The 43,616-nt window shown below is 72.6% G+C and carries 40 protein-coding genes and 1 pseudogene; 16 read left to right on the top strand and 25 right to left on the bottom strand.

Going from position 1 to position 43,616, the window contains the following annotated elements; translation table 11 throughout:
* Together ACFXPX_RS28690 and ACFXPX_RS28695 are read left to right on the top strand one after the other, a co-directional pair.
* Positions 1 to 393 (top strand): metal ABC transporter permease (locus ACFXPX_RS28690; protein ID WP_380643989.1); only part of this gene is annotated, 393 nt, incomplete at its 5' end.
* A gap of 35 nt (positions 394 to 428) precedes the next feature.
* On the top strand, positions 429 to 839 hold the full coding sequence (locus ACFXPX_RS28695; RefSeq protein WP_360228723.1) for a Fur family transcriptional regulator: 411 nt from the start codon (positions 429 to 431) through the stop codon (positions 837 to 839).
* Positions 840 to 940: 101 nt separating this feature from the next.
* Here ACFXPX_RS28695 and ACFXPX_RS28700 read toward each other — a convergent pair whose 3' ends face one another.
* The 4 genes from ACFXPX_RS28700 to leuA form a co-directional block, all read right to left on the bottom strand.
* Positions 941 to 1,780 (bottom strand): isoprenyl transferase, encoded by an 840-nt coding sequence (locus ACFXPX_RS28700; protein WP_375892484.1) that lies wholly within the window; start codon positions 1,778 to 1,780, stop codon positions 941 to 943.
* 4 nt (positions 1,781 to 1,784) lie between these two features.
* Positions 1,785 to 2,531, bottom strand: a complete 747-nt coding sequence (gene recO, locus ACFXPX_RS28705; protein ID WP_375892482.1) for a DNA repair protein RecO — start codon at positions 2,529 to 2,531, stop codon at positions 1,785 to 1,787.
* 163 nt (positions 2,532 to 2,694) lie between these two features.
* Positions 2,695 to 3,246 carry a TerB family tellurite resistance protein gene (locus ACFXPX_RS28710; RefSeq protein WP_375892480.1) on the bottom strand — a complete coding sequence of 184 codons (552 nt, stop codon included), beginning with the start codon at positions 3,244 to 3,246 and terminating at the stop codon, positions 2,695 to 2,697.
* Positions 3,247 to 3,616: 370 nt separating this feature from the next.
* Positions 3,617 to 5,413, bottom strand: a complete 1,797-nt coding sequence (gene leuA, locus ACFXPX_RS28715; RefSeq protein WP_375892479.1) for a 2-isopropylmalate synthase — start codon at positions 5,411 to 5,413, stop codon at positions 3,617 to 3,619.
* A 333-nt stretch (positions 5,414 to 5,746) separates the two neighbouring features.
* On the opposite strand from leuA, the gene ACFXPX_RS28720 reads away from it, so the two are divergent.
* Both ACFXPX_RS28720 and ACFXPX_RS28725 read left to right on the top strand, forming a co-directional pair.
* Positions 5,747 to 6,769 (top strand): M4 family metallopeptidase, encoded by a 1,023-nt coding sequence (locus ACFXPX_RS28720; RefSeq protein WP_380643990.1) that lies wholly within the window; start codon positions 5,747 to 5,749, stop codon positions 6,767 to 6,769.
* A gap of 108 nt (positions 6,770 to 6,877) precedes the next feature.
* A complete protein-coding gene (locus ACFXPX_RS28725; protein WP_375892475.1) occupies positions 6,878 to 7,144 on the top strand; it encodes a protealysin inhibitor emfourin in 267 nt (88 codons plus the stop codon).
* 96 nt (positions 7,145 to 7,240) lie between these two features.
* Here the strand turns inward: ACFXPX_RS28725 and era are convergent, their stop codons facing one another.
* The 15 genes from era to hrcA all read right to left on the bottom strand — a co-directional run bounded on the left by era (position 7,241) and on the right by hrcA (position 21,643).
* The gene (gene era / locus ACFXPX_RS28730) at positions 7,241 to 8,170 is read right to left on the bottom strand and encodes a GTPase Era (protein WP_375892474.1); all 930 of its coding nucleotides are present in this window, start codon (positions 8,168 to 8,170) and stop codon (positions 7,241 to 7,243) included.
* Between the two features lie 60 nt (positions 8,171 to 8,230).
* Positions 8,231 to 8,389 (bottom strand): hypothetical protein, encoded by a 159-nt coding sequence (locus ACFXPX_RS28735; protein WP_380401729.1) that lies wholly within the window; start codon positions 8,387 to 8,389, stop codon positions 8,231 to 8,233.
* A gap of 102 nt (positions 8,390 to 8,491) precedes the next feature.
* Positions 8,492 to 8,857, bottom strand: a complete 366-nt coding sequence (locus ACFXPX_RS28740) for a cytidine deaminase (RefSeq protein ID WP_375892472.1) — start codon at positions 8,855 to 8,857, stop codon at positions 8,492 to 8,494.
* A gap of 36 nt (positions 8,858 to 8,893) precedes the next feature.
* A complete protein-coding gene (locus ACFXPX_RS28745) occupies positions 8,894 to 9,445 on the bottom strand; it encodes a DUF4383 domain-containing protein (protein WP_380524883.1) in 552 nt (183 codons plus the stop codon).
* Positions 9,446 to 9,496: 51 nt separating this feature from the next.
* A complete protein-coding gene (locus ACFXPX_RS28750) occupies positions 9,497 to 9,733 on the bottom strand; it encodes a hypothetical protein (protein ID WP_380401735.1) in 237 nt (78 codons plus the stop codon).
* A 33-nt stretch (positions 9,734 to 9,766) separates the two neighbouring features.
* Positions 9,767 to 11,089, bottom strand: coding sequence for a hemolysin family protein (locus ACFXPX_RS28755; RefSeq protein ID WP_375892468.1), 1,323 nt, complete (start codon positions 11,087 to 11,089; stop codon positions 9,767 to 9,769).
* A 19-nt stretch (positions 11,090 to 11,108) separates the two neighbouring features.
* Positions 11,109 to 11,603, bottom strand: a complete 495-nt coding sequence (gene ybeY / locus ACFXPX_RS28760; protein WP_030061268.1) for an rRNA maturation RNase YbeY — start codon at positions 11,601 to 11,603, stop codon at positions 11,109 to 11,111.
* Positions 11,604 to 11,617: 14 nt separating this feature from the next.
* Positions 11,618 to 12,745: a PhoH family protein gene (locus tag ACFXPX_RS28765; protein WP_375892466.1), complete on the bottom strand. Its 1,128-nt coding sequence runs from the start codon at positions 12,743 to 12,745 to the stop codon at positions 11,618 to 11,620.
* A 241-nt stretch (positions 12,746 to 12,986) separates the two neighbouring features.
* Positions 12,987 to 13,910 carry a ribonuclease Z gene (locus ACFXPX_RS28770; protein WP_375892465.1) on the bottom strand — a complete coding sequence of 308 codons (924 nt, stop codon included), beginning with the start codon at positions 13,908 to 13,910 and terminating at the stop codon, positions 12,987 to 12,989.
* A gap of 6 nt (positions 13,911 to 13,916) precedes the next feature.
* Positions 13,917 to 14,270 carry a histidine triad nucleotide-binding protein gene (locus ACFXPX_RS28775; RefSeq protein WP_380524909.1) on the bottom strand — a complete coding sequence of 118 codons (354 nt, stop codon included), beginning with the start codon at positions 14,268 to 14,270 and terminating at the stop codon, positions 13,917 to 13,919.
* Between the two features lie 56 nt (positions 14,271 to 14,326).
* Positions 14,327 to 15,067 carry an RDD family protein gene (locus tag ACFXPX_RS28780; protein WP_380643991.1) on the bottom strand — a complete coding sequence of 247 codons (741 nt, stop codon included), beginning with the start codon at positions 15,065 to 15,067 and terminating at the stop codon, positions 14,327 to 14,329.
* A gap of 138 nt (positions 15,068 to 15,205) precedes the next feature.
* Positions 15,206 to 18,481 (bottom strand): S41 family peptidase, encoded by a 3,276-nt coding sequence (locus ACFXPX_RS28785; protein ID WP_380643992.1) that lies wholly within the window; start codon positions 18,479 to 18,481, stop codon positions 15,206 to 15,208.
* Positions 18,482 to 18,563: 82 nt separating this feature from the next.
* Positions 18,564 to 19,313 (bottom strand): 16S rRNA (uracil(1498)-N(3))-methyltransferase, encoded by a 750-nt coding sequence (locus ACFXPX_RS28790; RefSeq protein WP_375892458.1) that lies wholly within the window; start codon positions 19,311 to 19,313, stop codon positions 18,564 to 18,566.
* A gap of 78 nt (positions 19,314 to 19,391) precedes the next feature.
* Complete coding sequence (gene dnaJ, locus ACFXPX_RS28795) at positions 19,392 to 20,531, bottom strand: molecular chaperone DnaJ (protein ID WP_188304451.1); 1,140 nt, start codon at positions 20,529 to 20,531, stop codon at positions 19,392 to 19,394.
* A gap of 77 nt (positions 20,532 to 20,608) precedes the next feature.
* The gene (hrcA, locus tag ACFXPX_RS28800) at positions 20,609 to 21,643 is read right to left on the bottom strand and encodes a heat-inducible transcriptional repressor HrcA (protein ID WP_375892457.1); all 1,035 of its coding nucleotides are present in this window, start codon (positions 21,641 to 21,643) and stop codon (positions 20,609 to 20,611) included.
* Between the two features lie 267 nt (positions 21,644 to 21,910).
* Here hrcA and htpX point away from each other — a divergent pair, with 267 nt between their 5' ends.
* From htpX to ACFXPX_RS28815, 3 genes are read left to right on the top strand one after another with little or no spacing between them, the layout of a single operon-like run.
* Positions 21,911 to 22,831, top strand: coding sequence for a zinc metalloprotease HtpX (gene htpX, locus ACFXPX_RS28805; protein WP_380524879.1), 921 nt, complete (start codon positions 21,911 to 21,913; stop codon positions 22,829 to 22,831).
* Between the two features lie 43 nt (positions 22,832 to 22,874).
* The gene (locus ACFXPX_RS28810) at positions 22,875 to 23,459 is read left to right on the top strand and encodes a hypothetical protein (RefSeq protein ID WP_380524878.1); all 585 of its coding nucleotides are present in this window, start codon (positions 22,875 to 22,877) and stop codon (positions 23,457 to 23,459) included.
* A gap of 23 nt (positions 23,460 to 23,482) precedes the next feature.
* Positions 23,483 to 24,316, top strand: a complete 834-nt coding sequence (locus tag ACFXPX_RS28815; protein WP_380524877.1) for a DUF3097 domain-containing protein — start codon at positions 23,483 to 23,485, stop codon at positions 24,314 to 24,316.
* Here the strand turns inward: ACFXPX_RS28815 and ACFXPX_RS28820 are convergent.
* From ACFXPX_RS28820 to ACFXPX_RS28830, 3 genes are read right to left on the bottom strand one after another with little or no spacing between them, the layout of a single operon-like run.
* Positions 24,307 to 24,864, bottom strand: coding sequence for a Uma2 family endonuclease (locus ACFXPX_RS28820; protein WP_380643993.1), 558 nt, complete (start codon positions 24,862 to 24,864; stop codon positions 24,307 to 24,309). The two genes, ACFXPX_RS28815 and ACFXPX_RS28820, sit on opposite strands and share 10 nt — an antisense overlap.
* A 40-nt stretch (positions 24,865 to 24,904) precedes the next feature.
* Positions 24,905 to 26,134 (bottom strand): radical SAM family heme chaperone HemW, encoded by a 1,230-nt coding sequence (hemW, locus tag ACFXPX_RS28825; protein WP_380643994.1) that lies wholly within the window; start codon positions 26,132 to 26,134, stop codon positions 24,905 to 24,907.
* A 59-nt stretch (positions 26,135 to 26,193) separates the two neighbouring features.
* Complete coding sequence (locus tag ACFXPX_RS28830) at positions 26,194 to 28,131, bottom strand: AMP-dependent synthetase/ligase (RefSeq protein ID WP_375892446.1); 1,938 nt, start codon at positions 28,129 to 28,131, stop codon at positions 26,194 to 26,196.
* Between the two features lie 324 nt (positions 28,132 to 28,455).
* On the opposite strand from ACFXPX_RS28830, the gene ACFXPX_RS28835 reads away from it, so the two are divergent.
* From ACFXPX_RS28835 to ACFXPX_RS28850, 4 genes are all read left to right on the top strand, one after another.
* Positions 28,456 to 30,189: an ABC transporter ATP-binding protein gene (locus tag ACFXPX_RS28835; protein WP_380524874.1), complete on the top strand. Its 1,734-nt coding sequence runs from the start codon at positions 28,456 to 28,458 to the stop codon at positions 30,187 to 30,189.
* Positions 30,190 to 30,323: 134 nt separating this feature from the next.
* Positions 30,324 to 32,222 (top strand): ABC transporter ATP-binding protein, encoded by a 1,899-nt coding sequence (locus ACFXPX_RS28840; protein WP_380643999.1) that lies wholly within the window; start codon positions 30,324 to 30,326, stop codon positions 32,220 to 32,222.
* Between the two features lie 98 nt (positions 32,223 to 32,320).
* The gene (sigJ, locus tag ACFXPX_RS28845; protein WP_380643995.1) at positions 32,321 to 33,238 is read left to right on the top strand and encodes an RNA polymerase sigma factor SigJ; all 918 of its coding nucleotides are present in this window, start codon (positions 32,321 to 32,323) and stop codon (positions 33,236 to 33,238) included.
* Between the two features lie 109 nt (positions 33,239 to 33,347).
* On the top strand, positions 33,348 to 34,430 hold the full coding sequence (locus ACFXPX_RS28850) for an NAD(P)/FAD-dependent oxidoreductase (RefSeq protein ID WP_380643996.1): 1,083 nt from the start codon (positions 33,348 to 33,350) through the stop codon (positions 34,428 to 34,430).
* A 113-nt stretch (positions 34,431 to 34,543) separates the two neighbouring features.
* Here the strand turns inward: ACFXPX_RS28850 and lepA are convergent, their stop codons facing one another.
* Positions 34,544 to 36,412: a translation elongation factor 4 gene (lepA, locus tag ACFXPX_RS28855; protein ID WP_375892440.1), complete on the bottom strand. Its 1,869-nt coding sequence runs from the start codon at positions 36,410 to 36,412 to the stop codon at positions 34,544 to 34,546.
* Between the two features lie 409 nt (positions 36,413 to 36,821).
* Between lepA and rpsT the strand changes: the two genes are divergently transcribed.
* Both rpsT and ACFXPX_RS28865 read left to right on the top strand, forming a co-directional pair.
* Positions 36,822 to 37,091, top strand: a complete 270-nt coding sequence (gene rpsT, locus ACFXPX_RS28860; protein ID WP_375892438.1) for a 30S ribosomal protein S20 — start codon at positions 36,822 to 36,824, stop codon at positions 37,089 to 37,091.
* Positions 37,092 to 37,360: 269 nt separating this feature from the next.
* Complete coding sequence (locus ACFXPX_RS28865) at positions 37,361 to 38,242, top strand: hypothetical protein (RefSeq protein ID WP_380643997.1); 882 nt, start codon at positions 37,361 to 37,363, stop codon at positions 38,240 to 38,242.
* A gap of 19 nt (positions 38,243 to 38,261) precedes the next feature.
* On the opposite strand, the gene holA is transcribed toward ACFXPX_RS28865, so the two are convergent.
* Entirely contained in the window at positions 38,262 to 39,260 is a 999-nt protein-coding gene (gene holA / locus ACFXPX_RS28870) for a DNA polymerase III subunit delta (RefSeq protein ID WP_375892435.1), read from the bottom strand.
* 175 nt (positions 39,261 to 39,435) lie between these two features.
* Here holA and ACFXPX_RS28875 point away from each other — a divergent pair, with 175 nt between their 5' ends.
* Positions 39,436 to 39,729 (top strand): hypothetical protein, encoded by a 294-nt coding sequence (locus ACFXPX_RS28875; RefSeq protein WP_375892434.1) that lies wholly within the window; start codon positions 39,436 to 39,438, stop codon positions 39,727 to 39,729.
* A gap of 55 nt (positions 39,730 to 39,784) precedes the next feature.
* On the opposite strand, the gene ACFXPX_RS28880 is transcribed toward ACFXPX_RS28875, so the two are convergent.
* Positions 39,785 to 40,720: a LysR family transcriptional regulator gene (locus tag ACFXPX_RS28880; protein WP_375892432.1), complete on the bottom strand. Its 936-nt coding sequence runs from the start codon at positions 40,718 to 40,720 to the stop codon at positions 39,785 to 39,787.
* A 281-nt stretch (positions 40,721 to 41,001) separates the two neighbouring features.
* On the opposite strand from ACFXPX_RS28880, the pseudogene ACFXPX_RS28885 reads away from it, so the two are divergent.
* Positions 41,002 to 42,205, top strand: a pseudogene (locus ACFXPX_RS28885) (MFS transporter).
* Positions 42,206 to 42,365: 160 nt separating this feature from the next.
* Positions 42,366 to 43,496, top strand: coding sequence for a DUF4185 domain-containing protein (locus tag ACFXPX_RS28890; RefSeq protein ID WP_380643998.1), 1,131 nt, complete (start codon positions 42,366 to 42,368; stop codon positions 43,494 to 43,496).
* Positions 43,497 to 43,616 lie beyond the last annotated feature (120 nt).

Consider the following 43,616-nt stretch of genomic DNA (forward strand, 5'->3'; position numbering starts at 1 on the left):
CAGTTGACCCGCTCCTTCGCCGCCACCCAGGCCGCCTCGATCGCGCTCGGCGTGGTGGTCTCGCTGGCCGGCGTCACCGGCTCCTACCAGCTCGACGTGCCCTCCGGCCCGGCCATCGTGCTGCTCGCCATCGCGGTGTTCGCGGTGTTCAGCGCGATCGCCGCCCCGCTGGCCCGCCGCCGCCACCGGCGCCGCGGCGACGCCGACCCGGCCCCCCAGGTCTGCGACGTCCGGCTCCCGGACCGAATCCCCGACGCCTTCCCCGACGGAATCACCGACGCCTTCCCCGACCCGATCCCCGGCCGCGGCACCGGCCGGATCCCCGGCCAGGACCCGGGAAGGACTTCCTCCGACACGACCACTCCGGAGCGGCGGGCCGGGCTGGCACAATGAGGTGCGTGACGCCCACGACCCCAGGAGGACCCACGGTGACCACCGCAGGCCCGTCGCCGCGCGCCCGCTCGACCCGGCAGCGAGCCGCCGTCTCGGCGGCCCTGGACGAGATCGCGGACTTCCGCAGCGCCCAGGAGCTCCACGACCTGCTCAAGCACCGCGGGGACTCCGTCGGTCTGACCACGGTCTACCGCACCCTCCAGTCGCTCGCCGACGCCGGTGAGGTGGACGTGCTGCGCACCGCCGACGGCGAGGCCGTCTACCGCCGGTGCAGCAGCGGGCACCACCACCACCTGGTCTGCCGGCACTGCGGCGCCACCGTCGAGGTCGAGGGCCCCGCGGTCGAGCGCTGGGCCAACTCGGTCGCCGCCGAGCACGGGTTCAGCGACATCGCGCACACCCTGGAGATCTTCGGCACCTGCGCGGACTGCGCGAAGAAGGGCTGAACGGCCGTCCGTACGGGGGCAGCCCGCGCGGACGACGGCCGAAGGGCCCGCGGGAACGGTTCGTTCCCGCGGGCCCTTCGGCATGCGCGCGCCGGTCGGCGTCAGCGCTGGGTGGGCAGCTCCAGCGGCGCGGCGACCTCGTTCGGGATCGCCCCGCCGAAGCGGCGGTCGCGCATCGCGAACTGCTCGCAGGCGCGCCACAGGTCGCGGCGGTCGAAGTCCGGCCAGAGCACGTCCTGGAACACGAACTCGGCGTACGCGGACTGCCAGAGCAGGAAGTTGGAGGTGCGCTGCTCGCCGCTGGGGCGCAGGAAGAGGTCCACGTCCGGCATGTCCGGGTGGTACATGTACTTGGCGATGGTCTTCTCGTTGACCTTCTTCGGGTCCAGCCGGCCGGCCGCCACGTCCAGCGCGATCGCCTGCGCGGCGTCGGCGAGTTCGGCCCGGCCGCCGTAGTTGACGCACATGTAGAGCGTCACGGCGTCGTTGCCCTTGGTCTGCTCCTCGGCGACCTGGAGCTCCTGGACGACGCTCTTCCACAGCTTGGGCATCCGGCCGGCCCAGCGGATCCGCACGCCCATCGCGTCCATCTCGTCACGGCGGCGGCGGATGACGTCCCGGTTGAAGTTCATCAGGAACTTCACCTCGTCGGGCGAGCGCTTCCAGTTCTCGGTGGAGAACGCGTACAGCGAGATGTTCTTGACGCCGAGCTCGATCGCGCCCTTGAGCACGTCCAGCACCACGGACTCGCCGATCTTGTGGCCCTCGGTGCGGGGCAGCCCGCGCTCCTTGGCCCAGCGGCCGTTGCCGTCCATCACGATGGCGACGTGGTCCGGGACCAGCTCGCCGGGGAGCTTCGGGGGCTTGGCGCCGCTGGGGTGCGGGGTCGGGGGTTCGTAGACCCGCTGCTTGCCGCCGCCGAAGAGCCGTCGCGCTGCCATGTGCTCACTTCTCCACGTATCTCATCGAGCGGATGCCCCGCTCCAGGTGCCACTGCAGATAGGCCGCGACCAGGCCGCTGCCCTCCCGCCAGTACCGCGGCTCGCAGGCGTCGGCCGTCCGCCAGTCCCCTGACAGCAGCGCCCCGAGCAGTACCAGTGTCTCAGGGGAGGGTACGGCACATCCGGGCACTCGGCAGTCCGCGCAGAGCACCCCCCCTGCGGGGAGGGAGAAGAAACGGTTCGGCCCGTCCAGGCCGCATTTGGCGCAGTCCGTGAAGCTCGCGCCGTACCCGTTCACCGCGAGCGAGCGCAGCAGGAAGGCGTCCAGCACCAGGTGCGACTCGTGCGTCCCGGCCGCCAGCACCCGCAGCCCGCCCACCAACAGCAGGTACTGCTGGACGGCCGGCTCGCCCTCGTTCTCGGCGAAGCGCTCGGCCGTCTCCAGCATCGCCGTGCCGGCGGTGTAGCGGCCGTAGTCGGTGACGATCGATCCGCCGTACGGGGCGATGGTCTCCACCTGGGTGCACAGCGGCAGCCCGCGCCCGACCAGCTCGCTCCCCCGGCTGAAGAACTGCACGTCCACGTGCGAGAACGGCTCCAGCCGGGCGCCGAACTTGGACTTGGTCTTGCGCACCCCGCGCGCCACCGCCCGCACCTTGCCGTGGTGGCGGGTCAGCAGGGTGATGATCCGATCGGCCTCGCCGAGCTTCTGCGCCCGCAACACGACGCCGTCGTCCCGGAAAAGACTCATGCCCCCCATTGTCCCCCAGGGCTCTGACAGCCGTGGACAGCCGTGTTGCCCGCACCGGGGGCCGTGGGGGAGGACCACTGCGGTGCGGGTCACGGCGGGCCCGGAGGGGGGGCGGGCCCGTTTGTGGGGGATACGGAAGGTCCGGAGGGGCGGGGCCGAGGCCCTACAGGTTCTCGTACGGTGCCCGGGTCGCCGCCTCCAGCAGCGCCGGCACCTGGCTCTGCGGCAGGTCCAGGCAGCTGCCGACCGCGGCCAGCGCCTCGCGCTCCTGCGGCAGGTAGCGCCCGTCCGCCAGGGCGATCGCCGCACCCAGCAGCAGCAGCCGCTCCCGGCCCTGCTGGGCCAGGTGCGGGGCGAGCGGTTCGAGCACCGCGTGCAGTTCCACGGTCAGGCCGCCGGCCATCCCATGGGCGTCGTGGAGTTCGCCGCCGAGCCCGGACAGCGCGGCGAGCGCGGCCAGCACCTGGGCCTCGCCGCAGTCCTCGAACCCGGCCTCGCGCACCGCCGTGCAGGCCGCCTCGCGGGCCGCCCGGTGGGCGGTGCCGCCGGCCGCGAGCAGGGCCAGGGCGATGGTGTACTGGGCGTCCCGCAGCATCGCGCCGAGGCGCACGCTGGTGGGCTGCTCCAGGGACTCGACGCCGTAGCGCCCGTGGCAGCTGGTGCACTGCACGCTGCCGATCACCGGTCCGAGCGGCGCGACCGGCGTCCCCAGCAACCGCAGCCACCGCCGGCCGTGCTGCCGGCGGTAGTTGCGGTCCCCGCCGCAGCCCGGACAGAAGAAATCACCGAGAACATCGGTCCGCCACCTCGGGCGAACACCCCACAACCTGGTCACGGCGCCACTCCCCAGACATGGCAGGCGGCCTGCACAACTATGGACAGGTCACGCGACCGGACACCGAGGCCGTCCCACCGACCCGGCTTGCCGGTGGATCGATGTTGCCACGGTTACCGGCACGTGTCAGTACCTCGAACGGCTTCCGATCCGAAAAAATGTGGCGCAGGCCACAGCCCGCCCGGGACGCCCGACGGACACGGCGAAGGGCCGTCCCACGGGACGGCCCTTCGCGTACCACCCTCGGGAGTCAGCCGCGCTGCGAGCGGTTGACGGCACTGATCATCGCCTTCAGCGAGGCCAGCACGGTGTTGCCGTCGATGCCCACGCCCCACAGCACCTTGCCGTCCACCGCGCACTCCACGTACGCGGCCGCCTGGGCGTCGCCGCCCTCGCTCAGCGCGTGCTCGGCGTAGTCCAGCACCCGTACGTCCACGCCGATCCGGGCCAGCGCGTCCGCGAAGGCCGAGACCGGGCCGTTGCCGGTACCGGTCAGGGTCACCGGCGCACCGTCCACCACGGCCTCGGCGGTCAGCGCGTCCCGGCCGTCCTCGGTGGTCAGGGTGCGCGAACCGGCCAGCGACAGCCGGCCCCACGGGTTGCCGGTGGTCGGCAGGTACTCGTCCTCGAAGACCCGCCAGATCTCCGCCGGGCTGACCTCGCCGCCCTCGGCGTCGGTCTTGGCCTGGATGATCCGGGAGAACTCGATCTGCATCCGGCGCGGCAGGTCCAGCTTGTGGTCGTTCTTGAGGACGTACGCCACCCCGCCCTTGCCGGACTGGCTGTTGACCCGGATGACCGCCTCGTAGGTGCGGCCGACGTCCTTCGGGTCGATCGGCAGGTACGGCACTCCCCAGGTGTGCTCCGCCACCGGCACCCCGGCCGCCTTCGCGTCCGCCTCCAGGGCGTCGAAGCCCTTCTTGATGGCGTCCTGGTGCGAGCCGGAGAAGGAGGTGTACACCAGGTCCCCGGCGTACGGGTGGCGCGGGTGCACCTCCATCTGGTTGCAGTACTCGGCGGTGCGGCGCACCTCGTCGATGTCGGAGAAGTCGATCTGCGGGTCGATGCCCTGCGAGAACAGGTTCATCCCCAGCGTCACCAGGTCGACGTTGCCGGTCCGCTCGCCCTGCCCGAACAGGCAGCCCTCGATCCGGTCCGCGCCCGCCATGTAGGCCAGCTCGGCGGAGGCCACGGCGGTGCCGCGGTCGTTGTGGGGGTGCACCGACAGGCAGACGAACTCGCGGCGCGACAGGTTGCGCGACATCCACTCGAACTGGTCGGCCTGGACGTTCGGGGTGGCCCGCTCGACGGTGGCCGGCAGGTTCAGGATGATCTCGCGGCCCTCGCCGGGCTGCCAGACGTCCATCACCGCCTCGCAGACCTCCAGCGCGAAGTCCAGCTCGGTGTCCACGAAGATCTCCGGCGAGTACTGGTAGCCGAAGACGGTGTCGTCGCCCAGCAGCTTCTCCGCGTACTCCATGACCAGCCGGGTGCCGTCCACCGCGATCGCCTTGGTGGCCGCCTCGTCGTTGCGGAACACCACCCGGCGGAACAGCGGCGCGGTCGCGTTGTACAGGTGGACGGTCGCCCGCGGGGCGCCGACCAGCGCCTCGACGGTCTTCTCGATCAGCTCCTCGCGGGCCTGGGTCAGCACCGAGATGGTGACGTCCTCCGGGATCGCCCCCTCCTCGATCAGCGACCGCACGAAGGCGTGGTCGGTGGCGCCGGAGGACGGGAAGCCGACCTCGATCTCCTTGTAGCCCATGGCCACCAGCAGGTCGAACATCTTCCGCTTGCGGGCGGGGGACATCGGGTCGATCAGCGCCTGGTTGCCGTCCCGCAGGTCGGTGGAGAGCCAGCGCGGCGCCTTGGTGATCACCTGGTGCGGCCAGGTGCGGTCCGGCAGGTCGACGGTGCCGAACGGCAGGTAGCGCCCGTGGCGCATGCCCGAGGGCCGCTGGCGCACGGAGGCGGCGGTGATCGGGGTCGGCCGGTCGACGAAGGCGCGAGCGGCGGGGACGGACGCGGCGGAGGTCTGCTCGGTCATGGAGGGGACTCTCGGCTTCCTGTGGATGCGTGGTGCGGGCGGTCGGGAGGGATCGACACCGACTGGCCGGCCGCTGCTGCGCCCCGCGATACGCCGTCGCATCGCCGTTTCCGCGCACAGCTCGTTCCCCGCGGCGAGGGAGCCGGCCCGGTGGACTACAGGCCCTCGACGCGGCAGCTAAGAAGAAGCAGCCCGTTGCGCATGATGTGGCCCAGCGTAACCCAGGCCCGCGCGCCCCCGAAGTGATCCGGGCTTCCGTTCCACCCCTTGAGACGTGGAACGGTCCTGCCACGGGTGGTGACATCCGGTCATCCAGGCCTCACCCTGGGCCACATGACTGCAGGAGTCCCGCGCTGCGCGATCGTCCCGCCGTACGTCCTGGACCGCCTCGCCGAGGCCGGTCACCAGCCCGCCGTCCACTCCCTCGCCCTGGACGCCGCGCACCGCGCGGCCCGCCTCGCCGCTCCCCCGCCGACCACCGGCGCCCCCGGCCTCAGCCGGCTGGTCTACGACGCCGGGCACGGCCAGCGGCTGCCCGGGCGCACCGTCCGCACCGAGGGCCACGCCCCGGTCGCCGACGCCTCCGTCAACCACGCCTACGACGGCCTGGGCGCCACCTTCGCGCTCTACTCCGACGTCTTCGGCCGCGACTCGATCGACGGCCGCGGCCTGCGGATGGACGCCAGCGTCCACTACGGCCGCAACTACGACAACGCCTTCTGGAACGGCTCGCAGATGGTCTTCGGCGACGGCGACGGCCAGGTCTTCGGCGACTTCACCGCCTGCATCGACGTCATCGGCCACGAACTCACCCACGGCGTCACCCAGTTCACCGCCGGACTGGACTACCAGGACCAGCCCGGCGCGCTCAACGAGTCGGTCTCCGACGTCTTCGGCTCGCTGGTCAAGCAGTACGCCCTGCACCAGGACGCCGCCTCCGCCGACTGGTTGATCGGCGCCGGACTGCTCGCCCCCGGCATCCAGGGCGTGGCGCTGCGCTCGATGAAGGCGCCCGGCACCGCCTACGACGACCCCCAGCTGGGCAAGGACCCGCAACCCGCCCACATGCGGGACTACGTGGACACCACCGACGACAACGGCGGGGTGCACATCAACTCCGGCATCCCCAACCACGCGTTCTACCTGTTGGCCACCGCCCTGGGCGGGTCGTCCTGGGAGCAGGCCGGGCGGATCTGGTACGACGCCCTGACCGGCGGCGGGCTGCCCGCCACCGCCGACTTCACCGCCTTCGCCCGGGCCACCGTGGCCGCCGCCAAGGCCCGTTACCCCGACAAGCCCCCGGTCGCCGACACCGTGACGGCCTCCTGGGCCCAGGTCGGCGTCAGCCCGGGCTGACCGCGGACGACCGGTTCACCACCGGTCCGGAGCGGTTTGAGACCGCCTTAAGGTCACGGTCGGGGAAAAGAGCCGCAAAAGCCTCCCCTGCGTAGCACCATGGACACCATGCGTATCCAGGTGACCCGGACCGGCGGACTCGCCGGAATCCTCCGCCACGCGGAGCTCGAAACCGTCGACCGCACGGACGCCCCGCACGTCCACGCGCTCGCCCGCGAGGCCGTCGCGGGCGGGCTGCGCGCGCCCTCGTACGGGGTGCCGGACGGCTTCCACTACGAGATCACCGTCGACGGGCGGACGGTGTACTGCGCCGACCCCAAACTCACCGACTCCCAGCGGGAGCTGGTCTCGCTGGTGCTCCGCGAGGGGGCGTAGGCCCCTCCCGGGCCCGGCGCGGCACGGGCCCGCCCGGACGCGCACGGCGTCCGGACGGGCCCGGGGCGGCTCACCGCCCGTCGCCGAACTCCCCGGTCAGAAGCCGAGCTTGCGCAGCTGCTTGGGGTCGCGCTGCCAGTCCTTGGCCACCTTGACGTGCAGGTCCAGGTAGACCGGCGTGCCGAGCAGCGCCTCGATGTGCTTGCGGGCGGTGGTGCCGACGTGCTTGAGCCGGGAGCCCTTGGCGCCGATCACGATCGCCTTCTGGCTCTGCCGCTCGATGTAGACGTTGGCGTGGATGTCCAGCAGCGGACGGTCCGCCGGGCGGCCCTCGCGCGGCAGCATCTCCTCGACCACGACGGCGAGCGAGTGCGGCAGTTCGTCCCGCACGCCCTCCAGGGCGGCCTCGCGGATCAGCTCGGCGACCATGATCTGCTCGGGCTCGTCGGTGAGGTCGCCCTCCGGGTAGAGCTGGTCGCCCTCGGGCAGCAGCTTGGTGAGGAGGTCGGCGACCAGGTCGACCTGCTGGTCGCCGACCGCCGAGACCGGGATGATCTCGGCCCACTCGAAGCCCAGCTCGATGCCGAGCTGGTGGATGGCGATCAGCTGCTCAGCCAGGCGCTTGGAGTCGACCAGGTCGGTCTTGGTGACGATGGCGACCTTGGGGGTCTTCTTGATCCCGGCGATCTCCTTGGCGATGAACTTGTCGCCGGGGCCGAGCTTCTGGTCGGCGGGCAGGCAGAAGCCGATCACGTCGACCTCGGCCCAGGTGGTGCGGACCAGGTCGTTGAGGCGCTCGCCGAGCAGGGTGCGGGGCTTGTGCAGGCCGGGGGTGTCGACCAGCACGAGCTGGGCGTCCGGGCGGTGCACGATGCCGCGCACGGTGTGGCGGGTGGTCTGCGGGCGGTCGGAGGTGATCGCGACCTTCGTCCCCACCAGGGCGTTGGTCAGGGTCGACTTGCCCGCGTTGGGACGGCCGACGAAGCACGCGAACCCGGAGCGGTACGAGGAGGAAGGGGCATTCATGCGCCCCATTCTCCCTGATCACCGGAGCCCCGCCGTCCGGGGCCGGTCCGTCCGGGGCGCTCAGCCCTTGCCGCCGCCCCGTCCGACCAGCGAGAACACCACCAGCAGCAGCAGGAAGGCGAGTGAACCCCAGAGCCAGTAGACCGTGCCGGTCTCCTGCCACTTGCCCATGCCCATCACGAACAGCACCAGCCCGGCGACGAACGCCAACGCCCCCATGCCCCAGCCCCTCACCGAGTCCACCCCTCCGGTGAGATTATCTGCTGAATGCAGGGGGCGCGGTCTCACCGCACCGGCCCCGAGGGGGCCGCCGGGGGTCGCTCAGCGGGCCTCGGCCACCACCCGCAGCGTCCCGTCCGGCCCGGCCAGCAGCACCGGCGTACCGGCCCCGCCCAGGTCCCGCACGGCCGCCAGATCGGCCTCGGCGGGCTGCTCGGCCTCGCTCACCACGGCGGCCGCCTCCAGCGACTTCGCACCGCTGGCCACCGCCATCGCCACCGCCGTCCGCAGCGCGCTCAGCCGCAGCGACTCCAGCGCGACCGTCCCGGCCACGTAGGTGCGGCCGGTCTCGTCACGCACCGCGGCCCCCTCGGCCACGCCGTTGCGGGCGCGGGCCGAGCGGGCCAGGGTGATGATCTTCTTGTCTTCGGGGTCGAGTTCGACGATGTCACTCATGCCGCCGAGCATAGGCGGCACCCTCCCGGCGCCCTCGGTCAACCCGGCTCAGTGGCCCACCGGGTGGGTGCGGCCGGGGTTCGGGTTGAGCACCTTGACGAAGGTCTTCGCGGCGCCGGACGGCAGCGGCTCCTCGTGCGAGGCCCGCTCGCGCCAGAACGGGTTGTCGTGCGGCAGGTGGCTGCTCACCCGGCCGTACATTCCGAAGGTGGTCACGACGATCCCGAAGACGAACGCGAACAGCACGTTCGACATCCGGAAGTTGAGGATGTTCGCGTCCGGCCGGCCGAGCACCGTCAGCCCGTAGAAGCCGGACAGGACGAACAGCACGCCGATCACCATGTTGAGGTTGGACGCGAAGTTCCCGCCGATCACCGCTCCGACCAGCAGGACCGCACCCGCCACGATGGACAGGATGCTCAGCGCCCCGTTGGTCGACAGCCCGGCGATCCGGTCACCGTGGGTGGCCAGGAAGCCGGGGTGGTCGGCCAGCCCCAGGATCCCGAACACGATCAGGAAGATCCCCCCGAGCCCCGCCCCGACCCGCCACACCAGGGCGAGCCGTCGATCGACGGTCGGCAGTTCGTCTTGCAGCTTCATGGCGACCTCCAGAGCCCGGCCGTCGCCGCGGGGCACGGCCGGGAGGCACGGCTAGCTGTAGGGATGGCTCCCCTGCATGTGGGGCGTCTCGTGCATGTAGAGCGAGCCGCACTGCTGGCAGCAGCGCAGCCCGGTGCCCCATTCCTGCTCGGGCCGCGTCTCGGCGTCGTCGGGCATGCTCCGGCCGCAGAGCGCGGTCGACGGGTCCTCGTCCCGCACCACGTGCCAGGACTTGACTCCGCCGGCCGCCCCCTGCGGGCCGTACTCCGCGCGAAGTTTGTGCGTCATGCCCTCCATGGTCGCGCGGCGACCGCCCACCCGCTACTCGCCCGCGGCCCGCACCGTTTCCGACCGGCGCACCGGCGAGGCGACCATCGAACCGATCCGGTTGCGGCGCCCGGCCGAGGACTCCGCGGTCAGCAGGATGCCGGTCAGGCCGTCCGCGGCCGGCTCGGGCAGCGGGATCTCGCAGGCCGACCCGGGGATCGGCACCCGGCCCAGGTGCTTGGCCAGCAGGCCGCCGACGGTCTCGACGTCCTCGTCCTCCAGCTCGATCCCGAACAGCTCGCCCAGGTCCTCCACCAGCAGCCGGGCGGTGATCCGGTACGAGCCGTCGCCGAGGTCCTCGACCGGCGCGATCTCCCGGTCGTACTCGTCGGTGATCTCGCCGACGATCTCCTCCAGGACGTCCTCGATGGTGACCAGGCCCGCCGTGCCGCCGTACTCGTCGATCACGATCGCGACGTGCGAGCGGCGCTGCTGCATCTCCCGCAGCAGGTCGCCGGCCGGCTTGGAGTCCGGGACGAACACGGCCGGGCGCATCACCGCGCCGACCTCCTCGGCCTCCGCCTCCCGGTTGATGTGGGTGCGGCGCACCAGGTCCTTGAGGTAGACGATGCCGACCACGTCGTCCTCGTTGTCGCCGACCACCGGGATCCGCGAGAAGCCCGAGCGCAGCGCCAGGGTGAGCGCCTGCCGGACGGTCTTGTGCCGCTCGATCATCACCAGGTCGGTGCGCGGCACCATCACCTCGCGCACGATGGTGTCGCCCAGTTCGAAGACCGAGTGCACCATCCGGCGCTCCTCGTCCTCGATCAGGTCGTCCTTCTCGGCGAGGTCGACCAGCGCCCGCAGCTCCGCCTCGGAGGCGAACGGCCCCTCCCGGTACCCCTTCCCCGGGGTCAGCGCGTTGCCCAGCAGGATCAGCAGCCGCGGGATCGGGCCGAGCACCGCGGCCAGCGGCAGCAGCACGAAGGAGGCCGCGGTCGCGGTGGAGATCGGGTGCTGGCGCCCGATCGTGCGCGGCGAGACGCCCACCGCGACGAAGGACACCAGCACCATCACGCCGAAGGCCAACAGCACGGCCTGCCAGGTCGGGTGGATGTTGCGCACGCACACCGCGGTGACCAGCACCGCGGCCGCCATCTCGCTGGCCACCCGGATCAGGGTGGCCAGGTTGAGGTAGCGGAACGGGTCGGAGGCGACGGCCAGTAGCCGCGCGGAGCCGCGCCGGCCGTTGCGCACGGCCTCCTCCGCCCGGAACCGGGAGACCCGGGAGATGCCCGCCTCGGCGCACGCGGCCAACCAGCCCAGGACGACCAGGGCCACGGCACCGAGGATGAAGCTCGTACTCTCACCGCTCACAGGAGTTCGGGCCCCGCGCTCAGTGGGTGGTGGGGGCCGGGGAGATGCCGCCGAGGCCCCGGCCCGCCCGCCAGTCGTCCAGGATCCGCTTCTGGAGGGCGAACATCTCTTCCTCCTCCTCCGGCTCCTCGTGGTCGTAGCCGAGGACGTGCAGCACGCCGTGGACGGTGAGCAGCTGGAGCTCCTCGTCCATCGAGTGCTTGGAGGGGGCCGCCTTGCCCTGCTGCTCGGCGACCTCGGGGCAGAGCACGATGTCGCCGAGCAGGCCCTGCGGCAGCTCCTCGCCCTCCTTGCCCGGACGCAGCTCGTCCATCGGGAACGACATCACGTCGGTCGGTCCGGGCAGGTCCATCCACTGGATGTGCAGCTCCTCCATCGCCGCACCGTCCACCAGGATCACGGACAGTTCGGACTGCGGGTGGATCCGCATCTTGTCCAGGGCGAAGCGGGCGACGTCGAGGATGGCTTCCTCATCGGCGTCCCAACCGGACTCGTTGGCGATGTCGATCGACATGACGGGCTGTGTGCTCAGCTTTCGGTGCGATGGGACTGTCGGGGTGCGCGCGCCGCGGCGGTCTTTCCGGGGCGCCGCTGGGCGGGCTTGCGGGCGGCCGGGGAGTTCTCCTCGGCCTCCTGCCGCGCGTCCCAGCGTTCGTAGGCGTCCACGATCCGGCCGACCAGCTTGTGGCGGACCACGTCGGTGCTGGTGAGGACGGAGAAGTGGATGTCCGGGACGCCGGCCAGGATCTCCTGGACGACCTTGAGCCCGCTGCGGGTGCCGCCCGGGAGGTCGATCTGGCTGGTGTCGCCGGTGACCACCACCCGGGAGTTGAACCCGAGGCGGGTGAGGAACATCTTCATCTGCTCGGGCGAGGTGTTCTGGGCCTCGTCCAGGATGATGAAGGCGTCGTTGAGGGTGCGGCCGCGCATGTACGCGAGCGGCGCGACCTCGATGGTGCCGGCCGCCATCAGGCGCGGGATGGAGTCCGGGTCCATCATGTCGTGCAGCGCGTCGTACAGCGGGCGCAGGTACGGGTCGATCTTCTCGTAGAGGGTGCCGGGCAGGAAGCCCAGCCGCTCGCCCGCCTCGACCGCCGGGCGGGTCAGGATGATCCGGTTGACCTCCTTGGCCTGGAGGGCCTGGACGGCCTTGGCCATCGCCAGGTAGGTCTTGCCGGTGCCGGCCGGGCCGAGGCCGAAGACGATCGTGTGCTTGTCGATCGCGTCGACGTAGCGCTGCTGGTTGAGCGTCTTGGGGCGGATCGTGCGGCCGCGGTTGGACAGGATGTTCGCGGTGAACACCTGGGACGGCGCCGGGCTGTCCGGGCCCTCCTCGCGGAGCATGGCGATGGAGCGCTCCACGGAGTCCTCCGTCAGGGGCTGGCCGGTGCGCAGCACCAGCATCATCTCGTTGAAGAGCTTCTGCACGAGGGCGACCTCGGCGCGCTCCCCGGTGGCGGTCACCTCGTTGCCGCGGACGTGGATGTCGGCGGCGGGGAACCCCTGCTCGATCACGCGCAGCAGCGAGTCCGCCGTGCCGAGCAGGGTGACCATCGGATGCTTCTCGGGGATGACGATCCGGGCGCTCACCCGGCCGTCGTCGGTCGGTTCGGGGCGCGACTGTCCATCGGTACGGGTCTGCGATGTGTCACTCATGGGTCGGCGCTGGGCCTGCCTCATCCCATCCGTGGTCTCGTGTGCCGCTCGGTCTCTCCGGGGCACCAGGGTACGCCGCGAGCGTGATCGCTGCGGCGGGCGGCGGGGCCGCACCCGACGATGCTGCGGCAGATCGCGGGGCGGCGCGAGCCCTTTTCGCGGGGAGCCCGTGCGGCGTCCACCCCCGGCGCCGCGCCGTCCACGGGTGACGGCGGGTGCTCCACGGGTGGCGGCGGACCGTTCACGGGTGGCGGCGGGCGGGGACGGGCACCCGGGCGAGGTCCTCGGCGAGCACCAGGTCCCCGTCGAAGTGCTTGCGGGCGTCGGCCAGGTGCTGGCCCAGGTCCGGGTAGCGCTGCGAGAAGTGGGTCAGCACGAGGGTCCGCGCCCCGGCCTCGGCCGCGACCTTGGCGGCCTGGCCGGCGGTGAGGTGGCCGTGGTCCTCGGCGAGGTGGGCGTCGGCGTCGGTGAAGGTCGCCTCGACCACCAACAGGTCGGCGCCATCGGCGAGTTCGTGCACCCCCTCGCAGAGCCGGGTGTCCATCACGAAGGCGAAGCGCTGGCCCCGGCGGTGCTCGCTGACCTCGTCCAGGGTGACGGTGCGGCCGTCCACCTCGACCGCGCCCTCGTGCTGGAGCCGGCCCACGGCCGGGCCGCGCACGCCGGCCGCGGCGAGCCGCTCGGGCACCAGCCGGCGGCCGTCCGGCTCGGACAGCCGGTAGCCGAAGGACTCCACCGGGTGGTCCAGCCGGACGGCGTCCAGCGCGAAGCGGGCGCCGGGCGCGGGCAGCGGGCCGGGCTCGTCGATCGGCCGCGGCCGCAGCACGGCGGTCTCGTGGTACGCGGTGGCGTGCCGCAGCCGCTCGAAGTAGACCTCGCCGGACGCCGGGAAGTAGACGTCCACCGGGTGCGGGACCCGGTCAAGGTTGATCCGCTGGATCACCCCGGCGAGGCCCAGGCAGTGGTCGCCGTGGAAGTGGGTCACCGCGATCCGGGTGATCTGGGTGGCCGAGACCCCGGCGTGCAGCATCTGGCGCTGGGTGCCCTCGCCGGGGTCGAACAGCAGGCCCTCGCCGTCCCAGCGGAGCAGGTAGCCGTTGTGGTTGCGGTGCCGGGTGGGCACCTGGCTGGCGGTGCCGAGGACGACGAGTTCGCGCTGGGACACCTGGGATCAGACCATGCTCTCGTTCATCGGCATCCCGCCGAGCACGTGCACATGGGCGTGGAACACGGTCTGCCCGGCGCCCGCGCCGGTGTTGAAGATCAGCCGGTAGTCCTCGATGCCCTCGTCCCGCGCCACCGCGCCCGCCTCGGCCAGCAGTTCGCCGGCGACCTCGGGCTCGGCGGCGCCCAGCGCCGCGGCGTTCGGGTAGTGGACGTGCGGGATCACCAGGACGTGCACGGGGGCCTTGGGGGCGATGTCGCGGAAGGCGAGGACGCGCTCGGTCTTGCGCAGCACGGTCGCCGGGATCTCGCCCGCCACGATCTTGCAGAACACACAGTCGGACTGCGGCTCGCCAGCCATCGGAATCTCCTCGGTTCGGTCGTCGATCACGGTTGCACGGGCCGTACGGGCGCAGCCTAGCCGAGCCGCCCGAGCGCCTGCTGGTACTCCTGCAGGTGCTTCCAGCGCACCGAGCGCATGCCGATGATGTCCCCCTCCTCCAGGTCGAACTCGTCGAAGACGAACGAGAGCACCAGGACGACGAAGCCGACCAGCCAGCGCCGGGTCAGCCGCCAGGTGTTGGGGCGCATCACCCGCTTGCGGCGCACCACCCGCATCGCCAGGATCCCCTTGCCCACGCTGAACCCGACCAGCCGGGCCAGCACCACCTGGTTGAGGAACGAGACCAGCACGCAGACGCCCAGGAACGCCGCCCAGAACGGCACCACCGGCCCGCTCGCGTGCTGGACGGCGTGGCCGGCCGCGGCCGCGACGGGCTTGGTACGACCCGACGCGACGTCGGAGGCGACGGCGGCGGCGAAGCCCGCGCCCAGCGCGAGGCCGGCGTCCAGCACCATCGCCAGGAAGCGCCGGAAGCCGCCCGCCTCCCGGGGGCACGGCGGCAGCGCGGGCTGCGGGTGGGGCTGTTGCTGCGGGTACGGGGCCTGCCCGTACGGCGGCTGCGCCTGCGGGTACGGCTGGGGCTGACCGCACGGCTGGGGCTGCGGCGGGTACGGCTGCGGGGGCTGGGCGTACGGCCCCTGGCCGTACGGGTTCGGCCCCGGGCCGCCCGGCGGGTACTGCTGCTGCGGGTACGGCTGGTTCTGCGGGTACTGCTGCTGTTGCGGGTACTGCGGCGGCGGATAGCCCTGCGCCATGGTGTGCTCCCCCGTGAGCCGTCGACCAGATCAAGATCGCGATCAAGAACAGCCCCGCATCCTACCCACGCCCCGGCGCGGGAGCCCGGCCGCGTCGGACCCCCGCGCCCCGCAGGGCCCCGCAGCGCCCCGCGCCGGCTACGCCCAGGGCAGCGGCGGCGCCGTGCGGGCCGGGGTGGCGGCCAGGGTGTCGAGGGCGATCCGCACGGCCTCGGCCAGCTGCGGGTCCTCGCCGGCCGCCCAGTGGTGCGGGGCGAACGGCACCTCGACGTCCGGGTCGACGCCGTGGTTCTCCAGGCCCCAGCCGTAGTTCTCCATCCACATCGCGTACTTGGGCTGGGTGACCAGGGTGCCGTCGACCAGCTGGTACCGGCTGTCGATGCCGATCACCCCGCCCCAGGTCCGGGTGCCGACCACCGGGCCGATGCCGAGCGCCTGGATGGCGGCGTTGACGATGTCGCCGTCCGAGCCGGACAGCTCGTTGGCGATCGCGACCACCGGCCCGCGCGGGGCGTCCATCGGGTAGGGCACCCGGCCCTCGGTGTCCCGGATCGCGTACCAGCCGATGATCCGCCGGGCCAGCTTCTCTATCACCAGCTGCGAGGTGTGGCCGCCGCGGTTCTCCCGGACGTCCACGATCAGGCCGTCCTTGGCCATCTCGGTGGAGAGGTCGCGGTGCAGCTGCGCCCAGCCGGCCGTCTGCATGTCGGGGATGTGCAGGTAGCCGAGCCGGCCGCCGGACAGCTCCCGCGTCTTCGCCCGCCGGCCGGCCACCCAGTCGTGGTAGCGCAGCGCCTCCTCGTCGGCGAGCGGGACGACCACGGGGTGGCGCCGGTCGCTGCCGTCCTTGCGGGCCACGGTCAGCTCCACCGGCTGCCCGGCGGTGCCGGCCAGCAGCGGGGCCGGGCCGGTGACCGGGTCGACCGGGCGGCCGTTGACGGCGAGCAGGGCGTCGCCCGGGCGGATCGCGGCGCCGGGCGCGGCCAGCGGCGAGCGGGCCCGGGGGTCGGAGGACTCGCCGGGCAGGATCCGGCCGATCCGCCACTGCCCGCCGTCCCGGACCAGGTCGGCGCCGAGCAGGCCCTGGCGCCGGGCGGGCTCGGTGTAGCGGCCGTACGGGACGACGTAGGCGTGCGAGGTGCCGAGTTCGCCGTGCACCTCCCAGAGCAGGTCGACCAGTTCGTCGTGCGAGCCGACCCGCTCGACCAGCGGCCGGTAGCGCTCCAGGACCCCGGCCCAGTCGACGCCGCCGAGGTCGGGGCGCCAGAAGTTGTCCCGCATCAGCCGGCCGTTCTCGGCGTACATCTGCCGCCACTCGGCGGCCGGGTCGACGGTCACCCGCAGCCGGGTGAGGTCGACGGCGGTCTCGTCGTCCTCGCCGCCGGACTTGCGGTCGGCCGGGACGATCCGCAGCTCGCCCCCGTCCAGCACGGCCAGCCGGGTGCCGTCCCCGCTGACCGAGAACCCGTCGACGCCGTGCACCAGTTGCTCGACCCGGCGCTTCCTGAGGTCGAAGCGCTCCAGCACCGGGCGGGGCCGGTCGTCGTCCAAGGAGGCGGCCTCGTCGCCGAGTTCGCCGAGCAGCGGCGCCCTGGTCCACAGCACCCCGTCCTTGGCGGCGCGCAGCGTGTGGAAACGGCCGCCCTCGACCGGGAAGGGCACGATCCGGTCGGCGATGCCGTCCAGGTCCACCCGCACGGCCGGCACCGCCCCGTCCGCGGCCTCCTCGCCGTCCGCCGTGCGGGCCTTGGGCTCGTCCTCCTCCCCGCCGGGCGCCCGCCCGGCCCGCTGCGGGCCGAACGGGGAGGGCGTCTCGGCGGCGAGCGTCACCAGGTAGGGGCGGCAGCCGTTCGGGAAGGACAGGCCGAAGGCGTGGGCGTCGTAGACCGGGTCGAAGCTGCGCACCGAGAGGAAGGCCAGGTAGCGGCCGTCGGCGGTGAAGGCGGGCGAGGTGTCCAGGAAGCGCTGCGAGGTGACCTCGCCGACGGTGCGGGTGGCCAGGTCGGCCAGCACGATCTGGCGCAGCGAGTACGGGCCCATCCGGTGCACCGGGCGCGACCACGCCAGCCAGGCCGAGTCCGGGCTGAACACCAGGCCGCCGACCTCGCCGTCGGTGCTGCGGTCCAGCTCGTGCACGGCGCCGTCGGCCAGGTCGACCACCAGCACCCGGCCGTCGTGCACGCCGACCGCGGCCCGCCGGCCGTCCGGGGAGACCACCAGCGAGTTGACCCGGCCCAGTCTCCCGGCGGCCAGCCGGCGCCGCTCGGGGTCGTGCACGGCGGGGGCGTACTCCAGGGCGTCCTCGCCCTCGGCGTCGGACACCCAGAGCACGCCCTGGGCGCCGTCCTCGCCCGGCACCACCCGGGCCAGCCGGGCGCGCACGCCCGGGGTCTCGTCCAGCACCCGGGCCGGGCCCTCGCGGTGGGTCAGCCAGTGCACGCTGCCGCGCACCACCACGGCGCCGGCCCGGCCGGTGCCGTCCGGGGCGACGGACTCCAGCCAGTGCGCGGCGTGCACCGGGTGGGGGCGGCGGCGGGCCCGCGAGCCGGCCGGGCGGACGTCCAGCCGGCGCGGGGAGGCGCTCTCCAGGTCGTCCAGCAGCCACAGGTCGCCGGCCCGGTGGAAGACCACCCGGGTGCCGTCGGTGCTGGCGTTGCGGGCGTAGAAGCCGTCCGGGTCGGTGCTGTGGCGGCGCAGGTCGGAGCCGTCGGGGCGGCTGGACCACAGGTCGCCGACGCCCTCGTGGTCGGACAGGAAGGCGATCCGGCCGTCGCCGTCCCCGGCCACCCAGAGCGGGGAGTCGAGCTGCCCGGCCAGGTCCTGGTGGATCCGGACGAACCGGTCCCGCCCGATCCACAACTTGCCGGCCCGGCCGCCCCGGTAGCGCTTCCACCAGGCCGGCTCGCGGTTGTTGACGGTCACCAGCAGCACCCTCCCCCCGGCTTCGGCCGCAGGGTCCCCGACGCCCGCCGGCTCGAAGGCGAGCCCGCCGACCGGCCCGTACGGCAGCCGCACCGGCTCGCCGCCGTCCAGCGGCACCGCGTGCGCCCAGCAGCGGCGCACCCCGGACTCGCCCGCGCCGGTGGTGGCGATCGGGCGCCCGTCGGCGGTCCACCCCTGCACCCGGGTCTCGGCGTTGCCCCAGTACGTCAGCCGCCGGGACGGTCCGCCGTCCACCGGCACCACGTGCACCTCGGGGGCGCCGTCCCGGGTGGAGGTGAAGGCGAGGTGGCGCCCGTCCGGGGAGAACCTGGGGTGCTGCACCGGCAGGTGATCGGCCGTCAGCCGCCAGGCCCGGCCGCCCTCCAGCGGGGCGAGCCACAGGTCGTCCTCGGCGACGAAGGCGACCAGGTCACCGTGCAGATGGGGGTGGCGCAGATAGGCGCCCGCGGAGGTGCTCAGGGAGTCCGTCACGCCGCCAGCGTAGGCAGGTGCGGGTACGAGCCGCTCCGTTTTCCGCAGACTCCGGGCGGGCGCACGGGAGTTGCCGGTGGGGTCAGGCCCAGCGGCCGGTGCGCCCCAGCAGCAGCGCCCCGGCGGCCACCCCGGCGGTCGAGGTGCGCAGCACCGAGGGGCCCAGCCGGTACGGCTTCGCGCCGGCCTCGGCGAAGGCGGCCAGCTCCTCCGGGGAGACCCCGCCCTCCGGGCCGACCACCAGCACGATGTCCCCGCCGGCCGGCAGCGCGGCGTGCGCCAGCGGCTCGGCGCCCTCCTCGTGCAGCACCGCGGCGAGCGCGGCCCCGGCCAGCAGCGGCGCCAGCTGCCGGGTGGTCATCGGCTCGCGCACCTCGGGGAAGCGCAGCCGGCGGGACTGCTTGCCCGCCTCCCGGGCGGTGGCCCGCCACTTGGCGAGCGCCTTGGCGCCGCGCTCGCCCTTCCACTGGGTGATGCAGCGCGAGGCGGCCCAGGGGACCACCACGTCCACGCCGACCTCGGTCATGGTCTCCACGGCCAGCTCGCCGCGGTCACCCTTGGGCAGCGCCTGGACGACCACGATCCGCGGCGCCGGCTCCGGCTCCCGCCGCACGGCCTCCACCGTGACCTCGATCGCGTCCTTGCCGAGCACCGCGGCGACGGTGCCGTCCACGCCCAGTCCCAGCCCGTCCGCCAGGGTGACCGCCTCGCCGGCCGCCAGCCGCTTCACCGCCGCCGCGTGCCGCCCCTCGGGCCCGTCGAGGCGCAGCACGGCCCCGGGTGCGGCGGCGGCGATCCGCTCGGTCTCGACGACGAAGACGGGCGCGGTCATGGCGGGGAACCTCCTGGGATGGAACGGGAACACCGAAGGGGTGCCGGGGGTCCTCCCCCGGCACCCCTCCTCGGACGACTACCGGCCGTTGAAGGCGTCCTTCAGGCGTGAGAACAGGCCCTGCTGGCCCGGCGCGAACTGGCCGGACGGCCGCTCCTCGCCGCGCAGCACGGCGAGCCGGCGCAGCAGCTCCTCCTGCTCGGGGTCGAGCTTGGTGGGCGTCTGCACCTCGACGTGCACTATCAGGTCGCCCCGGCCGCCCCCGCGCAGGTGGGTGATGCCCCGGCCGTGCAGCGGGATCGACTGGCCGGACTGGGTGCCGGGCCGGATGTCGACCTCCTCCAGCCCGTCCAGGGTCTGCAACGGCACCTGGGTGCCGAGCGAGGCCGCCGTCATCGGGATGGTGACGGTGCAGTGCAGGTCGTCCCCGCGCCGCTGGAAGACCGTGTGGGTGGTCTCGGCGATCTCGACGTACAGGTCGCCGGCCGGGCCGCCGCCGGGGCCGACCTCGCCCTCGCCGGCCAGCTGGATCCGGGTGCCGTTGTCCACGCCGGCCGGGATCTTCACGGTCAGGGTGCGGCGGGCCCGCACCCGGCCGTCGCCCGCGCACTCGGGGCACGGGGTCGGCACCACGGTGCCGAAGCCCTGGCACTGCGGGCACGGGCGGGAGGTCATGACCTGGCCCAGGAAGGAGCGGGTGACCTGGGAGACCTCGCCCTTGCCGCGGCACATGTCGCAGGTCTGGGCCGAGGTGCCGGGGGCCGCGCCCTCGCCGCTGCAGGTGGTGCAGGTGACGGCGGTGTCGACCTGGAGTTCCTTGGTGGTGCCGAAGGCGGCCTCCTCCAGGGTGATCTCCAGCCGGATCATGGCGTCCTGGCCCCGGCGGGTGCGCGAGCGCGGGCCGCGCTGGCCGGCCGCGGCGCCGAAGAAGGCGTCCATGATGTCGGAGAAGCCGAAGCCCGCCGCGCCGGCGCCGAAGCCGCCCGCGCCACCGCCGCCCGGCGACAGCGGGTCACCGCCCAGGTCGTAGACCTGGCGCTTCTGCGGGTCGGAGAGCACCTCGTAGGCGGCGTTGATCTCCTTGAACCGCTCCTGCGTCTTCGGGTCCGGGTTGACGTCCGGGTGCAGTTCGCGTGCCAGGCGCCGGAACGCCTTCTTGATCTCGTCCTGCCCCGCATCCCGTCGGACGCCGAGTACCGCGTAGTAGTCCGTGGCCACCAAATGCTCCGCTTGTTCCGCCTGTAGTAGTGCTGCGACTGGACGCCGCCGTTAGATTTCCAACGGTCGGCCGTGTGCTACGACTCGGCCAGGATCTGGCCCACGTACCGTGCCACCGCCCGCACCGCCCCCATTGTGCCCGGATAGTCCATCCGGGTCGGACCGATCACACCCAGCTTGGCCACACTCTCGTCGCCCGAACCGTAGCCGACCGAAACGACCGAGGTGGAATTCAGCCCTTCGTACGCGTTCTCCCGCCCGATCCGGACCGTCATCGCGGCGTCCGTGGTCTCACCCAGGAGGCGGAGCAGGACGACCTGCTCCTCCAGGGCCTCCAGCACCGGCTGGATGGTGAGCGGGAAGTCGTGCCCGAAGCGGGTCAGGTTGGCCGTGCCGGCCAGCATGATCCGCTCCTCGTTCTGCTCGGCGAGCGCCTCGAACAGCGTCGCCAGGACCGTACTGACGGTCGGCCGGTCGGCCGGCTCGAACGCCGCCGGGAGCTCCTCCAGGAGCCCCGGGACGTCCGGCAGCCGCTGGCCGGCCGCCCGGGTGTTGATCCGCGAGCGCAGGTCCGCCAGGACCGTCTCGCCGACCGTGCCCGGGCAGTCGACCATCCGCTGCTCGACCCGGCCGGTGTTGGTGATCAGCACCAGCATCACCTTGGCCGGGGCCAGCGCCACCAGCTCGATGTGCCGGACGGTGGAGCGGGTCAGCGAGGGGTACTGCACCACGGCGACCTGGCGGGTCAACTGGGCGAGCAGCCGCACCGTACGGGTTACCACGTCGTCCAGGTCGACGGCGCCGTCCAGGAAGTGCCGGATCGCCCGGCGCTCCGGGGAGCTCATCGGCTTGATCTCGGCGAGCTTGTCGACGAACAGCCGGTAGCCCTTGTCGGTGGGGATCCGCCCGGCGCTGGTGTGCGGCTGGTGGATGTACCCCTCCTCCTCCAGCGCCGCCATGTCGTTGCGCACCGTGGCCGGGGACACCCCGAGGTTGTGCCGCTCCACCAGGGCCTTGGAGCCGACCGGCTCCTCGGTGCCCACGTAGTCCTGGACGATCGCGCGCAGCACGGCGAGCTTGCGGTCGTCCAGCTGGCGGACCTCTCCGGCCATGGGGCACGCACCTCCGTCTTCGCACGTTGTCCGTCTGTGATGCTGCGAGCCGCTCCGGTGAGGACCCCGACCCTGGCACTCTGCACGCACGAGTGCCAAAACCGTACCTGCCAGTGTACGGCCCGGGTCGTACCGCAGGAACGGCCCGGCCGGGGTGATCCTGCCCGCAGTTCCGGACGGCCACCGCGACACTCCGCGTGCGCGGGTGGTGCCCCGGGGCCGTCCGGGTGGCAGCATCGAAAGCGACGGCGAACGGAGGAGCAAGCGATGTCGAGCTCGGGCCAGCACACCCGTTTCGCGCCCGACCGCGGCCTGACCAGCCGCATGGTCGGGACGATGTTCGTGATCGGGCTGTTGTACGTCGGTTTCACGGGCCTGCTGATCGCGCTGCTGCGCGGGGCCTGGCCGCTGATCGTGCTGATCTCCGGCGGGCTGTTCGTGGCCCAGTTCTGGTTCAGCGACAAGATCACCGAGCGGGCCATGGGCGCCCACCGGGTGACCGAGGAGCAGTACCCCCAGCTGCACGGCACCATCGACCGGCTCTGCGCCCTGGCCGACATGCCCAAGCCCCGCGTGGCGGTCGCCGACAGCGACATGCCGAACGCCTTCGCCACCGGCCGCAACCCGCAGAACGCCGTGGTGTGCGTCACCACCGGCCTGCTGCGCCGACTGGAACCCGAGGAGCTGGAGGGCGTCCTGGCGCACGAGCTGTCGCACGTCGCCCACCGGGACGTCGCCGTGATGACCATCGCCGGCTTCCTCGGCGTGCTCGCCGGGGCGATGACCCGGGTCGCCATGTACGGCGGGTTCATGGGCGGCAACCGCAACAGCAACGACCAGAACGCGGCCATCGCGGCGCTGATCATCCCGCTGGTGTCGATCGTGGTCTACGCGATCAGCTTCCTGCTCACCCGGCTGCTGTCCCGCTACCGCGAACTGGCCGCCGACCGGGCCGCCGCCCAGCTCACCGGCCGGCCCAGCGCCCTCGCCTCGGCGCTCACCAAGGTCACCGGGCAGATCGCCGCCATCCCCACCGAGGACCTGCGCCGGGCCCAGCCCTACAACGCCTTCTACTTCGCCCCCGCGCTGAGCGCCAAGGAGACCGCCTCCCAGCTGCTCTCCACCCACCCGACGCTGGAGAAGCGGCTGGCCCAGCTGGCCAAGATCTCCGAGCAGCTCGGCCGCTGACCCCCCTGGGCTCCGGCCCCGCCCGACTCCCGGAAGGACCGCCGTGGGATTCCTGGACGCCCTGTTCGGCCGCACCAAGCCCGTCAAGCCCGACCTCGACCAGCTGTTCGGCGTGCCGTCCGCCGCGCTCACCCTGGAGGCCGGGGCCGGGTTCCTCCCCACCGGGCTCGGCTCGGTCTGCTTCGCGGCCGTCGAGGGCGCCGCCTTCGTCCAGGTGGAGCAGCAGGTCCGGGCCCTGCTGGACGCCGACACCGAACGCGGCGGCGTCCCGGTGGAGGCCTCCAAGGACGGCTACGGCTACTCCTGGCTGCTCACCCGGCACGCCCCCGAGGAACTCCCGGAACTGGTCAACGACCTGCACGCGGTCAACAGCGAGCTGGAGGCGAACGGCTTCGGCCCGCAGCTGCTCTGCTCCCTGGTCGCCTTCCGCAACCCCCAGGGCCAGTCGCTGGCCCTGGTCTACCTCTACAAGCGCGGCACCTTCTACCCCTTCGCCCCGATGCCCGGCGGCGGCGAGCGGCGCAACAGCCCGCTGGAGCTCCAGGTCAACGCGATGCTGGGGAACGACCTGCGGCTGGAGAAGGACCTCAGCCGCTGGTTCCCGGTCTGGGGGGCGCCGGGCCTCTGACGCCCCGTCCGTAAAATCGCCCCATGCGCAGCCACCAGTACGGACCCGACCTCACCCCGCCGTGGAAGAAGCAGCAGCCCGCACCCGAGGTGCCGGCCGAGCGGGACCTGGTGGTCGAGGAGGCGGCCACCGGCTACTGCGGGGCGGTGGTGCGCTGCGAGCGGACCGCGGAGGGGTTCACCGTCACCCTGGAGGACCGCTTCGGCAAGCACCGGGTCTTCCCGCTGGTGCCGCGCGGCTTCCTGCTGGAGGGCGAGGTGGTCACCCTGGTGCGCCCGGCCGCCCCCGCCGCGCCCCGCACCCCCGCCCGCACCGCCTCCGGCTCCGTCGCCGTCCCCGGCGCCCGGGCCCGGGTCGCCCGCGAGTCCCGGATCTACGTCGAGGGCCGGCACGACGCCGAACTGGTCGAACGGGTCTGGGGCGACGACCTGCGCATCGAGGGCGTCGTCGTCGAGTACCTCCAGGGCATCGACGACCTCCCCGCGATCGTCGCCGACTTCGCCCCCGGCCCCGGCCGCCGACTCGGCGTCCTGGTCGACCACCTGCTCCCGGGGACGAAGGAGCACCGCATCGCCGCCCGGGTCACCGGCGAGTCGGTCCTGGTCGTCGGCCACCCCTACATCGACATCTGGCAGGCCGTGAAGCCCTCCTCCGTCGGCATCCCCGCCTGGCCCGCCGTCCCCCGCGGCGAGGACTGGAAGCAGGGCACCTGCCGCCGCCTCGGCTGGCCCGTGGACACCCCGGCCGCCTGGAAGCACATCCTCTCCAAGGTGAACAGCTACAAGGACCTGGAGCCCGAACTCCTGGCAAAGGTCGAGGAACTGATCGACTTCACCGCCCTGCCAGGTCAGGAGTAGGTCTGAAACTCCGAGGTGTCGAGCGTGATGCCCAGCAGGTCCACCGGAATGGGCTCGCCGAACTTGGTGGTCCGAGAGGAGACGTAGTCCGGCGACCCGGACGCGCTCGCCCGGGTCGGCTCGGTCAACAGCACGCAGACGGCCTTGATCGGGTCGACGATCAGATAGGCCGGAATCCGGCCCTCCGCGTAGAGCTCCCGCTTGGTCTGGTAGTCGCGCAGGACGCTGGTGTTCGAGACCACCTCGAGCACCAGCGTGAGGAGAGGCGAAGGGATCAGGCGACCAGGACCCTCGACCGCGTCTCGCTCATAGACGACCAGATCGGGCTGAGGTTCGCTGGTGAGCCCGGGGATGTCGATGTCCTGCGTGACCGAGCGGTGCCATCGCGTCCGGGGAATCTGGTCCTGGATCGACTCGACAATCCAGTTGTGGACCCGGTCGGGCCCGGCCATCATCACGATCTCCCCCCTGATGAGCTCGGCCTTGAAACCCTCCGGGATCTCCAGATTCTCGAAGATCCCTATCACCCGGTCATCGATGGCGGTCATCCCACACTCCTCCTGACGGCTGATACCACGTTAACGACACTCAGTCCACGAGGTCACGCACTACTGCATCCGCCAGGAGGCGGCCCTGGAGGGTGAGGGCGGCGCGGCCCCGCCGGTAGGAGTCCTCGGCGAGGAGGCCGTCGGCGAGGGCCTTGGCGGCGGCCTGGCGGCCGGCCTCGGCCAGGACGTCGAGGGGGATGCCGTCGGCCAGGCGCAGTTCCAGCAGGATGCGCTCGACCCGGCGGTCCTCGTCGCTCAGCAGCTCGCGGCCCAGGGCCGGGGTGCGGCCCTCGGCGAGGGCCTGGGCGTAGGCGGCGGGGTGCTTGGCGTTCCACCAGCGGACGCCGCCGACGTGGCTGTGGGCGCCGGGGCCGGCTCCCCACCAGTCGGCGCCGGTCCAGTAGAGCTCGTTGTGGCGGCAGCGCCCCTCGGGGGTGGTGGCCCAGTTGGAGACCTCGTACCAGGAGTAGCCGGCCGCGCTGAGCGCCTGTTCGGCGATGAGGTAGCGGTCGGCGTGCACGTCGTCGTCGATCATCGGCAGTTCGCCGCGCTTGACCCGGGCGGCCAGCTTGGTGCCGTCCTCGACGATCAGGGAGTACGCGGAGACGTGGTCGGGCCCGGCGCCGATCGCGGCGTCCAGGGAGGCCCGCCAGTCGTCGTCGGACTCGCCGGGGGTGCCGTAGATCAGGTCGAGGTTGACGTGGTCGAAGCCGGCCGCGCGGGCCTCGGTCACGCAGGCCTCGGGGCGGCCGGGGGTGTGGTGGCGGTCGAGCAGCCGCAGGACGTGCGGGCGGGCGCTCTGCATGCCGAAGGAGATCCGGTTGTAGCCGCCCTCGCGCAGCTCGGCGAGGTACGCGGGGTCGACGGACTCGGGGTTGGCCTCGGTGGTGACCTCGGCGTCCGGGGCGAGCCCGAACTCCTCGCGCAGGGCGGCGAGCATCTTCACCAGGTCGCGGGCGGGCAGCAGGGTGGGGGTGCCGCCGCCGAGGAACACCGTCCGCACCGGGAGGTCGGTCTCGCCGAGGACGCGGCGGGCCAGCCGGATCTCGGCGACCACGTTGTCCGCGTAGGTCTCCTGCGAGGCGACGGCCCCGGAGGAGCGCAGTTCGGTGGCGGTGTAGGTGTTGAAGTCGCAGTAGCCGCAGCGGCTGGCGCAGTACGGGACGTGCAGGTAGAAGCCGAACGGCCGGTCGCCCAGCCCGGTCAGGGCGTGCGCGGGCAGGGAACCGTCGGACGGCACCGGTTCGCCGTCGGGGAGTGCGGAGGGCATGACCCCATTGTCCCGTACGACTCACCCGGACTCGTGAGCCGTACGGGAGGAGGGCCGGCTCAGGCCTCGTTGGCGCCCGCGTACATGGCGGTCACCGCGTCCGCGTAGGTCCGCTCGACCACCGGGCGCTTGATCTTGAGGCTCGGGGTGAGCTCGCCGTGCTCGATGTCGAGGTCGCGCGGCAGCAGGTGGAACTTCTTGATCGTCTGCCAGCGCTGGAGGTCGGCGTTGACCCGCTTGACGAAGCCCTCGATCAGCTGGTGCACGGCCGGGTCGGCGGCCAGCTCGGCGTAGCTCTTGCCGGCCAGGCCGCGCTCGGCGGCCCACGGCATCAGCACCGCCTCGTCCAGGCCGATCAGCGCGGTGCAGAAGTTGCGGCCGTTGCCGATCACCAGGATGTTGCTGACGAACGGGCAGACCGCCTTGAACTTGCCCTCGACCTCGCTGGGCGCCACGTACTTGCCGCCGGAGGTCTTGAACAGGTCCTTCTTGCGGTCGGTGATCCGCAGGAAGCCGTCGGGGGTGAGCTCGCCGATGTCCTCGGTGTGGAACCAGCCGTCCGGCTCCAGCACCTCGGCGGTCTTCTCCGGCAGGTTGTGGTAGCCGCGCATCACGCCGGGGCCGCGCAGCAGGATCTCGCCGTCCTCGGCGATCCGCACCTCGGTGCCGGGCAGCGGGCGGCCGACCGTGCCGATCCGGACGTCCTCCTTGCGGTTGACGCAGGAGCCGGCGCTGGTCTCGCTCAGCCCGTAGCCCTCCAGGATCGGCACCCCGGCACCGAGGAAGAAGTAGCCGATCTCGGGGGCCAGGGCGGCGCTGCCGGAGACGGCGCCGCGCAGCCGGCCGCCGAAGGCGGCCCGGATCTTCGCGTACACCAGCTTGTCGGCGAGCGCGTGCTGCAGCCGCAGGCCCAGCGGGGCGCTCCCGACGCCGGTGGCGACCCGGCTCTCCTGGACCACCCGGGCATGCTCGCGGGCGACCTTGGCGGCCCACAGGAAGATCTTGTACTTGGCGCCGCCCTCGGCCCGGGCCCGCCCGGCGATGCCGTTGTAGACCTTCTCGAAGATGCGCGGCGCCGAGGCCATGGTGGTCGGCCGGATGACCGGCAGGTTGTGGATGATCCGGTCGACCCGGCCGTCCACGGCCATCACGTGGCCGGTGGCGATCTGGCCGGAGATCAGCGTCTTGCCGAAGACGTGCGACAGCGGCAGCCACATGAACTGGACGTCGTCGGGGCCGAGCAGGCCGCTGGCCTCCTGGGCCCGGCCCTCGTAGGCCCAGCAGTCGTGCACCAGGCGCACGCCCTTGGGGCGGCCGGTGGTGCCGGAGGTGTAGATGAGGGTGGCCAGCTGCTCCTTGTCGAGCCCGGCCACGGCCTTGTCGACCGCGTCCGGGTGCTGCTCCAGGTACTCGGCGCCGCGCCGTTCGAGCTCGGCCAGGGTGAGCAGGTCCAGGCCGGCCGTGTCGAGTGCCTCCGCCCCGGGCGCCCCGGCGGGGGCGTCGAAGAGGATCACGGTGCGCAGCTCGGGCAGCTCGTCGATGTGCTCGACGGCCTTGGCCAGCTGGGCGGCGTTCTCGGCGAACATCGCCCGGGAGCCGGAGTTGGAGAGGATGAAGGCCGTCTCGTCGGCGTTGGTGCTCGGGTAGACGGTGGTGATGGCGGCGCCCGCGCACATGGCGCCCAGGTCGGCGAGGATCCACTCGACCCGGGTGGAGGAGGCCAGCGCGACCCGGTCCTCCGACTGGATGCCGAGCGCCATCAGGCCGGCGGCCACCGCCTTGACCCGGACCGCGGTCTGCGCCCAGGTGAGCGAGCGCCACTGCTCGGCGCCGGGCGCGCCGTCCGCGGCGTGCTCGTCGACCGAGGCCGGGTAGCGGTAGGCCTCGGCGTTCGGGGTCAGGGCGACCCGCTCCAGGAACAGGTGGGCGACGGAGGCGGGACGCCCGGCGACGATGTCGGCACTGCCGGAGTCGATCAGGGACTGCGCGGAACTCAACGAGGACCTCCGGGGGCGGGTGGCCGTCTGAGGGATTGTCGCGGCGTCCGTGGGGGCGTCCGCCGGGCCCCCGTTAACGTGGTCGGTACCGGTCAGTAACAAGGGCGTAGTCAGCAGCCTAGGGGGAAACCGGTCATTCCGTAAGGGGGCGGCCCCAGCTGGCACGCCCCCTCGGCGCCGGTGCCCGCCGGAGGGCGCGAACCGGGCCGCCGATGGCAAAGGCCCGGCAAACCTCCGCCGGACGGCCCCCGAATCGTCTGTACGACGCTACAGAACGACGAGAATTGGGGTGCGAACCCGACCGGCGAAGACAAGAGTGTGCCAGTGCTGATCAGACTGCTCCGGGCGTACCTGCGCCCATACTCCCGACCGATCACCCTGCTGGTGGCCCTCCAGCTGGTGTCCACCCTCGCGGCGCTCTACCTGCCCACGCTCAACGCCGACATCATCGACAAGGGCGTGGTCACGGGCGACACCGGCTACATCCTGCGCCTGGGCGCCGTGATGATCGGCGTCACCCTGCTCCAGGCGCTCTGCTCGATCGGCGCCGTCTACTACGGCGCCCGCACCGCCATGGCCTTCGGCCGCGACCTGCGGGCCGCCGTCTTCGACCGGGTGCAGAGCTTCTCCTCCCGCGAGGTCGGCCAGTTCGGCGCCCCGTCGCTGATCACCCGCACCACCAACGACGTCCAGCAGGTCCAGATGCTGGCCCTGATGAGCTTCACCCTGATGGTCGCCGCACCGATCATGTGCGTCGGCGGCATCATCATGGCGCTCAACCAGGACGTCCCGCTGTCCGGCCTGCTGCTCGCCGTCATCCCCGTGCTCGGCATCGTCGTCGTCCTGCTGGTGCGCGCCCTGCGGCCGAAGTTCCGCAGCATGCAGGTGAAGATCGACACCGTGAACCGGGTGCTGCGCGAGCAGATCACCGGCATCCGGGTCATCCGCGCCTTCGTCAAGGACGGCCACGAGCAGCAGCGCTTCGCCGACGCCAACGAGGACCTCACCCAGGTCGCCCGGCAGGTCGGCCGGCTGATGTCCGTGATGTTCCCCGCCGTCATGCTGGTCGTCAACGTCTCCAGCGTCGCCGTGCTCTGGTTCGGCGCCCACCGCATCGACAGCGGCGGCATGGAGATCGGCGGGCTCACCGCCTTCCTCTCCTACCTGATGCAGATCCTGATGAGCGTCATGATGGCCACCTTCATGTTCATGATGGTGCCGCGCGCCGAGGTCTGCGCCGAACGCGTCGAGGAGGTCCTCGGCACCTCCTCCAGCGTCGTCCCGCCCGCCGCCCCGGTCACCGAGGTGCTGCGCCGCGGCAACCTGGAACTGCGCGACGTCGACTTCCGCTACCCCGGCGCCGAGGCCCCGGTACTGCGCGGCGTCGACCTCACCGCCCGCCCCGGCGAGACCACCGCCATCATCGGCTCCACCGGCGCCGGCAAGTCCACCCTGCTCGGCCTCGTCCCCCGGCTCTTCGACGTCACCTCCGGACAGGTCCTGCTCGACGGCACCGACGTGCGCGAGCTCTCCGCCGACACGATCGCCGACAGCGTCGGCATCGTCCCGCAGAAGCCCTACCTCTTCACCGGCACCGTCGCCAGCAACCTCCGCTACGGCCGCCCCGACGCCACCGACGAGGAGCTCTGGCACGCCCTGGAGATCGCCCAGGCCAAGGACTTCGTCGAGAAGCTGCCCGAAGGCCTGGACGCCCCCATCTCCCAGGGCGGCAGCAACGTCTCCGGCGGCCAGCGCCAGCGCCTGGCCATCGCCCGGGCCCTCGTCCGGCGGCCCGACGTCTACCTCTTCGACGACTCCTTCTCCGCGCTCGACTACGCCACCGACGCCAGGCTGCGCAAGGCCCTCGCCCGCGAGACCTCCGACGCCACCGTCCTGATCGTCGCCCAGCGCGTCTCCACCATCCGCGACGCCGACCGGATCATCGTCCTCGACGAGGGCGCCGTCGTCGGCACCGGCACCCACCGCGAACTGATGGCCGACAACCCGACGTACCGGGAGATCGTGCTCTCCCAGCTCACCGAGCAGGAGGCGGCGTGACCACCCCAGGAAAGCCCGCCGGAAAGCCGGCCGGGGCCCCCGCCGGACCGGGCGCCGGACAGCCCGCGGACAAGCTCCCCAGCGACTCCCAGGCCGCCGCCGCCCGCCGCGGACCGGCCGGACCGGGCCGCTTCATGGGCGGCCAGGGCACCGAGAAGTCCATGGACTTCAAGGGCTCCGGCAAACGCGTGCTCGGCCTGCTGCGCCCCGAACGCAACGTCCTGATCGGCGTCCTGCTGCTCGGCGTGCTCGGCATCGGCTGCGCCGTCACCGGCCCGAAGATCCTCGGCGACGCCACCGACCTGATCTTCGCCGGCGTCATCGGCGCCCGCTTCCCCGCCGGCACCTCCAAGGCCGAGGTCATCGCCGGACTGCGCGCCCACGGCGACGGCGGCGTCGCCGACCTGCTCTCCGCCGTCGACTTCACCCCCGGCCAGGGCATGGACTTCGGCGCCATCGGCTCCATCCTGCTCTGGGTGCTCGGCATCTACCTCGCCTCCGCCCTCTTCGGCATCGTCCAGGGCCGCCTGGCCACCCGGGCGATCCAGTCCGCCAGCTACCGGCTGCGCCAGGACGTCGAGGCCAAACTCGCCCGGCTGCCGCTCAGCTACTTCGACAGGCAGCCGCGCGGCGAGGTGCTCAGCCGGGTCACCAACGACATCGACAACATCGGCCAGTCGATGCAGCAGACCATGGGACAGATCGTCAACTCGCTGCTCACCGTGGTCGGTGTGCTCGCGATGATGTTCTGGATCTCCCCGATCCTCGCCGCGATCGCCCTGGTCTCCGTACCGCTCTCGGTGGTCGTCGCCGCCAAGGTCGGCAAGCGGGCCCAACCGCAGTTCGTCCAGCAGTGGAAGTCCACCGGCCAACTCAACGCCCACATCGAGGAGATGTACACCGGCCACACCCTGGTCAAGGCGTTCGGCCGGCACCGCGAGTCCGCCGAGACCTTCCGCGAGCACAACGACGCGCTGTTCCACGCCAGCTTCCGCGCCCAGTTCATCTCCGGGATCATCCAGCCCGCGATGATGCTGATCGGCAACCTGCAGTACGTGCTGGTCGCCGTGGTCGGCGGCCTGCGGGTGGCCAGCGGCTCGCTGTCCATCGGCGACGTCCAGGCCTTCATCCAGTACTCCCGGCAGTTCAGCCAGCCGCTCACCCAGGTCGCCAGCATGGCCAACCTGGTGCAGTCCGGGGTCGCCTCCGCCGAGCGCGTCTTCGAACTCCTCGACGCCCCCGAGCAGAGCCCCGAACCGGCCATGCCCGAGAAGCCCGACACCGTCCACGGCCGGGTCGTCTTCCAGGACGTGTCCTTCCGCTACGACCCCGACAAGCCGCTCATCGACGACCTCTCGCTCAAGGTCGAACCCGGCCAGACCGTCGCCATCGTCGGCCCCACCGGCGCCGGCAAGACCACCCTGGTCAACCTGCTGATGCGGTTCTACGAGGTCAGCTCCGGGCGCATCACCCTCGACGGCATCGACATCGCCGCGATGTCCCGCGAGGACCTGCGCTCCGGCATCGGCATGGTCCTCCAGGACACCTGGCTGTTCGGCGGCACCATCGCCGACAACATCGCCTACGGGGCCGGCTCCGCCACCCGCGACGAGGTCGTCGAGGCCGCCCGGGCCGCCCACGTCGACCGCTTCGTCCGCACCCTCCCGGACGGCTACGACACCGTCATCGACGACGAGGGCACCGGCGTCAGCGCCGGCGAGAAGCAGCTGATCACCATCGCCCGGGCCTTCCTCGCCCAGCCGTCCATCCTGGTCCTCGACGAGGCCACCAGCTCCGTCGACACCCGCACCGAGGTGCTCATCCAGCGGGCCATGGCCCGGCTGCGCACCGGCCGCACCAGCTTCGTCATCGCCCACCGGCTCTCCACCATCCGGGACGCCGACGTGATCCTGGTGATGGAGAACGGCTCCATCGTGGAGCAGGGCTCGCACGACGAGCTGATCGCCGCCGACGGCGCCTACGCCCGGCTCTACCAGGCGCAGTTCGCGGAGGCCGTGGCCGAGGTGGACTGACCCGTCGTCACGCCCGGAGCCGGGACGGAACCCGCCGTCCCGGCTCCGCGCGCACCCGCCCCTCGCGGGGCACGACCGCCTTCGCTACGGTGGCCCCCGTGACCGCCCAGCCCACGGCCCCCGGACCGGCCCCCGACGCCTTCGAGGCGAACCGCCGCTACCTGGGCTCGGTCGCCTACCGGCTGCTCGGCTCCTTCACCGACGCCGAGGACGTCCTCCAGGACGCCTGGCTGCGCTGGCAGGACGCCGACCGCGCCGCCGTCGCCGACCCGCGCGCCTTCCTCACCACCGTGGTCACCCGGCTCTGCTACGACCAGCTGGGCTCCGCCCGCAGCCGCCGCGAGGCCTACTACGGCGAGTGGCTGCCCGAACCGTCCGTCTCCTACGCCGACGGCCCCGACTCCCCCGCCGACCTGGCCGAACGCGGCGAGTCCGTCTCCCTCGCCCTGCTCACCGTGCTGGAGCAGCTCACCCCGGCCGAGCGGGCCGCCTTCGTCCTGCACGACGTCTTCGCGGTCGGCTTCGAGTCCATCGCCGCCTCCCTGGACCGCACCCCGGACGCCACCCGCCAGCTCGCCTCCCGGGCCCGCCGCCGGGTCAAGGAGGGCGGCCGGCACCCCGGCGGCACCGACCCGGCCGAACACCGGCGGGCCGTCGAGGCGTTCGCCTCCGCCAGCGCCCGGGGCGACATCCTCGGCCTGATGGCGGTCCTCGACCCCGACGTGGTCTGGCACGCCGACGGCGGCGGCATCGTCCGCGCCGCCGCCCGCCCGGTGCGCGGCGCCGACAAGGTCGCCCGCCTGGTGGCCGGACTGGTCGCCAAGTGGTTCACCCCCGACGCCGCGATCGCCCTCGCCGCCGTCAACGGCGAACCCGGCCTGGTCTGGTACGAGCGCGGCACCGGCAGCGTCGGCGGGGTGCTGGCCTTCGCCGTGGCCGACGGCCGGATCACCGAGGCCTTCGTCGTGGTCAACCCCGAGAAGCTCGGCCGGATCGACCCGGTCACGACCCGCTGAACCGGGCCCCGCCGGGCTGTGACGCGGGTCACCGTCACACTCCGGCCGCCCGCGTCGTCCCCTTCCCGAACAGCGCTCCACCGGAGCGCCCCACGAGGAGGCGGACGAGATGAGCAGCACCACCAGCACCGATCAGCGGATCGTCGTCCTCGGCGCCGGGTACGCCGGGATCACCGCGGCCAAGGGCGCCGGACGCCACCGCGCCGTCACCCTGGTCGCCCCCGAGGAGCGGCTCCTGCACCGCATCCGCCAGCACGAGACCGCCGCCGGCTGCGGCCGCGACTGGCCCGCGCTCACCGAACTCGCCCGCGGCCGCCGGATCGAGCACCGCCGGGCCCGGGCCGTCGCACTCGACCTGGCCGGGCACGAGGTCCTCCTCGACGACGGCACCACCCTCGGCTACGACACCCTGGTCCACGCCCTCGGCAGCCGCACCGCCTGGCACGGCGTCCCCGGCGCCGCCGAGCACGCCCACCCCGTGGAGCGCGCCGCCGAGGTCCGCCGGCTCATCCGCGAGGCCGCCCGCCCCGGCACCCTCGCCGTCGTCGGCGGCGGCGCCACCGGCATCGAACTGGCCGCCGAACTCGCCGAGGCCCATCCCGACTGGCGGGTGCGGATCGTCGCCTCCGGCACCGTCGGCGGCGCCTACTCGCCCAAGGGCCGCGCCCACATCCGGCGCGTCCTCGACCGCCTCGGCGTCGACGTCCACGAGGACGCCACCGTCACCGAGGTCACCCCCGGCGGGCCGCTCACCACCGCCGGCCCGGTCGACGCCGACCTCACCCTGTGGGCCGCCTCGCTGGAACCCCACCCGCTGGCCGCCGAGGCCGGACTGGCCGTCGACGAGCGCGGCCGCGCCCTGGTGGACGACCACCTGCGGTCGGTCTCGCACCCGGACGTCCACGTGGTCGGCGACGCCGCCGCCGTCACCGTCCCCGGCGTCGGCACCCTGAGGATGGGCTGCGCCACCGCGCTGCCGCAGGGCCAGTACGTGGGCCGGCTGCTCGACGGGCGCACCTCGGCGCCGTTCTCCTTCACGTACCTCGTGCAGTGCCTCAGCCTGGGCCGGCGGGACGGGCTGCTCCAACTGGTCCACCCCGACGACTCGATGAAGCCCACCGTGCTCACCGGCACCGCGGGGCGGCTGGCCAAGGCCGGGATCGTCGGCCTCGTCCTCGGCGCGCTCAAGTAGCCGCCGGGGGCCACCGGTTCCGTCCGGGGCCTACCGGTTCCTGTGCCCGGCGGGAACGCGGAAGGGCCCGGGCAGTCCCGCCCGGGCCCTCCTCGTACCGCTTCCCGCTACGCCTACTTCTTGTCCTTCGGCGTCTCGGCGTCGGTGGACAGCGCGGCGATGAAGGCCTCCTGCGGGACCTCCACGCTGCCGACCATCTTCATCCGCTTCTTGCCTTCCTTCTGCTTCTCCAGCAGCTTCCGCTTACGGGAGATGTCACCGCCGTAGCACTTGGCGAGGACGTCCTTGCGGATCGCGCGGACCGTCTCACGGGCGATCACCCGGGAGCCGATGGCGGCCTGGATCGGCACCTCGAACTGCTGGCGGGGGATGAGCTTCTGCAGCTTGCCGGCCATCATCACGCCGTAGCCGTAGGCCTTGTCCTTGTGCACGATCGCGGAGAACGCGTCCACCGGGTCGCCGTGCAGCAGGATGTCGACCTTCACCAGCTGGGCGGCCTGCTCGCCGATGGGCTCGTAGTCGAGCGAGGCGTAGCCGCGGGTCTTGGACTTCAGCTGGTCGAAGAAGTCGAAGACGATCTCCGCGAGCGGCAGGGTGTAGCGCAGCTCGACCCGGTCCTCGGAGAGGTAGTCCATGCCCTGGAGGTTGCCGCGGCGGGACTGGCAGAGCTCCATGATCGCGCCGACGAACTCGTTCGGCGCCAGGATGGTGCCGCGCACGACCGGCTCGAACACCTCGGAGATCTTGCCGCTCGGGAACTCGCTCGGGTTGGTGACGGTGTGCTCGGTGCCGTCCTCCATCACCACCCGGTAGACCACGTTCGGGGCGGTGGAGATCAGGTCGAGGTTGAACTCGCGCTCCAGGCGCTCCCGGATGATCTCCAGGTGCAGCAGGCCGAGGAAGCCGCAGCGGTAGCCGAAGCCCAGCGCGACCGAGGTCTCCGGCTCGTACACCAGGGCGGCGTCGTTGAGGCGCAGCTTGTCCAGGGCGTCGCGCAGCAGCGGGTAGTCCGAGCCGTCCAGCGGGTACAGGCCCGAGAACACCATCGGGCGCGGGTCCTTGTAGCCGCCGAGCGCCTCGGTGGCGCCCTTGTGCATCGAGGTGATCGTGTCACCGACCTTGGACTGCCGGACGTCCTTCACACCGGTGATGATGTAGCCGACCTCGCCGACGCCGAGGCCGTCGGCGACCTTCGGCTCGGGCGAGATGACGCCGATCTCCAGCAGCTCGTGGGTGGCGCCGGTCGACATCATCGCGATGCGCTCGCGCTTGGTGAGCTGGCCGTCCACGACACGGACGTAGGTGACCACGCCGCGGTAGGAGTCGTACACCGAGTCGAAGATCATCGCGCGGGCCGGGGCGTCCTTGACGCCGACCGGGGCCGGGACGGTGTTGACGATGTGGTCCAGCAGGTCCTCGACGCCGAGACCGGTCTTGGCGCTGACCTGGAGCACGTCGGAGGGGTCGCAGCCGATGATGTGGGCGATCTCGGCGGCGTACTTCTCCGGCTGGGCGGCCGGCAGGTCGATCTTGTTGAGGACCGGGACGATCGTGAGGTCGTTCTCCAGCGCCAGGTACAGGTTGGCGAGGGTCTGGGCCTCGATGCCCTGGGCCGCGTCGACCACCAGGACGGTGCCCTCGCAGGCCGCGAGGGAGCGGGACACCTCGTACGTGAAGTCCACGTGGCCGGGGGTGTCGATCATGTTGAGGATGTGGGTCGTCCCGGCGTCCGGCCCGGTCTTCGGGGCCCACGGGAGGCGGACCGCCTGCGACTTGATGGTGATGCCGCGCTCGCGCTCGATGTCCATGCGGTCGAGGTACTGGGCGCGCATCTGCCGGGGGTCGACGACGCCGGTGATCTGCAGCATCCGGTCTGCGAGCGTCGACTTGCCGTGGTCGATGTGGGCGATGATGCAGAAGTTGCGGATCAGCGCCGGGTCGGTACGGCTGGGCTCTGGCACATTGCTGGGGGTCGCGGGCACCTTGGTCCGATTCTCCGTTGGTCCGGGGCCGGGGGTGTCCGGATCATCGCTGACCGGCTATCCCGGGGACCGGACAGTCTCGTCCGATCGAAATAGTTCCTCCCATCCTCCCACGACTACGGGGCGGGACGCCGTTCGGGCACCTCACAGCCTCCCGAGGGCGCCCGAAGGGCTTCGCCCGGCCGCACCGAGGGGTTCCGCGGCTCGGCCGGGTACGTGCGGTGGCGGGAGCTGCCGCACCACTTCTCCCGGCCTTCTACCGGCCGCGGACCGGCCGCCGGTTTGGGGCGGGCGGCGGGCCCCTGGTAGCGTGGTCAGCTGCACCTGGCCTCGGCATGCCCTCTCAGCTGGTCCGACGGCCGCACGGTGCAGCCCGTTCAAACCATTCAGACAAGACTGAGGCTCCTTCGTGGCGAACATCAAGTCCCAGATCAAGCGCAACAAGACCAACGAGAAGGCGCGCCTGCGCAACAAGGCCGTCAAGTCCTCGCTGAAGACCGCTCTGCGCAAGGCCCGTGAGGCCGCTGCCGCCGGTGACACCGAGAAGGCCACCGTGCTGGCCCGCGCCGCCTCCAAGGCGCTCGACAAGGCCGTGAGCAAGGGCGTCATCCACGCCAACCAGGCCGCCAACAAGAAGTCGGCCATCACCAAGCGCGTCAACACCGCCGTCCAGGCCTGACGCCCCCGGGGGCTCCGGCCCCCACCGCCTCAGGGCGACCGGCCCTCTACCCGGAACCCCGAGGCGTGCGAGACTCGCACCGCACGCGGCCTGCGTTCGCCACGCGGGTGCGGTGCAGCACGAGCTGTACGACAGGCGCCGCAGTCATCCTCTCCCCGAGGGCGACTGCGGCGCCTGTCGCGTTCCGCGCCCCGGCCGCTAGGGTCGGTCAGGCGCGACCGGGGGTGCGGGGAGCACCCACGGCGGCCAGTCCCGAGGGGGGAACTTCCATGACGACGCCACCGCCGCCACCGCCGTCGCCGGGTCCGGGTCCGGGCCAGGGTCCGGGTCCGGGTTCGAACGGACCGGGCTACGGCTTTCCGCAGCAACCGGCCACGGCGCCCGCACCCGGCACGGGCGGGCCGGGCGGACCCGGTGGATCCGGCGGGCTCGGCGGGCCGGGGGCCGGCAGCTTCGGGCCGCCGCTCGGGCTGCCGACCGCGCCCGGGCTGCCCACCGCGCCGCCCAAGGGCGGTGGGCTGCGCCGCAACGCCGTCTGGGCCTTCGTCGGCGCGGTCCTCGCCTCGGCCGGCTGGGCCGCCGCCGTGGTGGCCGTCCCGGACCTCGTCAGCAACGACTCCTCACCGCGCAGCCTCGGCAACTACCACCTCTCCGACGACTTCTGCGCCACCGCGAAGCCCTCCCGGCTGCTGGAGACCTACACCGTCACCACGGACAGCAGTTCGCCGTCCCACCACACCGACCGGACCGCCGCCCTGGACAGCATGAACTGCTCCATGTCGCTCAAGCGGACCGGCGGCGGCACCGACAGCGAGTACGCCAGCGTGTACATCCGTGCCGACCTGCACAAGGCCGTCAACCCGGCACCCGAGCAGACGGCCGGCAAGGAGCTCTACCGGGCCCGGGGCTACCAGATCACCGACATCCCGGGGATCGGCGAGGACGCGTTCTTCATCTACAAGGACGACGGCGGTTCGGGCTCGTACCACAGCCTGTTCGGCGAGGTGCAGATCCGCGACGGCGGGATGACCTACTACATCAGCTACAACGCCAGTTACACCCAGGGGAAGGCCAACCCGCCGTCCATGACCGAGCTCCGCAACGACCTGCAGACCGACGCCGACAACGCCGTACGGGCCATGCGCAAGTAGCGGTCCGCCGCCGCCGCGGTCAGTACGAGGGACGGGAGCCGGCCCGGGCGGCCTTGGCGACGGCCACCACCGCCCGCTCCAGGGCGAAGGCCGGGTCGGCCGAGCCGCCCTTGACCGCCGCATCGGCCTGGGCGATCGCGGTGAGCGCCGTGGCCACCGCATCGCCGGTCCACCCGCGCATCTGCTGACGGACCCGGTCAACCTTCCACGGCGGCATGCCCAACTCGCGGGCCAGATCGGCCGGACGCATGTTCCGCCCGGTCGTCGCCAGCCGGCCGATGCTGCGCACGCCGGAGGCCAGCGCGTAGGTGATGCCGGTCGGCGGCTGGCCGACGGCCAGCGCCCAGCGCAGCCGCTCCAGCGCCTCGGCCGCCCGGCCGGTGACCGCCAGGTCAGCCACCTCGAACCCGGTCGCCTCGGCCCGGCCGCTGTAGTAGCGGGCCACCACCGTCTCGTCGATCGTGCCCTCGACGTCCGAGGTCAACTGGCTGCACGCGGCGGCGAGTTCGCGCAGGTCGCTGCCGAGCGCGTCCAGCAGTGCCTGGCAGGCCTCCTGGGTCGCGGAGCGGCCCAGCGTACGGAACTCGCCCTTGACGAAGGCCAGCCGCTCGCCCGCCTTGGCCAGCTTGGCGCAGGCCACCTCGCGCCCGCCCGCCTTGCGCCCGAAGTCCAGCAGGCCCTTGCCCTTGGCCCCGCCGGCGTGCACCAGGACGATGATCACTTCCTCGGCCGGGGCCTCGATGTACGCCTTGACCTCCTTCACCGACTCGGCGGAGAGGTCCTGCGCGGCCCGGACCACGATCACCTTGCGCTCGGCGAACAGCGAGGGCGTGGTCAGCTCGGCCAGACTGCCCGGCTGCAGGCCGCCGGGCGGGAGGTCCCGCACGTCGGTGTCCGGGTCCGCCGCCCTGGCCGCGGCCACCACCTGGGCGACCGCACGGTCCAGCAGCAGCTCCTCCTGACCGACCGCGAGGGTCAGCGGGGCGAGCAGGTCGTCGGGTGCACTCTTCCTGGCCATCGCCTACCAGCATCCCACGCGCCGCGGACACTCCCGCCCGGACGGGCGGGAGCGTACGGGCGGGGGCGTGCGGGCGGGGGCGGGGGACGGGGGCCAGTGGTCCGGGGCCGGGGCCGGGGCTCGTGAAGGCCGACCGCCCTGCGGGGGCGCGCGGCCCGACCTGGAGAATGGCCCGGTGACCGAGAACCACACCCCCGACCTGCCGGACGTCGAAGACCCGTTCGTCCGCCAGCTGCTCGTCCTGCCCGACCGCGACACCGCCGACGAAGCCGCCGAGGAGCTCTCCGCCGCCCATCCCGACCTCGGCGACCTGGAGATCGTCCGCGACGCGCTGGCCGGCGAGGACGACGCCGAGGACGCCCAGTGGCTCGTCGTCCTCGACCCCCCGTCCGACGGCTGGACGCCCACCCTCCTGCACGCCCTCGACACCGTCGCGGCCTCCTACGAGGGCTGGCGCGAGGAGGCCTGACCCGACCGTCGCCCGCCCCCGGCGCTCCCGGCGCCCCCGGCGCTCGCCGAGGTGGTCAGTTCGGCAGCACCCAGTCCGGCCGCCAGGTCCCGGGGGCGTCGTGGGCGGGCGTGGTGGCGGCGAGGTGGGCCCGGAGGGTGGCCAGGGCGGGGTGGGGGTTGTCCCGGTGCCACAGCAGCGAGTGCGGGTAGACCGGCGTCGGGTCGGTCACCGGGATGCGGCGCAGACCGTGCCCGGCGGGCCAGACCAGCCGGGTGCGCTCGCTCATGAAGGTGGCCAGGGCCGGGGTGTCGGCGACGGTGTCCAGCAGCGCGTCGGAGCCGAAGTTGGGGCCGGTCGCCTCGATGGTGAGGCCGAACTCGGCGACCAGGTCGTCGTAGTAGGCGGCCCACTCGGTGCCGGGGGCGATGCCGGGCATCCAGATCCGGTGGCCGACCAGCTGGGCGACGGTCACCGAACGCGCGCCCGCCAGCGCGTGCGCCGGACCGGTGAGCAACTGCAAGGGCTCGTCGAGCACCCGGACGGACTCGACGTCCTCCGGGAAGGGCCGCCCGGGTGCGGCGACGGCACGGAAGGACGCGTCGATCGCCCCCGAGCGGATCGCGGCGACGGCCGCCGCCACGTCGAACAGCATCACCACGTCCAACTCGATCCCGGGGTGCGCGCGGTGGAAGTCGCGCATCAGACCCGACCCGGCGCCGCGCGAGGCGATGATGTCGACCCGCAGCGGCCGACGGCCCGTCCGCACCGAGGCGACGGCCCGCTCGGCGGCGCGCAGCAGTTCACGTGCGTGGGGCAGGAACGCCTGTCCGTCGATGGTGAGTTCGGCGCCGCGCGGGGTGCGGGTGAACAGGCGCACCCCGAGGTCGCGCTCCAGGGCGGCGATGCGCTTGGAGACGGCCTGCTGGGTGACCGCCAGGTCGACGGCGGCCTTCTGGAACTGGCCGGCCTCGGCGGCGGCGGCGAAGGTGCGTACGGCTTCGAGGTCCACGTCGGCCCACCCTAGGCCGATCCGACGCGCAATGTCAGACACGCCCTTGTGAACAACGGATGGTTGTACCCGTGGGGCGGATCGGTTCTTTGACCTGCGGTCGAGCCGCTCGGTTAGCTCTCCCCGGTCAACGTCGGATTGTTCGAACGGGATGCCGAGGGAGTGCGCCGGACATGGTGGGCACGGGGGACGCGGCAGGTGCGGCAGCCGCCGCAGGCACGGCAGCGACAGCGACAGCGGGCAGGTTCGGCAGGAGACGGCTGGGACCGCGGTTCGGGTGGCTGTGGGCGGCCTACGCGGTCAGCGCGTGCGGGTCCGGACTGGGATTCGGCGCCCTGCCGCTGCTGGCCGTCCTGGTGCTGCACGCCGGGCCCGCCCAGGTGTCCGCACTGTCCGCCGTGGGCCCCGCCGTGGGGGCGCTGATCGCGCTGCCGCTCGCCCCCCTGGGTGGAGTTCCGGCGCAAACGCCCGGTGATGATCACCATGGACCTGGTCCGGTTCGCGGCCATGGCGACGATCCCGGCCGCCTACGCCCTCGGGCTGCTCGGCTTCGCCCAACTGCTGGCGGTCTCGGCCGTCGTCGCCGCGGCCAAGATCGCGTTCAACGCGGCCGCCGGCGCCCACCTCAAGGCCCTGGTCCGACCCGAGGACCTCCTGGTGGCCAACTCCCGCTTCGAATCGACGAACTGGAGCTCCATCGCGATCGGACCGCCCCTGGGCGGGGCCGCCATCGGCCTGTTCGGACCGGTCACCACCGTGATCGCCGACGCCCTCAGCTACCTGCTCTCCGCCCTCGGCATCGGCGCCATCCGCGGCCGGGAGGAGACCCCACCGCCCGCCGGGCGGAACCCGCGGCGGGCCGGCTCGGTCCTCGACGGCTGGCGGCACATCCTCGGCGACCCCGAGCTGCGGGCGCTCTACCTCAACAACCTGCTCGTCTCCGGGCTGATCATGGCCACCGAACCGCTGCTGGCCGTCCTCATGCTGCGCCAACTCCACTTCCCGCCCTGGCAGTACGGCCTCGCCTTCGCCGCCCCCTGCCTCGGCGGACTCATCGGCTCCCGGCTCGCCCAGCGTGTCGTGACCCGCTACGGCCGGCACCGGGTGTTCCGGACCGTCGGCGCCCTGCGCGCCGTGTGGCTGATCGGCCTGGTCCTCGTCCGCCCCGGCGTCGTCGGCCTGGTCACCGTGATGGCCGTCGAACTCGCCATCATCATCAACATGAGCCTCTACACCCCGGTGCTCGCCACCCACCGGCTCGAACGCACGCCCGAGCACCTCCTCGCCCGCACCCTGTCCGCCTGGTCCATCGGCCAGCAGACCGCCATCGCCGTCTGCACCGCCCTCGGCGGCCTCCTCGCCGACACCACCGGCCCACGCACCGCCCTCGCCGCCGCGGGCCTCCTCATCCTGGCCACCCCCCTCCTCCTCCCCCGGGGCACCCCCGCCCCGGCCCCTCACCTCCCGGCCCCCACCCGTTCCTGAGGCCGCCGGGCCCCACGCCTACCCAATTCGGGTGAAGGTCCGTCCACCCACCGACGGGGCGGCGGCGGGCCACCGTAGCCTCGGTGGCGCCCCGTCGCCGCTCGGGTGCGCGATCCGGGCGAAGGTGCGGGATCCGTCGATCCGGAAGGCCACCGACACCATGACACGCTCAGCGGGCGGACACGACGAGACGCCGACGCCCGGCGGGCCCTCCCGCCGCCACCTGCTCAGGATCGGCATCGGCGTCGCCGTGGGGGCCGGGGCCCTCGGCTCCGGCGCTCCCGCCGCGCTCGCCAACGGCCCGTACGACCCGACCGCCCCGACCATCGCGACCAAGATCAAGAACCTCAGCGGCCCGGCCGAGACCGGATCGTTCGGCGCCGCGTGGACCGACCTCGGCATCCCCGTCCGGTGCCCGGACGGCACCATGCTCTTCGTCTGCGGCGACACCTACTCCGGCGACCAGCTCTTCACCGGCCAGTGGAACGCGCCCGTCGGACTGCGCTCCAGCAGCGCCGACCTGGACAACCTGCGCATCGACGGCGTCGTCCAGGGCGCCTACGGCATCAGCCTCGTCGACGAGCCGCACACCCAGGTCGGCGACAAGTTCACGACCGCGATCCCCTCCGACGCCTTCGTCGTCGACGGTGTGATGTACATGCACCTGATGCGCGGGGTCATCTACGACACCCACCACACCGACTTCTGGCGCTCCACCGACAACGGGCAGACCTGGGAGTACCTGTGCCAGTGGCCCGGTGACATGTACGGCGGGCAGTTCCAGCAGAAGACCTACGCGGTGGCCGACGACGGCTACTGCTACGTGCTGTCCACGGTCTTCAACCGTGAGGTGGAATCGGGGATGCTGCTGCACCGGGTGCGGAAGGAGAGCCTCGGCACCCCGGACGCCTACGAGCCCTGGGGCTACACCGACGGCAACTGGCAGTGGAACGCCCCCGCCCCGACGACCGTCTTCGGCACCCGCAAGTGGGGCGAGCTGTGCTTCCGCGCCATGGACGGCAAGTACGTCCTCACCTGGCTGAACACGGACCCGCTGTCGATCAGGGCGATGGTCTTCGCACTCCCGACCTCGGACCTCACCAGGACGCTGGAACAGGCCATGATCCTCCCCGGCGCCCCGGGCCAGGAGACCGCCAACTTCGTGGCCAGCCCGTACGGCGGCTTCGTCATCCCCGGCTCGACGTTCGGCAACTTCCACATCGTCGTCAGCCAGTGGTACGACGTGACGAACTACCGGATCATGCAGTACCGGATCAACATGCTCTCCTGACCGCTCCTGCCCCGGCCTGGTCTTCCCCGGCCCAACTGGCCCGGGCCGAAGGCCCACTGCTCCGGTGGCGGGGGGGGGGGGGGGGGGGCGCGGCCGCCCCCCCCCCCCACCGCCCCCGGC

Source organism: Kitasatospora sp. NPDC059146 (genome assembly GCF_042786665.1).
GTDB lineage: Bacteria > Actinomycetota > Actinomycetes > Streptomycetales > Streptomycetaceae > Kitasatospora.

Bases quoted from the DNA above. Each gene is read 5' to 3' on its own strand.
- ACFXPX_RS28700 (WP_375892484.1), bottom strand. From the start codon at position 1,780: ATGGCAGCGCGACGGCTCTTCGGCGGCGGCAAGCAGCGGGTCTACGAA.
- recO (WP_375892482.1), bottom strand. From the start codon at position 2,531: ATGAGTCTTTTCCGGGACGACGGCGTCGTGTTGCGGGCGCAGAAGCTC.
- leuA (WP_375892479.1), bottom strand. From the start codon at position 5,413: ATGACCGAGCAGACCTCCGCCGCGTCCGTCCCCGCCGCTCGCGCCTTC.
- ACFXPX_RS28720 (WP_380643990.1), top strand. From the start codon at position 5,747: ATGACTGCAGGAGTCCCGCGCTGCGCGATCGTCCCGCCGTACGTCCTG.
- ACFXPX_RS28725 (WP_375892475.1), top strand. From the start codon at position 6,878: ATGCGTATCCAGGTGACCCGGACCGGCGGACTCGCCGGAATCCTCCGC.
- era (WP_375892474.1), bottom strand. From the start codon at position 8,170: ATGAATGCCCCTTCCTCCTCGTACCGCTCCGGGTTCGCGTGCTTCGTC.
- ACFXPX_RS28735 (WP_380401729.1), bottom strand. From the start codon at position 8,389: ATGGGGGCGTTGGCGTTCGTCGCCGGGCTGGTGCTGTTCGTGATGGGC.
- ACFXPX_RS28740 (WP_375892472.1), bottom strand. From the start codon at position 8,857: ATGCTCGGCGGCATGAGTGACATCGTCGAACTCGACCCCGAAGACAAG.
- ACFXPX_RS28745 (WP_380524883.1), bottom strand. From the start codon at position 9,445: ATGAAGCTGCAAGACGAACTGCCGACCGTCGATCGACGGCTCGCCCTG.
- ACFXPX_RS28750 (WP_380401735.1), bottom strand. From the start codon at position 9,733: ATGACGCACAAACTTCGCGCGGAGTACGGCCCGCAGGGGGCGGCCGGC.
- ybeY (WP_030061268.1), bottom strand. From the start codon at position 11,603: ATGTCGATCGACATCGCCAACGAGTCCGGTTGGGACGCCGATGAGGAA.
- ACFXPX_RS28765 (WP_375892466.1), bottom strand. From the start codon at position 12,745: ATGAGTGACACATCGCAGACCCGTACCGATGGACAGTCGCGCCCCGAA.
- ACFXPX_RS28775 (WP_380524909.1), bottom strand. From the start codon at position 14,270: ATGGCTGGCGAGCCGCAGTCCGACTGTGTGTTCTGCAAGATCGTGGCG.
- ACFXPX_RS28780 (WP_380643991.1), bottom strand. From the start codon at position 15,067: ATGGCGCAGGGCTATCCGCCGCCGCAGTACCCGCAACAGCAGCAGTAC.
- ACFXPX_RS28790 (WP_375892458.1), bottom strand. From the start codon at position 19,313: ATGACCGCGCCCGTCTTCGTCGTCGAGACCGAGCGGATCGCCGCCGCC.
- hrcA (WP_375892457.1), bottom strand. From the start codon at position 21,643: ATGGCCGGAGAGGTCCGCCAGCTGGACGACCGCAAGCTCGCCGTGCTG.
- htpX (WP_380524879.1), top strand. From the start codon at position 21,911: ATGTCGAGCTCGGGCCAGCACACCCGTTTCGCGCCCGACCGCGGCCTG.
- ACFXPX_RS28815 (WP_380524877.1), top strand. From the start codon at position 23,483: ATGCGCAGCCACCAGTACGGACCCGACCTCACCCCGCCGTGGAAGAAG.
- ACFXPX_RS28820 (WP_380643993.1), bottom strand. From the start codon at position 24,864: ATGACCGCCATCGATGACCGGGTGATAGGGATCTTCGAGAATCTGGAG.
- hemW (WP_380643994.1), bottom strand. From the start codon at position 26,134: ATGCCCTCCGCACTCCCCGACGGCGAACCGGTGCCGTCCGACGGTTCC.
- ACFXPX_RS28840 (WP_380643999.1), top strand. From the start codon at position 30,324: ATGGGCGGCCAGGGCACCGAGAAGTCCATGGACTTCAAGGGCTCCGGC.
- ACFXPX_RS28850 (WP_380643996.1), top strand. From the start codon at position 33,348: ATGAGCAGCACCACCAGCACCGATCAGCGGATCGTCGTCCTCGGCGCC.
- ACFXPX_RS28865 (WP_380643997.1), top strand. From the start codon at position 37,361: ATGACGACGCCACCGCCGCCACCGCCGTCGCCGGGTCCGGGTCCGGGC.
- holA (WP_375892435.1), bottom strand. From the start codon at position 39,260: ATGGCCAGGAAGAGTGCACCCGACGACCTGCTCGCCCCGCTGACCCTC.
- ACFXPX_RS28890 (WP_380643998.1), top strand. From the start codon at position 42,366: ATGACACGCTCAGCGGGCGGACACGACGAGACGCCGACGCCCGGCGGG.